This window comes from Roseofilum sp. SBFL (genome assembly GCF_017746885.1).
In the GTDB taxonomy this organism is placed as follows: domain Bacteria; phylum Cyanobacteriota; class Cyanobacteriia; order Cyanobacteriales; family Desertifilaceae; genus Roseofilum.
The window spans coordinates 1-57,671 of sequence record NZ_JAGHZH010000039.1; the positions used below are offsets into that span (position 1 = coordinate 1).

The following is a 57,671-nucleotide window of genomic DNA, read 5'->3' on the forward strand; positions in this document are numbered from 1 at the left end:
ATAATGGTGTGTTTCAATCCCTCATAGGGATTTAAGTAGGTTTCAACGAGGATTCTTGTGCAGATGATGATCATGATAATATGTTTCAATCCCTCATAGGGATTTAAGTAGGTTTCAACAAATGGCCGGTTTTCCTTCTGCCTATGTCCAGGGCATGTTTCAATCCCTCATAGGGATTTAAGTAGGTTTCAACTCCACTGCCAAAGCCGGAGAACTAAAGCAGTAAATCAAGTTTCAATCCCTCATAGGGATTTAAGTAGGTTTCAACCGGCAAATCATTGAGGTGAAAGGGATAGCGCGAATGTTTCAATCCCTCATAGGGATTTAAGTAGGTTTCAACAGTAAGCTTATCAGGAACACCAGCCCCAGTATGTTTCAATCCCTCATAGGGATTTAAGTAGGTTTCAACTCAATGATTGATTTTCTATCTACTGTTTCAGTTCCCCCTGGTTTCAATCCCTCATATGGATTTAAGTAGGTTTCAACTGGCGATAGCACACTGCCATTGGTCGCTAAACATGATAAAAGTTTCAATCCCTCATAGGGATTTAAGTAGGTTTCAACCAGTGTATATCGATGCTTTCTTCTGATTTGCAATGTTTCAATCCCTCATAGGGATTTAAGTAGGTTTCAACTTCTTTTTTTAATAATCTTTCTTCACAGATGCAAAGTTTCAATCCCTCATAGGGATTTAAGTAGGTTTCAACAACATGGCGCTTCTGATAAATTCGGAAAAACTTGTTTCAATCCCTCATAGGGATTTAAGTAGGTTTCAACATTCATTATGTCACAAGAGCAGAATTATCGAATGTTTCAATCCCTCATAGGTATTTAAGTAGGTTTCAACATTGAGGGTAAGCCCTGGGGAAAATTTGTTCCTAAAAGTTTCAATCCCTCATAGGGATTTAAGTAGGTTTCAACTAATGCTGATATTCAGGTTTTCTGGGTCATGGGGTGTTTCAATCCCTCATAGGGATTTAAGTAGGTTTCAACAGGGGTTGTAGTTCGGTTTGAAGGAATCAACGTTAGTTTCAATCCCTCATAGGGATTTAAGTAGGTTTCAACATGACTCTGCCGTCTTCTGCTGCTCTAGATGTTGTTTTGAGTGTTTCAATCCCTCATAGGGATTTAAGTAGGTTTCAACTCTGTAGCTATAAGTTTTGGTCTATGGCTAAAATTTTAAAAGTTTCAATCCCTCATAGGGATTTAAGTAGGTTTCAACACTTTTCGGGGCTTCTAGGGGCAGTTTTGAGCCGCTGTTTCAATCCCTCATAGGGATTTAAGTAGGTTTCAACCGTCAACTCGTGTGCCGTCGTGGGATTATCCGTAGTTTCAATCCCTCATAGGGATTTAAGTAGGTTTCAACCCAATCATTGCCCGCATAATAAGTCTGCATGTATAGCTCGTTTCAATCCCTCATAGGGATTTAAGTAGGTTTCAACTATGGGCAACCCTGACCCCACGCGGCGTGTACCCCGTTTCAATCCCTCATAGGGATTTAAGTAGGTTTCAACTGTGGCTACTCGACCTATGTAAATCCCCTTAGCTAGAGTTTCAATCCCTCATAGGGATTTAAGTAGGTTTCAACTTTCTTGGTAGCCGCTTTAGCTTTGAATGCCATATGGTTTCAATCCCTCATAGGGATTTAAGTAGGTTTCAACGCGATTGCGTACGTCGCGCGCGCTTACTGATTTGTTTCAATCCCTCATAGGGATTTAAGTAGGTTTCAACATTAAAAGATGTAAGTTGCCTCTCTTTGGTTATCCAACCGTGTTTCAATCCCTCATAGGGATTTAAGTAGGTTTCAACCTCTAAAGTGGATCCAACCAATGGATTTCCTCAGGTTTCAATCCCTCATAGGGATTTAAGTAGGTTTCAACCTCAGAATTGCCCCTAGAAGCCTCGAAAAACAAAAGGTTTCAATCCCTCATAGGGATTTAAGTAGGTTTCAACCCTGCATCCGGGGCATTACGGTACCATCACTTGCAGCGTGTTTCAATCCCTCATAGGGATTTAAGTAGGTTTCAACATTCGGATCTAGTGCGGGAAGCTGGCATCATTCTGTTTCAATCCCTCATAGGGATTTAAGTAGGTTTCAACTGCCATCTTCTGCTGCCTTAAATGTCGTTTCAGGTGTTTCAATCCCTCATAGGGATTTAAGTAGGTTTCAACCTCGTGGGAAGTTTTTGGGTCATCTGTACTCCATGTGTTTCAGGTGTTTCAATCCCTCATAGGGATTTAAGTAGGTTTCAACTCCATCTGCAAAAGCGTATTCATGCTCATCATAGAGTTTCAATCCCTCATAGGGATTTAAGTAGGTTTCAACCATAAAATCGAGCTGGCAGATCAAGGATATCGCATGTTTCAATCCCTCATAGGGATTTAAGTAGGTTTCAACCGCGTAGGTAATTCTCTTCAGCAGCCGTCAGAGCGAGTTTCAATCCCTCATAGGGATTTAAGTAGGTTTCAACGCAGCTACCGATTCTGGTCCATGGCCAAAATCCTTGTTTCAATCCCTCATAGGGATTTAAGTAGGTTTCAACATTTAAAGCGGCAGAAGATGGCAGAGTTACCCCGTTTCAATCCCTCATAGGGATTTAAGTAGGTTTCAACGAGGGTGAACTGCCTTCAATCTGGCTATTCCCCGAGTTTCAATCCCTCATAGGGATTTAAGTAGGTTTCAACCTAAAAGGCTATGGGCTCATTATTTGTAACACGTTTCAATCCCTCATAGGGATTTAAGTAGGTTTCAACTTCAAGCCTGTATCCGCTCCGGTATAGGCTCTTGGTTTCAATCCCTCATAGGGATTTAAGTAGGTTTCAACCGCAGAGCATTGGACATATCCATACAATCAACCTGTTTCAATCCCTCATAGGGATTTAAGTAGGTTTCAACTTTGTAACGCCGCCAACGAAGTAATAAAGCTCTGTGTTTCAATCCCTCATAGGGATTTAAGTAGGTTTCAACAGTAGTGCTGAATTCTTCTCCACTAGCGCTAGAGGAGTTTCAATCCCTCATAGGGATTTAAGTAGGTTTCAACTTGAAATTCTTTATTTATGTACCCTTGTCCTGCATGGTGTTTCAATCCCTCATAGGGATTTAAGTAGGTTTCAACACCTGTTGATGCTTACATCATCAAAATCGTTTGGTTTCAATCCCTCATAGGGATTTAAGTAGGTTTCAACAGGAGATTTGTCTATGTTGCGTTCAATAAATCGTGTTTCAATCCCTCATAGGGATTTAAGTAGGTTTCAACCCAAATAGTGGGCTCCTCATCTTCATCATATTCTCCGTTTCAATCCCTCATAGGGATTTAAGTAGGTTTCAACCACAAAACTACCACCCGCCAAGAAGGTAAAAAAATAGGGGTTTCAATCCCTCATAGGGATTTAAGTAGGTTTCAACGGTTATGGTGTTTATCCTGATTGTCAGAAGATCTTAGTTTCAATCCCTCATAGGGATTTAAGTAGGTTTCAACGAGAAAAATTGCTCTTAATAGGAAGGAACCAAGAAGTTTCAATCCCTCATAGGGATTTAAGTAGGTTTCAACCTTAAAACAATCAATAACAAACTCCATCTCTTTAAGTTTCAATCCCTCATAGGGATTTAAGTAGGTTTCAACAGAACCGGAAGGTCGAACAGCAATAGATCTCAGTTTCAATCCCTCATAGGGATTTAAGTAGGTTTCAACTGGTGTGGCTGCTGGCCACAAATCTTTAGAGGATGCGATCAAAGGTTTCAATCCCTCATAGGGATTTAAGTAGGTTTCAACCCAATGAAAACAAACCAATAAGGAAAAAATATTTGGTTTCAATCCCTCATAGGGATTTAAGTAGGTTTCAACAGATAAGTATTATTGCTTCAATACCTTGAAGCGTTCGTTTCAATCCCTCATAGGGATTTAAGTAGGTTTCAACATTGTTTGGTATGCTAGTAGGGGTGATTTGCTATAATATGTTTCAATCCCTCATAGGGATTTAAGTAGGTTTCAACTTGTTATTCCTCATGCCAATGGGAATATTTTAATGTTTCAATCCCTCATAGGGATTTAAGTAGGTTTCAACCGAAAATCAAGCACGCCCCCCGAGGCGATCGATTCCGTTTCAATCCCTCATAGGGATTTAAGTAGGTTTCAACATCACTGGCAAACTTACCCCCTATCAGTAAGGGGGTTAGTTTCAATCCCTCATAGGGATTTAAGTAGGTTTCAACTTGATGATAATCTTTGCAAGGCCAATGGAATTGAGATCCAGTTTCAATCCCTCATAGGGATTTAAGTAGGTTTCAACGTTGAGCATCTCCTCGATGGGAAATCTTCGGGATTGTTTCAATCCCTCATAGCGATTTAAGTAGGTTTCAACTCCTTGACCACAATCTCTCATTAGCACGATAGCCTAGTGCCGTTTCAATCCCTCATAGGGATTTAAGTAGGTTTCAACTATAGTATCAATGGTTTTGGTGAGAGCGAGCAGCGGAGTTTCAATCCCTCATAGGGATTTAAGTAGGTTTCAACAGCTAATGAGGATTCTAGAGATGATGCGGTTGAGTGTTTCAATCCCTCATAGGGATTTAAGTAGGTTTCAACCGTTGCTATTACCCTTCTGGAAATTATATCGATGTGTTTCAATCCCTCATAGGGATTTAAGTAGGTTTCAACGCTATTAATAACGACTGTACCGGCGATCGCAAATCCGTTTCAATCCCTCATAGGGATTTAAGTAGGTTTCAACCGGAGCTGCCCAGGTGATTGAGCCTTCAGTTTTCAGTTTCAATCCCTCATAGGGATTTAAGTAGGTTTCAACTCCATTCCCACTGCCTAAGCTCTCGCTCTAGGGTCTTTTGTTTCAATCCCTCATAGGGATTTAAGTAGGTTTCAACTCATCGTGTATTGAATTTGGGGGGGTAATATGTTGTTTCAATCCCTCATAGGGATTTAAGTAGGTTTCAACTTAAGATTAAGAAGGTGAAGATCATATCCCCTGCTGTTTCAATCCCTCATAGGGATTTAAGTAGGTTTCAACAGTAATATGTCCAATTCGGATTGAATGGACCTAATGTCGTGTTTCAATCCCTCATAGGGATTTAAGTAGGTTTCAACTTGGCGCTCTAAATTTCCCTTTAGTCTGCTTCACTACGGTTTCAATCCCTCATAGGGATTTAAGTAGGTTTCAACTCATCTTCCTCCACTCCTGCCGGGCAAGGATAGCGATGTTTCAATCCCTCATAGGGATTTAAGTAGGTTTCAACCTGCATGGCGATCGCTCTCTTGTTTGGTTTCCTGAGTTTCCGTTTCAATCCCTCATAGGGATTTAAGTAGGTTTCAACAATTTAGGATTAATAAATGGCTTCTCTAATTGCGTTTCAATCCCTCATAGGGATTTAAGTAGGTTTCAACCTCAACCCCTTACACCTTTGCTCGAATTGGCTTAAAGTAGTTTCAATCCCTCATAGGGATTTAAGTAGGTTTCAACTTGAGGATGGTGATGTGAATGTTGTGTGAGAATGATGTTTCAATCCCTCATAGGGATTTAAGTAGGTTTCAACTAGATACCCTTGTCGAATAATGCTTCTACAAATTGGCCGTTTCAATCCCTCATAGGGATTTAAGTAGGTTTCAACCAATAAATTCAATTAGGAAGATTTGTTTCGTAAAAGTTTCAATCCCTCATAGGGATTTAAGTAGGTTTCAACTCAAATGGCCATTATCAGTCACATCAGAGCCAAGAGTTTCAATCCCTCATAGGGATTTAAGTAGGTTTCAACGGAATTCTTAGAAGCAGTAGGACTTAGTAAAATGTTTCAATCCCTCATAGGGATTTAAGTAGGTTTCAACAAAATCCGGCTGGAAACTATCCAAGAGCCACAAGTTTCAATCCCTCATAGGGATTTAAGTAGGTTTCAACTAGTATTTTGAATCGAAAAGATATGTTCGGGGAAGTTTCAATCCCTCATAGGGATTTAAGTAGGTTTCAACTCTCGAAATAATCAAGTTCGTAGCAAGATTCAAGATGGGAGTTTCAATCCCTCATAGGGATTTAAGTAGGTTTCAACTTTAGGTTGGTTGAAAACCCTGTGACTAGCATAAATTGGGTTTCAATCCCTCATAGGGATTTAAGTAGGTTTCAACTGCTGGCTTCTGAGACCCTTGCCGTATTTAGTTTTCAAGGTTGATTTCCGACGCACACCCCTAATCATAGCTCACTGGAGGCTAAAAAGTAAATGAAAATCGCTCAAACCCTTGTCCTGTCTAGTCCGACGCTGCCTGAAACATTTAAAAGGCTACAAGGAAGACTGGGTAAGGGATACAAGGCTTGTGAGGTCAGAAGCCATTTCCACACCCCCCTAGCGTCGGATTTTAGGGGAAGTTGAAGGGGATTCGCATAGCCTAGGATGTAGCACTAGAGAGACTAGGATTTTTGAGCCACTGTTCACTACTATATTGATGATATCAATGACAAATACCATATGCAGGATTCTGTCTTATTATCCTTATTACAACTAGCCAGTCCCAGCTTACCCGTAGGAGCTTATAGTTATTCTGAAGGTTTAGAAACCCTAGTGGAACAGGGAAAAATCACCGATGAAACTGCTTTAGAGCAATGGTTGAGGGATGGGTTACGATTAGGTTCGATTCGCCTGGATGGAGCGGCGTTAATCCGGGGAGGGGAAGCCATGCAAAAGCGAGATTATGCGATGCTGCGCTATTGGAATCATTGGCTTTTAGCTACTAGAGAAACGGAAGAATTACGACAACAAACCGTGCAAATGGGGCGATCGCTGGGTCTACTCCTGCAAACGTTAGTACCCGATCTTGCACCCATTCTACAGGAGTTGGGGCCAGAATGGAGCTATCCCCTGGTGTTTGCGATCGCCGCCCAATCTTGGCAGATTTCTCCCGCAAATGCGCTCTTAGCCTATCTGCAAAGTTGGGTTTCTAACCTAATCACCGCTGGAGTGAAGCTCATTCCCCTCGGTCAAACCACGGGTCAAAAGCTGCTGTTTCAGCTTCATCCCCATATTACGGCGATCGTCCCTGAAATTCTGGCTTTAGAAGACGATAACCTTTATAGTTGTAGCTGGGGATTCTCCCTCTATTGCATGGCCCATGAAACCCAATATACTCGACTCTTTAGAAGCTAAACCGGGGTAATGGGTAATGGCTAAACTGTTTTTCCCTTAAACTTGCTCTTTCTCAGGGATTTAGTTGCAACAAAAAGTACTTTATTTATGACTCAATTGCGTGTAGGAGTGGCTGGTCCCGTTGGATCGGGAAAAACTGCCTTAGTAAATTTACTGTGTCAAGCCTTACGAAACCAGTATCAAATTGCGGTAGTAACCAATGATATCTATACCCAAGAAGATGCCCAATTTTTAGTCCGATCTGGGGCATTATCTGGCGATCGCATTGTTGGAGTAGAAACCGGAGGCTGTCCCCATACAGCGATTCGAGAAGATGCTTCCATTAATTTAGTGGCGATCGAGCAACTCGAGCAACACTTTACCGATTTAAATCTCCTCTTTGTCGAAAGTGGCGGTGATAATTTAGCCGCTACCTTTAGTCCCGAATTAGTCGATATTACCCTTTATGTCATTGATGTGGCTGCTGGGGATAAAATTCCCCGTAAAGGCGGCCCGGGAATTACCAAATCTGATTTATTAGTGATTAATAAAATTGACCTTGCCCCGTTAGTTGGTGCAGATCTCAACGTCATGGAACGGGATGCGAAAAAAATGCGCGGTGAGAAACCCTTTATCTTTACCAACCTCAAAAACCATACGGGATTAGCAGAGGTCATTCAGTTTATTGAGCGCTATTTGTAATTCCTACTCCTCACTGCTCACAAAACCCAAATGATTCGCCACCGGACGTTGACGCAGGGGAATACGGGTGTGAATGGGGGCATTGAGAACCCGGAGATCGGGATCGGCAACCACCAATGTTGTCGATCCACCGCCATCAAAATTTAACGCCGTCTCTACTCCCCATTCCACAAACAAAGCTTGCAATTCGGGTAAAGACATCCCTTCACTATAAAACCGTTGACGGCCATCCACGATCGCAATAAAGACCTGAGTACCTGAGGCATCCAATCCGATCGCCGTTCGAGGATAGGCATAATCATAAAATGGCCCCGACATTAGAGGAACCGCTTCCCCATCCCAGATTAAAATAGTTCCCCCAGAAATCCCTTGTTGAGTTTCAGCCGGACAAGTAAAGCCCCCCGGAATGACTGCGCGACGGGAGGAGAGGAAACAAAGAACATGCCAACCCGCATTAACCGGAGAATATTCGATACCATTGGCGATCGCCTGGCCAGCAATTCGCACGCGATCGCCCGATTCGGGATAAACTTGCCAAGGGGACTTGACTTCAAAGGGATAAAAAAAGCTGCCATTGATCCCCAACTGTACGCCAAATTCCCGTACAAACTCCGAAGTCGTGCGCGCTGCAATATCCATACCATCCGGTTGCGGATCTCCCGGAGTCACGAAGGGTTGCATGGGGGCAACCTTTAAGTCAATTTTGACTTGATGAATGATCAACGGACGGGGCGTTGAGCGAATCAAACGGGTATACGTCACTCCCGGAAACAGTTCCTGTACCTGGGGAGTACGAGCCGGACGCAAGAGTAATAAAATTCCATAAATCCCCCCAGAAATCCCCAGTAGGAACCCAACGGTAATTAATCCAAGTTTCCCCAACCGTTTAGAGTGCAAAGCCATACGTCGGATCATAGGCGTGGCAAGTTTTTCCCGATTCTAGCGTAAGACCTACTCTCCGAGGTTGAAATTACCTGACAGCAGTTGATTGATGCTTCTTAATTGAAACACCCTGAGATTTTAGGGGAGTTAAGGCATTGACGCTCATCGAGCTAACGCGGAGCGTATAGCTGGAGATTCCCCATTCACAGACACTTGACTAGATGCCCCAAAGGACACCGCCAGACCGTCTCTAGGGGATTAGCCTTCGGCTATCGGTGGAGCACTGCGACGGAGCTTGGTAGGATAGATCTAAGCTAGGTTAACTAAGAATTATGGGTAATACCTTCGGGCATTTATTTCGGATTACGACATTTGGGGAATCCCATGGGGGTGGGGTTGGAGTAATTATTGATGGTTGTCCACCGCGCCTAGAGATTTCAGCTCAGGAGATTCAGGTAGAGTTGGATCGCCGTCGGCCGGGACAAAGTAAAATTACGACACCACGCAAGGAAACGGATACCTGTGAGATTCTCTCTGGAGTCTTTGAAGGGAAAACCTTGGGAACACCGATTATGATTTTGGTTCCCAATAAGGATACCCGGCCCCAGGATTATGATGAAATGGCACAAAAATACCGGCCATCCCATGCAGATGCGACCTATGATGCTAAATATGGGATTCGGAATTGGCAAGGTGGGGGGCGCTCGTCGGCGCGGGAAACCATTGGCCGAGTGGCAGCCGGGGCGATCGCCAAAAAAATCCTCAAACAGGCTGCTGGGGTAGAAATTATTGGATATGTGAAACGCATTCAAGATCTAGAGGCGATCGTCGATCCACAAACGGTCACTCTTGAACAAGTAGAAAGTAATATCGTCCGTTGTCCCGATCCCGAAGCCTATGAACGGATGATTGAGCGCATTGAAGCCATTAAACGGGAAGGAGACTCCCTAGGTGGGGTGGTCGAATGTGTAGCTCGTCATGTGCCAAAAGGTCTAGGAATGCCCGTATTTGATAAACTAGAGGCAGATTTGGCTAAAGGGGTGATGTCTTTACCGGCAACAAAAGGATTTGAGATCGGTTCTGGATTTGCCGGAACGCTACTCACCGGGAGTGAACACAATGATGAATTTACCCTAGACAATCAAGGGCAAGTTCGCACCACTACCAATCGTTCCGGAGGTATTCAAGGAGGAATATCCAATGGCGAATCGATTATTCTCCGCGTGGCGTTTAAACCAACCGCCACCATTCGTAAAGAACAACGTACTGTTACTAGAGAAGGGGAAGAAACCCTTCTCGCGGCGAAAGGCCGTCACGATCCTTGCGTTTTACCTAGAGCCGTGCCTATGGTAGAAGCAATGGTGGCCCTGGTTTTATGTGACCACCTCCTACGTCACCAAGGTCAATGCGGAACACTCGATTATGATTAGTCAGCATTCTTCTTCACGTTTTGAGGTTCAATTTTGGGGTGTGCGAGGCAGTATTCCCGCTCCCGGCCCGGAAACAGTGCGCTATGGTGGCAATACCTCCTGCCTAGAAATGCGTATTGGAGAGAGACACTTTATTTTTGATGGCGGAACGGGTTTGCGCGCTCTGGGCGATCGCCTCTCCACAGAATTCCCTCTGGATATTAATCTCTTTTTTACCCATTACCATTGGGATCATATCCAAGGTGTACCGTTTTTCATGCCCTTATTTACTCCAGGCAATCAAATCCATGTTTGGGGGGATGTACCGGATTCGAGTGAGTCCTTAGAAGACCACTTCCATCATGCCATTCTCCATGTGAATTCCCCTGTCCCCTCACCTATACCCAAAGCAGATCTGAAGTTTTCTCAGGTTTCTCCAGGAGACCGGGTTACCCTAGATGATATTGAGATTGAAACGGGACATCTCAATCATCCCAATGGAGCGATGGGCTATCGAATTACTTGGCAAGGACATACGGCGGTTTATTGTACCGATACGGAGCATTATAGCGATCGCCTCGATGAAGATGTCCTCAAATTAGCTCGTGATGCTGATATCCTGATCTACGATGCCATGTATACCGACAACGAATACAGCAACCCTAAATCGCCTAAAGTTGGTTGGGGTCATTCTACCTGGCAAGAAGGGGTTAAAGTAGCCCAAGCCGCAGGGGTGAAAAAGCTGATCATTTTTCACCATGAACCCAATCATGATGATGATACCCTCGACCAAATTGAAGAGGAAGTTCAACACAACTATCCCAATACCATTTTGGCCCGGGAAGGCATGATTTTAAGTCTGATTGAGGCTTAGTCTACTGAAGGATCTTCAGGCGGTTTTTCTAAACCTAACCGATCTTTACTTTGTTCTAGTTCCATCCATAACTTACGAATTTGTTCGTAGGCTTCTAGGGGGAGAATTTTACCCCCAGTTTCCAAGGAACAAATATAGGTAACTTTTTGAGCAAATTCTTGCAAGTTAGCATCAAAAACCAGATATTCTGGCCGGAACTCACCGTAATATCGACTACGAGGATACAAAAATTCAGATGGGTCAACCATAAAGCATGTCCTTAAAAAGCTAAAATTAGACTCACTATAACAAGTGTCTATCTCGATTAAATTCTGGTAAACTTACCCAATCTATATATCCCCATGAGTCTGATGATTTTCGGGAGTATTAACCTAGATTTAGGGGGTGTAGGGTGTAAAGACGGCAATTGTGAAATTAGGCGATCGCGATGGGGTTTGGGCAAACCCTGAAGGGCAATGGGAATCGGTAATAGGCGATCTCTGTGCCTCCGAGTCTCACAATCCTCCCATCTCTGGAGAGATCTGATAACTGAGCCACTCAGTTCCCTCCGCAGTGGTTTGAGGACGCAACAGTCGCCAGGTTTCTCCCTCGATTTGTTCCTGGACATAAATTTCAAAGGGATTTTGGCGCTGTTTAAGAGTCTGTCCAGACAGTTGAATATCGAGATTATAGGTTCCTTGGATATGGAAGGTGGGTAATTTCTGGTCAGGGAGGCGATCGCTACTACTAATCTGAATCCCTTTAACATCAAGTTGGGGCGATCTTTCAATATGCAGAGGAGTATTCAGTTGTACTTGAGTCAGATGCAGTTGTAGGGCGATCGCTTTTTTCACCAGAGCTTGCCTGGGACTGCCTCCGGTGTTACTACAAGCCACTAATAGCCCAATTAGAACTATGACCATCAGTTTACCGATCCATTTCCATATTCTATCCATAACCACCTGATTACCCTGTCAGACCAATCCCATTGTATCGGTTTAGAGCCATGTTTCATTTGAATAGCCACATGTTATAACTAGAGGGAAACACACACAAGGGGTTCAACCCTTTATCGGTCAGAGACTACAAGAGTCTTACCCCTAGGGTGACACTACCAACAAGGTCAATAGATTCATGGAAATTTGGGTCATTAGTTTATTTCTCATTGGGCTAGGTTTAGCTGGATTTGGGGCAATTTGGACTCTAGTGATTTCCTTTGGAGAAAGCATTTTTTGGGGAATCTCCTATCTATTTTTACCCTTTATTGGTGCGCTTCTATTTATTAGTATAAAATGGAATAAACGGTCGGTTAAGATGAGCCTCTTCTCTCAACTGGTGGGCATAATCTTCATGGGAATTAGTGCGATTCTTGCGATCCTGCAAAATTGGAGCTTCCAAAACATTATTGCTCACTGGACTCCAAAAGAAAAATCGGAAACTTCTGTGACTCAAGTGAGGCTCAACTATCCCAAACAAACTGCCCTATCAGTCGAAGTATCTCCTGAAACACAACCTCCCTATGAACCCTCAATTTCTTTAAGATCCTATGGTTCGCGCTCTCAGTTTAAGCGCTATATGGAAGTGGGGTATCATGCCTTCGATCTAGAGGATTATCACACTGCACTGATTAATTTTGAACAAGCCTTAAAAGAGCAACCTGATAATACTTACGCCAAAAAAGCGGTTGAAAATACCCAACAGCGCATTCAACAAGGCAGCTATACCCAGCTCATGAATGCTGGATATCAAGCATTCGATCGCCAAGACTATGCGATCGCCCTCGAATACTTTCAAACCGCCCTCGAACACCGTCCTGGGGACTCCTACGCCCTCAAAGCGATTGATAATACGCAACGCAAGCTTAACCCTTAATCTGGATCGTTACTTAACTCCGGTTGTAACTCAATGGTAAACCGAGTACCCTCTCCTGGAGATGAATCATACCAGAGTCGCCCTTGATGTTTTTCTACAACAATTGTATAACAGATAGATAACCCTAAACCTGTCCCTTTACCCGGTGGTTTAGTGGTGAAAAAAGGATCGAACACTTGAGAGCGGATAGACTCTGGAATTCCATTCCCATTATCAGCAATAGAAATTCTCACGTTTGCCCCTTCAATTTCTGTTTTAATCTTAATGTAACGATCGTTTCCTATTTTCTCATCTAACGCATCAATTGCATTACTCAGAAGATACATGAATACCTGATTTAATTGTGCTGGATAACAATCAATTAAAGGTAAATCACCATAGTCTTTAAAAATCGGTATTTCAGGACGATTTTCTTTCCCTTCTAGACGGTGATTTAAAATCACCAGAGTGCTATCTATTCCCTCATGAATATCGACAGACTTCATCTGAGCCTCATCCATGCGGGAAAAATTGCGTAAGGAGGCCACAATTCCCTTGATTCTCTCAGTTCCTGACTTCATGGATGTCAAGATTTTCTGTAGATCTTCCTGAATAAACTCCACATCCTTATCTTCTAAGGACTCTTGTAGTTCAGCCACTGGATCGGGATAAGTCTGTTGATAATCGTTCAGAAGTTCTAATAAATCCGTGGCATGTTCTTGAATATAGCCTAAATTCCCATAAATAAAACTGACAGGATTATTGATTTCATGGGCAACTCCAGCCACTAAATTTCCCAAACTAACCATTTTTTCATTTTGAATCATTTGCGCTTGGGTGCGTTGTAACCGATCCAAAGTTTGCCTCAATTCTTGGGCTTGCTTTTTCGTTTTTTCAAGTAAACTAGCCTGTTGAATAGCTACTCCCAATTGCTGACTAATTTGACTGACAAATTCTATTTCAGTCTCAGTCCAAACCCTAGATTGACCACATTCGTGAATGCAGAGCAATCCCCACAGTTCATTTCCCTTAACCAAGGGAGCTACCAAATTTGCTCTAACTTGAAATTGAGCTAGAATTTCTCGGTGACAATCACTAATGTGGGGGGCATAAATATCTGGAATAGCACTAATACGACCTTTGAGGTATTCAGCCGCAAATTGCTCTCCAAAACAATGATCGTACACCTGAATGGAGGTGGCCGGTTTCCAGGGAGATCGTAAATACTCGCAAATCACTTCACCATGCCAAGCTAAATCAGAGTTAAATTGAAAAATTGCTGCTCGGTCAGTGTTGAGAACCTCACGTAGTTGCAGAACTGTAGTATTCAAAATGGTGTCTAAATCCAGAGATGAGCGAATTTTGGAGATCGCCTCTGTGAGTAAGCGATAATAGATGAGGCGATCGGAGGATAAATTACAACGGACATCTTGACCTGCTTGATTCCAAGTCAGTGTCATTGGTCTTTCTCTATTAGCTCTATTAGACAAAGTATTATTCATAATAAACTGCATGGGAGCGCTAATCAAAATTAGAGGACTTTATGTTGACTGAATATGTATTTAGATTCATGCACCAACTGATAATGAAAAGATTAAGGCTCTATTCAAATTTCACACCCTTCTTTATCATAGTGTGTTTTTCTCATTTTGCTTGAAGGATCTGTTCAATAGAATCCTTAATACCAATAAAGATTAAATAGTTAAGGATTTGATGGAGTACTTCCCGCTGGGGAGTAGCCTGTATTGCTTAGGGGCTAAGGTTCTAAGCTGTACTCTATAGAAAAGAGAAATCCTATATATTTGTTCCGGATATTACCTCCTATTTGGATCGTACTGACTTGATGGTAAGGAAGCCGGATTTCAAGCCTGGGGATAAGTATCATTAAAGTGTTCTTGATTGTAATGATAGACAGTGCGAATGGGATAGGGGATATTAATTTCTGCACCATCACAGGCATTTTTTAAGGCTAACATCACCCGAGTTTGAATGCGGCAGACTTCTCGTTGATTGGGAATTGTCCAATAGCGTACTTTTAAGTCAATGGAGCTATCCCCAAAGGCGATCGCGCTAGAGATTAGAATTCCCACAACCCAAGCCGCTACAGAACTCAATTGAATTAATAGAGAGCGCAGCGACTGATTTTTGATTGTCATATCTGTGACGCGAGTGGCCGGCTTGCGGGCAAACTTAGCAGCCCAAGAGGTAAACATCGAAAAGGCGATCGCCACTAAAATCCTTGGAAGCGCCTCAATTCCAGCCCCTACCAGATTCAGGATACTTTGTTTGATTTCTTGAAATAATACATTCATCGGGATGAGGGAACCCTGAACTTTCACTCATTATTGTATACCGCTATGGGCTTGGAAAACCCGGAGATTCCCCATTACCCAACATTAATTCAGTATAAATCGGGGAGGGGTGAGCCAAAATAGGTCACTGTGTCCCACAGGAGAACCCACATCCGGTAAAGCAATGCCGATAATACCGGCTTTTTTGACAATCAGACGTGATTTTACTTCTCCCCAAACCAAAGACTCCGCCCAATATCCAAGATTCGGTTCATGCCCGACTAAGGCTAACTGTTCATAGTTACGCCATGTTTTCCCCTCCTCCCACCAGGATAAAAGATCGCCTTCAGGGGCTAAATGGGATGATGTTTTTACGTCCTTACTCAGTCCCACAGTTTGCAAAATTTCCGCTGTTTGTTTAGCCCGGATAAGGGGACTGGTGAGAATCAAATCAAATGTAATCCCTAATTCCTGCAAGCGTTGGGCAACTTTAGTGGTTTTCTTGATACCCTCTGGGGTTAAGGGGCGCTGGCGATCGTCTTGGGTATAATCGTCTCGATTAGCCGCTATACCATGACGGATTAAGTAAAGGTTAGTCATAATTTTTTATTCCAGATTTCCAAACTTTTCTTGATAACGGTTTAAGAGGGCTTGTAATTCTTCAGCTCGTTGCCGTTCTTGTTCAGCTTGCTCTATGGCTTCTTGTCTAGCTTGAGATTCTGCTTTCAACGCAGCCCTTAACTCAGAGGAAATTAATAGCTTTTCTCCTGTATCTTGCCGATAAAATCCAATGAGCTTTCCTTCAGGCAGCAGCCGCAAGTTTAGGGCTTGGCTAAGGCTATCGGTAATCAGTTGATATGTCCCTGTCACTAAACGATATCCTTGTAATTGTCCTTCAATCCATTCTCCTTTGGGGTCAAAGAGCCAATATTCTTCTACTTCGAGTTGTTCATAGAGGTCTTTTTTGAAGCTCAGATCGCGATCTTTAGTACTTTCTGAGGTCATCTCAAAGATTACTTTGGGGACTTCTCCTTCTTCCCAGATTTTATAGTTATCTCGGCCGCCTGGCTCACCGTCAAAGATGACCATGATATCAGGAGCGGTGCGAAGCCGGGGAAATCCTTGGGAATAGTAGAGAAATTGGTCAGCGAGGACGGTGACTTGTTGACCGGCAAGATGATTTTTTAGCACTTCAAGAGTAGTTAGAATTGCATCGAGACGATCGTAAGTTTCAGCCATGGGTTCACCGTCGGCACTAGGGTAAAGAATGGAGGTTGATGGAGAAGTTGAGGATGTAATGAGGGAAGTCATAGAGATTAAAATTTTTCATTAGTTTTCAGGTTGGAGTAACCATAACCCAGTGTAGGTTATGCCAGAATTATCGGGTTGAATGAGAAGAAAATGCAGCCCTTTACTTTGTTGTTTTTTTTGTTCGTATTGATGACCGGCTTGGCGAACTTCGCTATCTTCAAAGGTGGTAATAATCCACCGATCGCTCAATCCGGATTCGAGAATGAGACCATCCGGTTGACCGGGAATAAAGTTAAGACTGATAGGGTTAGCCTCAGCAAACCATTGGGCTAATTGTAAAGATTGGCGATCGCCATCAATAACGACTCCGGGAATAGGAAGCGTGGAGGGAATACCCAGATTAATCGGCCAAAGGTCTTCGGGTAGGGATTTAATGGGAATGGGGCGATCGCCAATTCCTTGAAGTAAATCTTGAGCGCTAACTGTCGCAAACCGCCAGCGATCGCCCCATAATTCCTCGGGTAAGGGCAGCGGAGGAGGGCGATCTAAGCGAATAGGATGCTTTAACTCATCAACGATCCACTGTTTCAGGGTGGGGGTACGTCGGATGGGAATGACTGGAATACCCAGGGTTTGAGCGACAGGTTCGAGTAGATGGAGGGTTTGGGGACGGAAAACGTGTAGCTCATCCGGAAGCGCTGCAAATTGCCCAAATTCACTCAATAACCAATCACGACTAACTTGTGACTGAGGACAAAGGGCACGATAGCGAAACGTTCCAGGGGACGGTTCACAAATCCATAACTCCCAGAGTATTTCCTGGGTGTTGGTTTCTGAAGGGCGGCGATAACAATCGACTTGCCAAGTCTGCATAGGAATCTATCCAAATCGTTATGTTTTCTTTACAGGAGATTCCGTTTGGGAAAAATCATGTCATCTTAGATCGTATGCTAACCCAAGGATTTCTAGAAGTGCTTATGGAACCTGCCCTAACTCAATTTGGTACTCAGATGTCTCGCTTGAGTGGAGTGCGAGCCATTATGAAAGATATTATCGAAACGTTGCGTGCTGGAGGAGGGCAGCAATTTATTAATTTGAGTGCGGGGAATCCCGTAATTTTACCACCAGTGGAACAGGTGTGGCGCGAATGTACGGCTGATTTACTCGCAAGTCCTGAATATGGGGAAGTTGTCTGTCGGTATGGATCTTCCCAAGGCTATCAACCGTTGATTGATGCGGTGGTGACTGATTTCAATCAACGCTACGGCTTGAATTTGAGCGATCGCAACGTTTTAATTACTCCAGGCTCTCAGTCGGTTTATTTTTATGCCGCTAATGCCTTTGGGGGCTATACTTCTGAGGGAAAACTCAAACAGGTGGTTTTACCCCTAAGTCCTGAATATACCGGTTATGGTGGAGTCTGTTTAACGCCGGAAGCTCTCAAAGCCTATAAACCCAAGTTAGATATTGAGGAAGGCAATCATCGGTTTAAGTATCGCCCCGATTTTAGTCAGTTGAGAATTACGGAAGATACGGGATGTTTTATTTTTTCCCGTCCCTGTAATCCGACAGGTAATGTTCTCACGGATGAGGAAGTGAAGAAAATCAGTGGGTTAGCCTCAGAATATAATGTACCTGTGCTGATTGATTCTGCCTACGGGCCGCCTTTCCCCGCCTTGAATTTTACCGAAATGACTCCTCAATTTGGCGGCAATTTACTCCATTGCATGAGTTTATCGAAGGCTGGATTACCGGGCGAACGCATTGGAGTTGCCATTGGCGATCCAGATCTGATAAGTATTTTAGAAGCCTTCCAGACCAATTTGTGTATTCACTCTTCTCGCTATGGTCAGGCGATCGCCGCTAGAGCTATTCAATCGGGTCAATTGGCAAATTTGTCAGAAACTGTCATTCGTCCCCATTATCAAGGTAAATTCGCCCAATTGGAAGCCAGTTTAACCGAGGCTATGCCCAATAGTCTACCTTGGTTTTTACATAAGGGAGAAGGAGCAATTTTTGCTTGGTTATGGTTGCGTGATTTACCGATTACTGATTGGGAACTCTACCAAAGTCTGAAAAAAGTTGGCATAATTGTGGTTCCAGGAAGTACATTTTTCCCTGGCTTGCAAGAAGAATGGGTTCATAAACATCAATGTATTCGCATTAGTCTAACGGCAACGGATGAAGAGATCTCGACTGCCATGAGCAGACTAGCCCAAGTCGTAGAAGCAACTTATTTGCAAACTGCGGTATCTCGTTAATTGGGTTATGGGTAATGGGAATTGGTAAAACTACGTGTTTGCTATTCCCTATTCCCTATTCCCTATTCCCTAGCGCGAAGCGCTATAAAGTTTATGAGTCAAAATGAGTGGATTGAAATTGGTCATATTGTTGCTGCTCAAGGATTAGATGGGCAAGTGCGGGTTTATCCCGATTCCGATTTTCCCGAGCGGTTTTTAGAACCAGGAATGCGCTGGATACAACGGTTGGGTGAAAAGATACCTCAACCGATAGAGTTATTGGACGGGCGCTTAATTCCGGGCAAAGGACTCTATGTGCTAACCTTCGATGGAATAGACACTCGCGATCGCGCGGAAGCCTTGAAAAAAGCTAAACTTTTCGTTCCGGTGAGCGATCGCCCCCAATTAGAAGATAATGAATATCATGTCCAAGATTTGCTCGGTTTAGACGTTTGGATACAGGAAACCGGAGAAAACTTAGGAGTGGTGATCGATCTCATTACCGCAGGAAATGACCTACTGGAAATCAAATTACTAAATCAGAAAGACGCAGCCGATCCAGAAGAGTCTGAAGTGTCTCCTAAACCCATTCCCAGTCGCAAAAGTAAAATCAAGAAGCCGCGCCGCCAAACTAATCGACCAAAAACGGTTTTAATTCCGTTTGTGAAAGAGATTGTACCTGTGGTTGATCTAGAGAAGGGGAAGATAGAAATCACTCCTCCTGAAGGATTAATTGAATAGGCAATTGTTCTATAGCGATTTCAAATGATTTTTAAACCCGATCCCTCAATCCTATAGTATCGATAATGATTAAAAGCCCCCTACGCTATCCCGGTGGTAAAGCAAGAGCCATCAAAAAAATCATTCAACATCTGCCCAAGGAATTTAACGAAAACTGGGAATATCGAGAACCGTTTGTTGGTGGGGGAGCTTTGTTTATTTATCTCAAGCAAACGTATCCAAGCTTAAAAATTTGGATTAATGACTTGAATCCGGAATTGTTTCTCTTTTGGAAAGTCGCGCAATCGGATTTAGATCGATTAGTCTCAGAGGTACGGAACGTTAAGGGAAGTTGTACCGATGGGAAAGGGTTATTTCGGGCGTATTTGCAAGTTAACGTAGAAGACTTATCAGAATTAGAGCGGGCGGTTCGTTTTTTTGTCCTCAACCGGATTAGTTTTTCCGGAACTGTGGAATCCGGTGGGTTTTCTCAGCAAGCATTTTTAAGACGGTTTACGGATTCTTCGATCGATCGTTTGGCTAAGTTAGCGCCTGTGTTGCAAGATGTGAAAATCACCAATCTTGACTATAGTGAAGTGCTAAAACCGCATGGTAAATGGGTTTTTATTTTCTTAGATCCGCCCTATTTGGTTGCCACAGGTTCTAAGTTATATGGCAAAGATGGTAATCTCCATACCAGCTTTGAGCATCAGCGCTTTGCCCAAGAGATGCAAGCTTGTTCTCATCGCTGGTTGATTACCTATGATAATTCCCTAGAAATTCGCAAAAATTTTGAATTTGCCCAAGTTTTCGAGTGGGAATTGCAATATGGGATGAATAATTATAAACAAGCTTCAGCCGCGAAAGGGAAGGAGTTGTTTATTACTAATACTCCCAATCTCTCTATCTAATCTTCTGTAGGATAGAACAGTAGTCCCTATTCCCTATTCCCCATTCCCTATTCCCCATTCCCCATTCCCTATTCCCCATTCCCCATTCCCTATTCCCCATTCCCCATTCCCCATTCCCTATTCCCTATTCCCTAATTCCTATTCCCTAATTCCTATGAATGCACCTCTCGAACGAATTCAACTGTCGCAGACGGCGAAGGATCAGCTAACGAAACTGAAACGGTATACGAAAATTGAACAGTGGAATATTCTGTGTCGTTGGGCGTTTTGTCGTTCTTTGGCGGAACCGTCGATCCCGTCTCCGGTTCCCATTCCCCGTGATAGTAATGTGGAGCTGTCTTGGCGGGTTTTTGGTGGGGAGTTGGCGGAGGTTTTAGCGATCGCCCTCAAACAACGCTGCGTTAATGATGGACTCGGCACCGATCCGGAAACTCTGGCACTTCAATGTCGCCGTCATATCCATCGGGGAATTGGCTATTTGGCGGGCGATCCGAATCTGAAGAAGATTGAAGATTTAATCCGGTTGTGCGATCGCTCTAGCCTTGAGTGAGCGATCGCACGGCTGGGACTCAGTTATTGCAAGAGTTCTGCAATAAACTGGAAACACCTTCCAGTCTACTTATTGATAATTTTTCTGGATTAGTTCAGATTATCCAGTCCCAGACATTAAGATAAGATTCTGATTAAATCTAAGTTGACAAAAAAAGCTAGATCGTGTACCAATTCCCCTGTCTAAGTTGGCACTGGATCTTTACAAAACTTAAAATAAAAATTAATTAGGAATTCCTCTCATTAGTTGTACAATATCTTATAAATTAATTTTTAGTAACTTTTCCTAAAGGAAACGACAGGATGACCATGAGATTGAATCGACGACACTTTATTCTCGCAGCAGGAACAGGAATCGCAGCGGTTGCGAGTAAGAATATAATTAGTAGAGGACCGGCGATCGCCCAACGAACCAGCTTAAACCTCTATTCCTCCCGTCACTACGACACCGATGATGAACTTTACGAGAGCTTTTCCCGTGCGACGGGAGTTAAAGTTAATCTGATTGAAGGCAAGGCAGAACAACTCATCGAACGAGTTAAAAGCGAAGGGGCAAATACCAGAGCCGATGTTTTACTAACCGTTGATGGGGGTAACCTGTGGCGAGCCAAACAAGATGGTATCCTACAATCAGTTAACTCTTCGACCCTGAACCAGAAAATCCCCAATAATCTCAGAGATCCCCAAGGCTATTGGTTTGCCTTCTCGAAGCGAGCTAGGGTGATTATGTATAATAAGAATAAGGTGAGTAAATCTCAACTCTCTACCTATGAGGATTTAGCCGATTCAAAATGGAAAGGGAAAATTTTAATTAGAAGTTCGAGCAATATTTACAACCAATCTCTGGTCGGTTCCTTATTAGCAGCCCATGGTGAAGATCAAATCCTAGCTTGGTCCAGAGGTATGGTTTCTAACTTTGCCCGATCGCCAGAAGGCAACGATACCGCCCAAATTAAAGCTTGTGCTGCCGGAGTCGGTGATATTGCGATCGCCAATAGCTACTATCTCGCTCGTTTAGGTAAATCAAGCGCGCGGGAAGATCAACAAGTCTTTAATACTGTAGGCATCTTCTTCCCTAACCAAACCGGCCCCAATGGTCGGGGAACCCATGTTAATATTAGTGGCGGTGGTGTTGTGAAACACGCCAAAAATCAACAAGCAGCGATCGAATTTTTGGAACATCTCGCAGAGCGTCAAGCTCAACAGTTTTTCGCGGAAGGAAATAACGAGTATCCTGTGGTTGCTGGTGTTCCCCTTGATTCTGTGCTGCAAGGGTTTGGTAGCTTTAAAGCCGATCCTCTCAACCCCGATGTCTTCGGTAAGAATAATGCAGAAGCCTTAAAATTAATGGATCGAGCCGGTTGGAAATAGTGGTATAGCTTGCATTGCTTAGGAGCTAAGGCTTCAAGCTGTACTTGATAGAAAAGAGAGTCGCGATAACAAGCAAGTAGGGTAGTTTATTAATGCACCCTACTTGATTCACCTCTAAGAAGAAGGCTGAATGCGCTCCACCCTTCCTGTACTGCCATCCATTTTTACCCAATCTCCATCTTGCAAAAAACGGGTAACTCCGGGAATTGAAACAATGGCGGGAATACCCATTTCTCTAGCAACAATGGCAGAATGGGAGAGTAAGCTACCCCGTTCGACTAATACTCCAGATGCGGCAGGAAATAACATAATCCAACCGGGATCTGTACGTTCGGCAACCAGGATTCTACCGGGTTCTAGGATGGCGTTTTCTGGATTGGTAATTACTTTTACTTGCGCTTCGACAATGCCAGGACAACAGCCTAAGCCTTGCAGAGTAGAGTCGGAGTTATCGGAGGGTGTGACAGAAGCGTGGTTTTCCTGGAAACGATTGCCTTGATAGACAATGCCACGGGTTTCAAAGCGATCGCCAATCTCAGAATTCTGCTGATATTCTGCAAACTCCGCCTTTCTCAATTCTACCAAACCTTGCAAATGGGTACAAGTATTCGTCCCTTCCACAAATCCTAAAATCTCGTTGACTTCCAGATAAAAGATATCGCGATCGTCCTGGAGGAGATCGAGCGCAACGAAGCGCTTACCAAGTTCGACAAAAATGCGGCGCACATGGCCAAATAAGCGAGTTCGTTCAAAGCGGAGATTTTCGCGATCGCGCACTCGCTCCCTAGCATTATACAACACCCAATCAAACAGCCAGCGTTTTAAACCAAAGTGTCCCAAAGTTTGACTAACTTTCACCTCCGCTGCTTGGCGCAAGTCCGCCGAAACTGAAGCAGAATCTTGGAATTGCCCGGATTTTGCCAGTTGACCCACTGAGCGCAAAAGGGGTAGAGGATTATCGAATAGAGTGGGACTTTCTAGTTTCAGCTCTCCCAAACAGCGATCGCCAAATTTGTGCAAATATGCTTCATACTTTTGCTCTACCTCTGGGATATTTTTCAAATGGGACAAAATCGCGCCCAATTCTCCCTCACAGAAAACTTGAGTTAGTCTCTCATCTTTAGCGACTAAACGCGCTAATTCTTTCACCCGTATCGCTGGTTCTGCGCTAATCATACCCCCTTCACCACTAATTAAATCATTTTGCAACGTCCCCGTACTCTCGTTGCACCAAGATTGAGCCAACTTTTGCAAAACACCATAGAAAATCATCGCAAAGAAATCATTAATCAACGGTGCGTCCCAACTGCGTAATAACTGCCGTTCTAGATCCCGGTAATGAGCCACTAATTCATCAGCACGTAAATCCTGAAGTTCCAATCCCTTAAACTTCTGTCCTAACCCTTGTGCCAATCGCTGATAAAATCCCTTGATCTTAGACTGTAATAAAATAAAGTTGAGTCCTAAGCCAGCAACAGTTCGCAATAAGCGCAGGCTATCCATTATCTGCACCGAGAGCGCTGTTTTTTGACTCACTTGAATGCCGATAGACTCTAAAATTTCATCTGAAATAGGTTCTTTTACACCCATCATCTGCTCCATAAACCGGCGATTGACTTGAAACCCAGGCAACAGAGACAAAACCTTGTACCAACTCAGGAGATTATAGTAAACGCGTCCTTGTAGTAATCCAATCATGCGATTAAACGTTTGGGAATTATTTTCCACCACTGTTCTATCCACACCCATTAACAGACAAAATTGCCGGTACACTTCCTCATAAGCGCGACGAGCAAAGGAAAAGGTTAAGGGGGTGGTAACTCCACTATAGCTTTCGGAGATATTGCTATTGTCCCAAAGATTCAATTGACCATCAGGATCGGGTAGTTTGGCTAATCCGGTAATTGGTCGTGCTTGGAGCAAATAGACTCGATTATTTTCCACCGCCCATTCTATATCCTGGGGACGACCAAAATGCGCTCCGACTTGATAGACTAAGTCAGTAATTTGGTCGATCGTGTCTGCCTCTAACAAGGGCTGATCTTCTGGAGCAGAAATGACTGTTTTTTGGCGATTGATACGATAGGTTTGCCCATCGACTTCCCCCGAAACTAAAGCATCCCCAACTCCTGAAACTGCGCTAATCACCGTAACCCCTCGTTGACCGGTGACGGGATCGGCTCCAAAGGCGACTCCGGCAACCTCGGCATTGACCATGCGCTGAACGAGGACGGCTGGGGGTTTGGGGTTGCCCAAATGATGTTGCTGACGGTAGGCTAAGAGGCGATCGCTAAATCCAGAGCGCCAAACTTTGACCACTCGGTCAGTCACCTCCTCCACAGACACAAATAGAAAGCTCTCCAATTGTCCCGCAAAGGAATAGTCTGCCCCATCCTCATCCACCGCCGAAGAGCGTACTGCCACCTTTTCCCCATGGGGAGAGAGAATAGTTAGGGCTTGTGCTAATTCCTCTTTTACCTTATGATTTAAGTGCAATGCTGCAATATCATCAGAAATAGTGCCCGTTGCCAAAGCTTCCTGTTGTTCCTCCATTAAACACTCGTAAAATGCACTGGGTGACACCACAAACCACTCAGGAATAGGCAAATTAAGAGCTTGCAATTGGGCTAGGGCAGCGCCTTTACCCCCTAATTCTTGAGAATGGGTTGTGTTTTGAGCAGTGAGGATGTAAGTCATAGGATTTGAGAAAATAGGGAAGAAAAATGGACGATCGCCAACTCAAACTTGTAGAAAGAACTGTAGTATACGAATATTATTTTAATCTACTACTTAGAGGGAGGTTTAATTTGTATTTGCGGTTAAAGATACGCTTGTAGCACTTCACAAGTAGCCTGTCCAGTATGACACCAACTAAATTGTGCTGCTCTTTTGAGACTTGCTTGACTGAGATCTTCTCGTGCTTGAGGCTCTTGAATCAGGGTTTCCATGGCAGCAGTAATTTCTGGTACTTGGTAGGGATCGACTAAAATAGCGGCATCGGCGGTAATTTCGGGAAGGGATGAGCAGTTAGAGGTAATGACTGGAGTTCCACAAGCCATGGCTTCGAGGACGGGTAAACCAAAGCCTTCCCACAAACTGGGGAAAATGAGGGCGATCGCCTGATTCATCAGGATAGGAAGTTGTTCTGATGACACATAGTCAAGGAATTTCACTTGCTCAGTTACTCCCAGTTCGTTAATTTGAGCGATTAAACTGGGGGTGTAGCGGCGATCGCTCGGTCCCACTAACCACAACTCGTATTCTCGATCGTGAGGTAGCTTTGCAAATGCCTCAATCACCCGATGCAGATTTTTATAATTCACATGACGACCAACATAGAGAAAATAATTAGAAACAGGTAAATTTAAGGGCTGAAACCGATCCCGATCGTAACCGAGTAAAATGGGAGTGATGCGATCGGCTTTGATCGAAAAGTAATCCACGATATCATTTGCCGTTGCCTGGGAATTACAGATAATATGAGTCGCTTGATTGAGAACTTGTGGCAGATAATACTGGGAATATAGGGTAAGGGGCGATCGCCTTTCCGGAAACCGCAAGGGAATCAGATCGTGAACCATCACAACAAACCGACACCCTTGAAATAACGGCGCTTCGGGTAGAGGAGAAAACAGTAAACTCCCTTGCAGCTCGCGATAGAGTTTAGGTAACCGAAACTGAGTCCAGAGTAACCGTTTGAAATGACCTTTTGCTCCTTGTTCTGGCGTTTGTCCTCCAGGAATTGGATAATGGCAGTACCCCTCTAACTTTCGGGCACTTAACAGGGTTGGATTCAACTCTCTCAGATAAGGTAAAATATTCAGAGTATAGGTGCTAATTCCCGTGGGTTTGTTCATTAGCACAGCTAAGTTAATTAAAAAACGATCATTCATTAGATTGAGAACGATAAATATTCACGGAATTTGTTATGACTAAACCCCAGATTAAAAACCTCTATTACATCACTCACATTAACAATATACCGTCTATTTTAGAAAACGGTATATTGTCTCATCAAGAACTTTTGGATTCCCATATTCAATTCACTCCTATTTATGATTCAGATATTGTTAATCGTCGCCAACATCGATCAATATCAGACGATCAAACTTTATGGAGTTACGCAAATCTTTACTTTCAACCCCGAAATCCGATGATGTATCGGGTTATCAAAGAAGGGTATATAAAGAATATTGCCATTATTTCTATCAAGCCCCAAGTCTTGGAAGAACCCGGAGTTGCGATCGCTGATGGCAATGCAGCACATAACCAAACTAAATTCTACCCTTTAAGTGAGGGTCAGATAAGGTTAGAAAAAAATTGGAAAACAATTCAAAAAGAATGGTGGAAAGATACAGATGGATCGAAGCGAGTTATCATGTCTGAGTGTTTAATCCCTAAACTAGTTAAACCCACTCTAATTGATTCTATTTTTGTGCCAACAAATGAGGTTCTAGAAAAGATTCGTTTATTGATTTATACAAGTAAGATACCAGTCATAAAAGAAGGGAATTTATTTTTTCAGCCCAATAATAGATTCCGTGTCTCTAGTCATGTTTTTCTTGTTGATGGAGATCTGTTCTTTTCCACTATGCATACGCTGACCATTAGTGTGAATTTACAAGGAGTGATGAGTAAAGGATTAGCTTCTAGATCGAAATACCAGTTTCCTGATGTTTATGTAAGATATCAAGATGCTTGTAAGAATAAACAACTAACTGCTACAATACCTTGTCTCTATAGACGAGAAGCTTCATTGGATGAAGAGCTTGCTGATTTAGGGACTCCCTTAAACACTCCGAATTCTGTCAAATGGTTTTTACTGTTTGCCACGAAACGACACTGGAGACAAAACTCTAGAATAGAAGATATTGAAGCGGGGTTAAGTTGGATTAAAGATAATGCCGTCAAAGCAGGAATTAAATCTCTAGCCCTACCTGCATTGGGTTGTGGATTAGGGAAACTTCAATGGTCAGAAGTTGGCCCTTTGATGTGCCACTATTTATCTGATATTGGCATTCCTGTGGCGATTTATTTACCCCGCGAAGAGCCACTCGATTCTAAATTCTTAACTCCTGACTTTTTACTTAATCATTAATCATAACTCATGAGGTTATTTTCATGCAATTCTTATACAAGCATACTCAAATTGGGACAATTATTCTTGTTCTCTTAGCGGCTCTTTTGCCCCTGGTATTTTTCTATCTCTCTAAAGGCTTTTTAGGTGTGGGAGCGAGTGTTTTGATCGGGATTTTAATACTTACCATTTTGTTGAGTACATTAACTGTGACCATTACCTCAGAACGGATTAAATGTTCGTTTGGAGTGGGTTTAATTCATAAAAGCTTTCCCTTGTCCAATATCACCAATACAGTGATTGTCAAAAACCCCTGGTATTATGGATGGGGAATTCGCCTGACTCCTAGGGGATGGATGTTTAATATATCGGGGTTAGATGCGGTGGAAATTGAGTTCAATTCTCAGTCCTATTTTCGCATTGGCACGGATGAACCACAAGCTTTAAAATCAGCGATTGATGAAGCCATTGAAATCGATCGTCAACTCTGATGAGAAACTCTGGCTTGCAAAAATTGCTGTAACCCTTGCCAGCGTCCTTGGTAGTTATCGGGATTTTGCTTAATCCAATCGGCGATAATTTTTAGACTAAGATAGCCCAAGTTTAAGAGCAAGGCTAGAGGGGTTCCATGTTGCTGTAAGAAGTAAAGTTTGCTAAAGGTAGCGTGATGGAGTTTCGCTTTGAGGTTGCGATCGCTAGTTGCAGACACTTGATGGATGACTAAGATCGCCTGAGTGACGGCAATAGAATAGCCTTGTTTGAAATAGCGCTCGCATAGATCATTGTCTTCATAGTAGAGAAAATAATGGGTATCGAATTGGGGACAAGATTCAAATTGGGCTAAATTGAGCATCAGGCTACATCCGGATACCCAGCGAGAGGGAAGAATTTTAGCAGGCGGGTTTTCTGAGGAGGCAATGGGACGTTGATGGGGGAGCAATCCGAGCCATCGATTAAATTGTCCTTGGGTAAACCAGGAATTTCCTTGGCTGTCTTGAATTTGAGTCCCTAAAATGGCTAAGTGAGGATGTTCTGCAAAGCAGGTGTGAATGTAGGGAATGGCAGCATCAACTAAGGTAGTATCCGGATTGATTAACCAAACAATGCTGTGAGGATCGCGCTCATAAATCCAGTTTAATCCTAAATTACAACCCCCTCCAAAGCCTAAGTTTTCAGGTGCACTCAGCAGGGTTAAGTTGGGATAGATTGGGGTTAGGGGTTGAAGAGTTAGATCGTCTGGAGAATTGTTGACGATCAGGATATGCAGGTTCGCTAAATCTGGTGCTGGAATGGACTTAAGGAGTAATTGAATTAAGTCTGTAGAGTAATAATTAATGATTAATAGATATAGCATTTTGAATTGATTGGTGCATCAACAAGATTTTGCCCTCTCCCTATATCCCTCTCTCCCCATCCCCCTATCCCCCCATCACAGCGCGAAGCACTATATTGCTTAGGGAATTAGGGAAACTGGCGATCGCGCACCTCCTGACTAAAGGTTTTCACTGCATCGGTAATCGTCTCGTGGAGATTAGCATAGACTTTTGCAAAAGGGGGTTGCCAACTGGAGAGTCCCAAAACGTCGCTTGTGACTAACACTTGGCCATCACAATGGGGTCCTGCACCAATACCAATAGTGGGGATAGGAAGGGTTTCGGTGATTTTTTGGGCTAGATCGTGGGTGATATTTTCCAGGATAATGGTAAAGGCTCCGGCTTCCGAAAGAGCGATCGCCTCGTGTAAAATGCGATCGCCTTCTACTTGTGCCTTCCCCTGTCTGCGATAACCCTGTCGATGCACGGATTGAGGCGTTACTCCCACATGACCGACGACCGGAATACCGCTTAAACTTAAACGATGGACAATCTCGATCATTTCCGGATAGCCCCCCTCTAGTTTCACTGCCCCCGCTTGGGTTTCCTTCAATACTCGACCCGCCGATCTTAAAGCCTGAATGGGGCCTTCTTGATAACTCATAAAGGGGAGATCGCACACTACCAACGCTTCTTTCACCCCTCGACAGACCGCTTGGGTATGATGAATCATCTGATCCAAGGTTACCGGTAGGGTTGTGGGATGACCTAACGCTACCATGGCCAAAGAATCTCCGACTAAAATCAGATCGACCCCAGCCTTATCCAGCAGTTGAGCAAACGGATAATCCCAGGCTGTGAGCATCACCAGAGGATGACCTTGACGCTTGCGTTTCACTAATTGGCTGGTTGCGATCCCCATTTGCCATTACCCTTATGTCACAATTAAAGAAATGAATCCTGGGCTAGTTTATGGAGTTTCCCCAGAAGCCCTTCTTATTTTAGAAGTTTTTGTCCCTCCTGGGAAAAACGGTTGGCTTTATTGTCTTCCAATTCTAAAAAAATTCTTAATTTTCTGGGAAAATCATGTAACTCTCCGGGGAAGTGTGTAGTTACCTATAAAAGACCTTTCCGTACTGTCACGTAGCTGTCACGGGATACGTGATGGCATCAGGGTTAGTAGGGTCGATACACTTCAGTGGTGTTTCTTTTGCTTGGTGGAAATCTACCTATGTTTGACTTCCTTCCTTTATCCTTAAGTTTATGCCGACGGTGTATGGCAATCGCCACGATTACCTCTCTAGTTGGTTTATCCTTAAATTGGGATCTATCTGTGGCGATCGCTCAAACCTCTTCAGAAAGCGAACAAATTGTCTATGTTCCCCAATTGCAAGACTGGGAAGACCCCCCCCCGGGTCTCCCTAGTCGCCGTGAAAGCGCCGGAAGTCGTACAGGCTGCACGATGAAAGCCGAGACCGGTGGAGAATATCAAGCCTTAAGCTCAATTATGCCCAGACATAGCTTTGGGTTGACAACCCAAGCTTCTCCTACCCTTTATTTCTATGTTCCTCCCAATCAATCAGAGGTTGTAGAGTTTGCTTTGGAGGACGAAACGGGTAATGAAGTTTATAAAGTAGGGTTGAGCCTGAAACAACAGTCTGGATTAGTTGCGGTTAATCTTGCTGACTTACCGAATTCACCAAGCTTAGAGGTCAACCAAGTTTATGTTGGCTATTTTCAATTGAACTGCAATGGACAATGGTTAGATCATGTGGCAACGGGAATCAAACGCATTCCGTTAGAGCCAATGCACCAAGAACAATTAACACAAGGGGCGATCGCCGATCAAATTAGATTTTATATCCAAAATGGAATATGGTACGACCTCCTGCAAACCCTCATCGAAGCTTATCCGCATAACCCGAGTATTCCTCTGAATTTAAATACCCTATTTTCGACTCAGGCCATTGAACTTGAACATCTACTGCCCGTGATTAACCCTTCCCAGCCCATTATCCTCATATCCATTAAAAATTAAAAAGAAGTCAAGGAATATAGCGCAAAGCGCTAAGGAATAGGGAATGGGATTATGCCTCGACAAAATCGATCAACAATGATTGAATATCAACCTCCCTTCTACTTCAACGATGGTTTAATCCAAACCCTGGTTGTAGACTACTGGTATGGAAAAACATGGAAAAAATGGGGCGATCGCGCTTCCTGGTTAAGCCATCTCCCCCAAGTTCCTTGGCAAGAACAGATCTTCACAGGTGCTGAAGGCGTTCCTCTCTGGGGCATATGGAGTTGTCCCACCAATGCTCAAGGGACAATCATCTTCAATACAGGAATCGATGGCATAGTTAAAAACGAGTGGTACGCTCATTTATTCGCTCGCAAAGCTTATCAGCGTAATTTTGCCATTCTTCTCTACGATTGGCGAGGTCACGGAAAAACTGCCCAACTTTCCCCCGTCCCCTCCTCCTACGGTTGGCGAGAAGGACAAGACCAAGTTCATCTGGCAGAACAACTGACAAAACTCGGTTGTCCTACTCCAGTAATTCTCACCGGTGCATCGATGGGGGGACAATTAGCGTTATGGGGATTAAATGCAGCCATCGAAACCCGTTGTTCTCTCATCTGCGGCGGAGCGACTCTCTCTACAAATCTCGAATCTAACCTTTCTCTAGCCCATTTACGAACCACGTTCATGGGTCGAAAAATTGAGCAGCGTTTTGTGCGAAAATTTTGCGCCGAAGCCGAAAAACGGCGAGAACTCTTTCCCCAGACGTTAAAATCGGGTGCTGTGGAACGGATGACTTCAGTTGATCGGTGCGATCGCGAAATGGTCATCGACTACTACGGTTTTAACAGCATCGAAGACTATTATCACCAAACCAGCGCCCTGTACTTTTTGGATCGCTTAACCCTTCCCTACTTAATTATCTATGCCGAAGATGACCCCCTATTCAATCCGCAAATCATCCCGCAGATGAAAGAGCGCATGGCTCAAAATTCCCATGCTCATTTGATCCTCACCCAAAAAGGCGGTCATATCAGTCACATTAACAAACCCAACTATTCAGAAGATCGATTTTGGGGGATGAATCGATTACTAGAGTTTTGCGAAGTGCTACTTGAGAGCTATTGTTCGTCGATATTCTGATTAACTAGGAAAAGGCTCCCACCCTATATCTTTCATCATTGTTCATTCCAATGTCTACCGAAGAACTACTAAAACAAGGCTTTACGTATCACCAACAGGGACAATATGCCCAAGCAGAAGAGGTTTATGGGCAAATTGTGCAGCAGGAACCAGAGAATACGAATGTGTTGTGTTTATTGGGAATGGTGGCGCGGGGACAGGGAAAGTTAGAGGAAGCGATCGCTCATTACGAAAGCGCGATCGCCCTCAAACCCGACTTTATTGAGGCGCGGTTTAACTTAGGTAATGCTCTGAGTGCGAGTGAACGTACAGAAGAAGCGATCGCCTGTTATCAACTCCTCTTAGAGCTACAACCGAATCATGCGGGGGCTTACAGTAATCTGGGTTTACTCTACCATCAGCAAAATCAGATTGCAGAAGCGAAACAGGCTTTGGAACAGGCGATCGCGATCGATCCCAATCAGGTGGAAAGTTTCTATAATCTGGGTAATCTGTACAAGGCTGAACAAGAGTGAGATCGCGCCATTGCCTATTACCAGCAAGCCTTAAATTTGAATCCTAACTTTCCCCAAGCGCTGCTGAACCTGGGAAATACACTACAACAGCAAGAAAAGGTGACAGGAATTAACGTTAAGCGTCGTCAAGAGGCGATCGCATATTATAAGCGGGCAACTGAAGTTAACCCCAACTACACCGAAGCCTATTATACCCTCGGCCATGCCCTCATCCAACAGGGTCATATCGCCGAAGCCATCCTTGCCTATCAGAAGGGCTTAAAACTCGACTCCGAAGAACCCAAAGCCCATACCGGACTTGCGTTTGCACTGCTCAGTCTCGGTTTTCTCGAACAAGGATTTAGTGAATATGAATGGCGCTGGAAAACTGAAGAATTCACCACAGGCAACCTTACCCAACCCTCTTGGAACGGTGAACCTTTAGTTGGTAAAACCCTCATGCTCTATAGCGAACAAGGCTTAGGGGATATGATACAAATGATCCGTTATCTCCCCTGGGTGAAAGAACAGGGAGCCAAGATTATCCTCGAATGTCGCCCACCTCTGAAGCGTCTGTTTGCAACCTTGCCGCACATTGAGCAAATTGTTACCAGGGAAGAGAAATTACCCCCCTTTGATGAACAGGCTTCCTTAATGAGTTTACCTCACTTAAGCAACACATCCTTAAACACCATTCCTGCTCCGCTGCCCTTTACTTTACCCGATCTTCCCGAAAATTTGATCCTCCCGGAAAGCACAGCTAAATTGAAAGTGGGGTTAGCATGGCAAGGCAATACAGAACATCCTAACAATTATCTACGATCGTGTTTGTTTTCTGACTTACTGCCCCTGTTTAATTGCGACAATGTATGCTTTCATAGCCTCCAAAAAGAACTCTCTGAAGGCGATCGCCAACAATTACAGCAAACCCCTATCCAAGTCTTTAACCCAAACTGTGATGACTTTCTCGATACCGCTCATATTATCCGGCAACTGGATCTGGTGATTACAGTGGATACGGCGATCGCTCACTTATCTGCAACATTAGGCAAGCCTACATGGATACTTTTACACTTTAGCTGTGATTGGCGGTGGATGCTCCTGCGTGTTGACAGTCCCTGGTATCCTACTGTCCGCTTATTCCGCCAAACTCAACCTGGAGATTGGTTCACCGTCATGGTTCAAGTGCAACAAGCCCTAGTATCAATTCAAAATTAAACCTTGTAGGGTAACTCTATTAATTGACCATAGAGTAAACATCTATCTCACAAAAGCGGAAATTTCTGTATCAAGCAGCACAAGAAAGCGGCAAATCGATCTTAAAACAAGTACCCATCCCTGGATTTGATGTACACTCGAACTCTCCGTGATGTTCTTGAACAATAATTTGATAGGCAGTAGTCAAACCCAATCCAGTTCCCTGACCAATGGGTTTAGTACTAAAAAAAGGATCGAAAATCTTGCTCCTGATTTCATCAGGAATTCCCAAACCATTATCCTGAATCAGAATAACCACTCTATCGTGAGAATCCCTCTTTGTTTCTATCTGAATTTCTCCTGTAAAATCCGGCTCAACTTTCTGCCTTTCAACCACCGCATCAATGGCATTTTCTAATATATTTACCAGAGCTTGATTGAGCTGTCCTGGATAGCATTCCACTGGCGGAATTTCGTCGAACTTCTGAATCACTTCAATTGCCCCTGTTGCCGACAATGGCAATAAAGAATTGGACAGTAAACTCAGGGTATTCTCTATAGCGGCATTTAAGTCAATTAATTTACAGCCTTGTTCATCTAAACGGGAAAAATTACGCAGAGATAACACGATTTTTTTAATTCGATCTGCCCCTGTTTTCATTGAGTCGAGTAACTGGAGAAAATCTTCTTGGATAAATTCTAAATCGAGGGATTCGATCTGATTCGTAATTACAGGAACAGGTTCAGGGTAATATAACTGATATAGCCCAATTAAATTGAGCAAATCATGAACGTATTGAAAGCTAGACTCAATATTACTATAGATAAACGTAATGGGGTTATTGATTTCGTGGGCTATCCCCCCAACCATTTTACCTAAAGCAGCCATTTTTTCAGATTGCACCAGTTGAGATTGGGTGTTTTTCAATTGTCCTAACATTTGCTCTAAATTGTCTGCTTTTTCCCGTTCTTTTTTCTCGGAATCCCGCAAGGCAGATTCTATCCGGGTACGAGCTTCAATTTCTGCTGCTAGATGCTGATTAATCTGGTTCAGTTCTTGGATACGTTCTTGAACTCGCTGTTCTAAATTTCCGTTGGTAATTCTGAGTTCATTTTCAGCTTGTTGACGAAGTTTTATTTCTTCTTGTAGTTGGTGATTTATAAGGGCTAATTCTTCGGAAGTTTTGAGCGATAAAAACTGAGGAATTAAAGTCACCATAGCAGTAGCCGTATAACAAGAAACTAAGGCAGTAGCCGCTTGCTCAATACCCGAGATCCAGTAATTGGGATACCACAGGGTCCAGACCTCAAGTAAATGGCCGATTCCACAAAGAATAATAAAAGCACTAAATAGAATAAAAATATTTAAGAATGGAACATCTTGACGTTTATATACTGAGTAAACGAGAATGATAGGAATAGAAAAATAAGCTAAGGCAATCAGAGCATCACTGGTAACGTGAAGACTGACTAGGGGAGTTTGCCACAGATAACAGTGACCATGAGGCATATAAGCTAGACTGGAAGAAAAAAGAGAGGCGATCATAGTCTGTTTGTTCACAAAACCTAAAAGCTGAGATCGTTATCTTACAGCATTGCGATCGCCGGTAAAGTGTCCCCAAAAACAGATGTAATTTCTAACCCTTTAGGGTGAGCAGGAGAATATGTTGTATTCTACAATTTCTAGTGTTAGACCCTGCCCACCCTACGATATAGTCGTTGATTCAAATGCCTGCGTGACCTAAAGCCATGGCAGTAACTAGCATTCCTAGAACGAGGAAAGGTTGGGCGCTGGCTTGGTATTTGACATCATTTTCCAGGGGATTTCGGAGGAAATACATATCTTGGAATGTGATTTGGGGAATCACAAATAGGAGCAGAATGGTGGCATAGAAATTTTCGTGAATGCTGATGAGATAGGCGGCAACTCCAGCTTGGAAGATATCAATCATCAGTACACAAATCCAGGCTGCTGTGCCAATTCCGAACATCACGGGCAGGGATTTTAAGCCCAGTTTCTGGTCTCCTTCTACGCTCTTAAAGTCATTAACGATCGCAATCCCCAACCCCGAAAGACTGTAAAATAGGGTCAAAATGGCGATCGTCCAATTCATTTGCCCAAACAGGGCATGACCTGCCCACCAGGGAAAGGCGATATAACTTGCACCGAGGGCATAATTACCAAGCCAACCATTTTGCTTGAGTTTCAGGGGGGGGGCAGAATAGATATAAGAAATATAGCTGCCAAAAACGGCGATCGCCGTAATCACCTTGACTTCATGACCCGCCCAAATATCCAAACCATAGGCCAAGAAGACCCCTAATAATAATAAGATCCAAATCTGAGCCTCTACCTGGTCTGTAGAAATAGCTCCAGAGGGAATGGGTCGATAGGGTTCATTAATGGCATCAATTTCCGCATCATAATAATCATTCATGGTTTGGGTATAGCCCACCATCAATGGCCCTGACAGCAGCATACAAGCCGCCGCCATCAACACATTCTCTACTGTCCAAGTAAAACCTCCAGAAGAGACCGCCCCACAGAGAACCCCCCAAATCAGAGGAATCCAAGTAATCGGTTTCATCAACTGGAGGCGAATTTTCCAAATGTTCGTTTCTTTCGTTTCTGCGCCCTTCATCCCCAGCATTTGCCGAGTTTGGGCACTGGCGCTAGGGGGACTACTGCTAGTGCTACTGCGTCGCCGTCGTCGGGAAGATGTAGATTGAGATGCCGTTTCGTCGTTACTCATAGCCTGGTTCTCCTCAAATTGGGGGGTTACAATTCCTCTTAAAATGAAATGTTCAGATAGCGGTCTTGGAACTTTGCGCCTTTTACGGGTTTACCACTTAATGCCGGAGGGAGCAAAATATTGCGCCGTTGGTCGCCGGCTTCAATGGTGATTTCTGGCCCGTATTGGGTGAGTTTGACCTGTTTCTTATCAAATCCAGGCAAAAATAAACTGACACTTTTCTGAGCGACATCAAGCGTGATGGGTTTCGGGGCACGAGTTGCTTCAGTAAAGTCCGGTAGCGCCTTTTGCAGCACTTGCCAATTTTTGCTTTTCTCAAAGGGCACAATGCTAATACTCAATGGCTCAAATTGAGCCGTAGCGGTGCTAACATCGATCGCCTCATGATCGAAGGTATCGTACAATTCTTGAAAGCTATTGGCGGCTTCGGCGGCCTGGGTATCGTGAATGACGGACTTATTCAAAATCATGCCTCCCACCGTAACCCCGACTTGCTGGGCACTCCCCCACAAATCCATGGCCTTCGCTAATGCTGTTTTATCCCCTGTGGTTACTAAATAGGCTGCCACTCGATTGGGATTCGTAATGGCTGCTTTGCCTGCATCCAGGGTTGAATTGGCTTCTTGAGTGGGCGCAGCAAAATTATCCTTAGACAGGTCTACATTCAAAATGGCACTACTAATGGGCCCCAGAAACGGAGATAGGGCTTGGCCCACATCTGAGTTCACAATCACATCCCGGAACCGACGGATATACCAACTCATGATTTCCGGTGTTCCCAACATTCTCAGGGTTTCGCGATCGCCGTCTCCATCATATACAATCACATCATATTTTCCGCTTTGGTCATAATCCCGCAGAGCGTACAAAGCTAACGCCCCATCCATTCCCGGTAATAACCCCAACTCTTGACCAAAAACTTCCTTAAAAAACGGCTTTTGTAAATACTGCGCTTCCAGTTGCTTCACATCTTCCCAACTGCGCTCTAATAAGGCAGCGCTTCGGAGATTAACCGCCTCCAGATTAGATTCAATGACCCCAGGAGTCCCTTCTTTCACCTGGCCCAACATCAATCCAATTACTGAAGGGGGTTCAGACAGGGCTAACAGCACCCGCTTCCCCGTACTAGCCATATGTTTAGCCGTGGCAATGGCCAAGGTTGTTTTACCCGTGCCACCCTTACCCAAAAATGTCAGAATCAGAGCCATGTCTGTTAATTATTCACAATCACGCTGTTGTCCCAGTTTAGCGCTTTCATGGGTACTCAGTGACCAAGGGCCAAACCAATGGTCACTGTTGGTGATGAATTCAAGGGTCTTACTGTGCCACTAGCTCTTCTTCAAAGAACCAAGTTGAAAATTGACCGCTAAACTCAACTACAAAACCGACACCCGATCCATCGACCATTTTATAGCCGGTGATTGTCCCTACAGGGTTCTGCTTGATTTTGTCTACCAGATTAGCAGGGATGCGATCGATTAAACCTTTTACTTTTACCTTCTGACCAATATCCATTTATTCTATCTATACTATTCATGTTCTCCAATTCCACAGTGTATAGCAATGGGGGATCGTTAGCTGCATCTTACTGGATTATTGAAGGAGCCGATCGTTCCCTCAGAAGAGATTTAGAGGTAAAGACCGTCGAATATGGGCGATCGCAAATTTAAGAGTATTGGGTATTTAGATCTGAATCCTCAACCCGTCTCGGTAAGTGAAGAATGGGGCTAAAGTCAAAGGAAATCGCCCGGTCTACCTAGACGTTTGCCCAATACTCTAGCCCCTGATAGGGTTATGCTTATTGGGAAAGTTGTAAGGATTCGTAGGTATAAGGTTTAGCGATGTTCACTTGGAATAAGATCCGCAGTCCTAACCGTTCAAACCAGGGCATTCCTAAACCCCATCTCATTTTCACCATAAAGTAGTATTCCAGCAGTTCCTTACCCCAAACCACCCAACGGCCTTTGAGAGCATAGGAATTTTGAGGCTCTTCTAAACTGGGATCGGGCAGTACCGGAATCGCCACATAGACAATGCCGGTCTCTCCATATTCCGCTAAACAGACGGATTCTAGGGTCGGACGCTGGAAGGGGGCAGAAACCGCTCCACTAGCTACGGCAATATTGTGAGCGACAGCAACAGCCATCGCTTCCGTCATGGCTCCACTTTTGGGTAAACCAATGGGAATGGGAGTTTTATCGGGTTGGTCGAGAGCCACTGCCACTCCTAGGGCATAAATAGAGGGAAAATCCCGATGGCGATAAGTGGGATTTACGGGAATAAAGCCTTTGGCGTTTGCAACATCTGGCAGTTGTTGCAGGAATTTAGCTCCTCGGAAGGACGGTAAAATCATGGAGTAGCTAAAGGGGAGTTGTTGACCGGTTTTGAGGGTAATTTTGTCTGGGGTAATGGCTGTAATTTCGGCATTGGTAAAGGTTTCTATCCCTCGTTCTTTGAGGAGTTCGCTGGTGTATTCTTTGGCATTTTTGACATCACTTACGCCTAAGTGGCCGATGTAGGGTTCTGGGGTAATGTAGGTGAGGGTGACTCGATCTCGTAATCCTCGACGGCGTAATTCTGAATCTGCCATCAGTAGAAATTCGTAGGCAGGGCCAAAACAACCGGCTCCAGGGGCTGCTCCAACGACTAGGGGGCCAGGATTTTCCAGGTATTTTACCCAGGCTTCCCGCGCATGGATGGCGTGATCTGGGGTACAAACGGATTGGGTATAACCGCCATGGGGGCCGAGTCCAGGGATTGCGTCAAAGGCAAAGGAGGCTCCGGTGGCGATCGCTACATAGTCATAGTTGACAGTTTGCCCCCCTTCTACGGTAATGGTTTGGGTATGGGGGTTGAGAGCGGTGACTTTGTGGTTAATCCATTCAATTCCCAAACGTTTGAGGTGGGGTTCGAGATCGATTTGAATCGATTCTAACGAGGCCATACCTAGGGTGACTCGGATTAATCCAGGGATAAAGGTGAAATGGGAGCGATCGCTAATCAGGATGAGGCGATCGCTCTTGGGCAGTAAGCTGCGTAATTCATGTACTGCTGGAAGTCCGCCTAAACCTGCCCCAATTACCACAACGTTTGTCATCGTTTTTTCTCCAAAGCTTGCCGATCTACTGAACTGTGCCCCCCAACAAGAGGCGAGTTGATAAAAATCTAATATTAATATAACTATATGGCGATCTTATCGAAAATGCAAGGTTTTCTAATCATTATCCTGTGGTTTTAGCCTGGAGGAGTGGAATAGTTAGCTGAAAAAGCCTAAAAAACAAGTTTTTGATGGGATTTCGCGAATCTGAGTGCATACAAAAAGTATAGAATGCTTGACAACTAAATAGCTATATTATAGGTTTAAGAGAGGAGGGACAACGGAGCTAACCGCCCTGACCACTGAAACAGAAGACAGAGGATTATGAATTACCACTTTAGTATTGTTTTAAATACAACCCTGGAAGAGGCGATCGCTCAAGTTACCGATGCCCTAAAACAAGAAGGATTTGGGATTTTAACCGAAATCAATGTCCAAAATGCCTTCGCCAAACATGGTATAGATTTTCATGCCTATCGGATTCTCGGTGCGTGTCATCCCCAGCTTGCCCATCGTGCCCTGCAAGCCGATGACAAAGCGGGAACCCTCTTTCCTTGCAATGTTGTGGTGCAAGAGAGGGGAGAAGGAGCGGTTGAAGTCTCTGCGGTTAACCCCTTGGGAATGCTCAAAGCGGTTGAACATCCTGATGTCCAAGCCATGGCTGAAGAAGCCAGTCAGAAAATGGAAGCCGTTATTCGCTCTCTGAAAACGCCAGTATTAACTGCATAGCAGTGGAAATGGGCACTTTTAAGGGAAAAAATACCCATTACTAACATGAAGCGCTATAACTTGCACAGTCACAACCACCCAGTTCTGGAAGATTAAATCTTTCCTCCAATTTAGGTCACCGTCTCCCCAATGGAATGATATAGAAATTGGGGAGAATTATCGATCCACCACCCTAATTTTAATTCAATTAATTATGTGGAAAATACTATCATTCTTACAAAAAAACTTAACTTGGTCAATTCCTATTTTTATGCTCTTAGGAGTTGTCTTTGGCATAGTTGCCAATCCATCGGGGCTTAAATCGCTCATCATTCCCCTGACCTTCTTAATGGTCTATCCGATGATGATCAACTTGCAAATGAAGAAAGTGATCTCCGGGGGAGACTATAAAGTTCAAATTATTACCCAACTAATTAACTTTGGGATCATTCCCTTTTTTGCTTTTGGCGTGGGGAAACTATTTTTTAATGAACAACCTCTAATCTTGTTGGGCTTACTGCTCACTTCCCTATTGCCCACCAGTGGTATGACGATTTCCTGGACCGGTTTTGCTAAGGGCAATATCAACGCGGCGATTAAAATGACGGTAATTGGCTTAATTGTTGGCTCTATTGCAACTCCCTTTTATGCCAAATACCTGATGGGAACCGTGATTGAGATTCCCCTGGTTAGTATTTTTAAACAAATTATCATTATTGTCTTTTTACCCATGATTTTAGGCCAGGTGACTCAGTTTCTACTGATTCAGCAAGTGGGAATGGACAAATATCAGAAAAACCTGAAGAAAAAATTCCCTGTATTCTCCACATTGGGAGTATTAGGGATTGTGTTTGTCGCTATGGCGCTCAAAGCTAAATCGATTTTAGCCAATCCGGTGATGCTGCTCTCATTGTTAGCGCCTTTGGTCACAATTTATGGATTTAATTTTCTGTTGAGTACCTTAATTGGTAAAGCTTTATTCGATCGCGACAATGCGATCGCCCTCGTTTATGGTACAGTGATGCGTAACCTGTCCATTGCTCTGGCGATCGCCATGACGGTGTTTGGTCAAGAAGGCTCAGAAATTGCCCTGATCATTACCATGGCTTACATTATCCAAGTGCAAGCAGGTGCATGGTACGTCAAGTTTACTGACCGCATTTTTGGTAAACTCCCCACCTCAGAACCGGTTTAGCCCCTTACAAACAACTATTTGATTAGGACTGTTACCATTACTGCGCAAAGCGTGGTAATGGTAACAGCATTTTTGATGCTATAGCGCCCATATTGAAGAAATAAAGTTAGGATACCAGTTTCTCCACTGGTCGGGGCAATGATAATCAGTTTCCAGATGATAGCTCACCTCAATTAATCCAAAATTAATCGCTCGTTTAGTTCTCCCGAACTAAAGTGTTCTAAACGCCGTAATTTCTTCTGAAGGTCGGCATGATGGAAACTATCCAAGGGTTGAATAAAGAAGCGGTTCAACTCTTGCCACTCAAATTGATAGCGACAAGTGATCGTGATTCGATGTTCGGTGTTTTGTATGGCTGCAACTAATGCTTCTAGACAGAGAGCAACATTTGGTTTGAGATGATAGCGTCCCCTTTTTTGCTCCAGATTCCACTCAAAATCATCAAACACAAATAAGAGCCGCTCTCCATTTTTGTGCAATGCTTTTAGAACGCTCCGCAGTCTAGATTTAAGATCTTTATCAGCGTCTCTCAATTTTTTGCGTCGCTTATCCGAAAGCTGTTCGCCTAATCTGTCGCTTAAATCTCCCTCATCAATTTGTCGCCACCAGACCAGAGGTGTATATTCTGAAAGACGATCGCACAATCGAGCGGCAATGGTACTTTTTCCCCATCCTCCCATTCCGGTGAGCAAGACCCCCATTTTTGACCAATCTGTTTTCAATATTCGCAAACAGCTTTGTAATTGACGACGACGACCTACGAATGCATGACGAGGCAGAAGGCGTAATTTTCTTTGATTATCAATAAACTGCTCGACTACATCAGGTCGAGGAATGGGTTCTCGCCCTTTGGTTCTTAGGGGTGTAACCAATGCTCCTGGCAGAAGATCGGCAATGTACAATCGTAGTAAGTGCCACCGTCCAGATTCTCTAGATTGCAGTAGAGCTTGATAGGTTAACGCTAAAGCTTCGGTTACCGTTTTTCCTACCGAAAGTGCTTCATAGAGCTTTCCAGCCGCTTCTGAGGCTAAATCGTCTTTAACTCGGTCTCCCCAACTCAATACTGCCGTTGCGCCTTGGTTTAACAGAGCTTCAGCCATGGAAGGGACGGCATCAGAATATCCGGTGCGACAACCAGAGAGAAACATGAGCTTGGGAGTATTGAATTGCAATGCTCTGGCAATCTCTTGAGCCGTGCTATTTTCGCGCTCTCCGAGTTCTGTTTCTGTGAGAAAGTAAGGTTGGCCATCTTCAATTTCTGCATGACCGGTGAAGTGAGCCACATCGAAGTATCCTTTGGCATAGTCTTCAACCAAGTAACCTAATTCCTGTAAATTGCCACTTTCTTCTACTGTTAAACATAGCGATTTTTTCCGTTCCGTTGCTTTGAGGATCTGCCCTTCTTCAGCCTCAAAATCCAGCACTGTCTTAACTCCAGAAGGCGATGTTGCCATAAACAAAACATTGAGAACTCGATTATTGGGTTGGTTGTGTAGACTCAAACTGGGTGTTCTTCGCTTAACCCACCCTACCGGAACGATCGCCGGATTGTACTCCACTAAAAACCGCTCTCCATCATGCAATATTTCCCAAGGTAGATTAGCCAATCCCTGTTCTGCGGCAATAGCGAGAACAATTTGTTCCCCGTGAGGACAGTCTCTGAGCGTATTTTCCAGACGGTAATTTTGATTTAACCAGTCATAAAGGATGTGCCCAGTTTCAGGATAGGGAAGAGGAAGGTAAGTATAATAACTTTCTTGTGCCCATTGATTCAACTTTCCAATCTCATCTAATGGCAGCCAGAGTTCCTGAAATTCATTCGGATGATCCCAAAAGAAGCGAACTTTCGCCTCTTCACTCCCACTGAGTTTCAAATCGATATGCAGAATCTGAACCATTTGATCGTTAACAATTTTATTTACTCCAAGAGTTCTTTAATTTGCTCGACTGTGGCATCCTTGAGCAGTAAACGCCGACCGTCATCGGTGACAATCATTACTTTTTCCAACTTGCGTCCTGAGTCTTTCTTCTGGGACTTCTGATACCATTCGTAGAGTTGCTTGGCGATCGCCATTGTTCCCCCGACAATACCAACAATAGTGGCGATCGTGGTTAATACCTCGGCTCTCTGGGGTTCATGGAGCGTTTCATAACTGCCCTCAATTCCAGCAATATTAAGTAACTCCTCAGTTGCCCTCTCTGCATCTTGACCAACAATTTCAATCTTCATGGGTTAACTCCGACTCATCTCTCTGGTTAAGTGTTCTTTCTCTATTTTCAGAAACTATAGAGGAAACCCGAAGAATTCACCAGTGAAGAGTTCAATTCTATTGCTAGACTCATTAAGTACGATTTCATCTACCCTACCCCCAAATCTGTGAATTCTAGTTCTTCTCCTCTTCAGCGTTTAATTCAGTATAGTGGCCCCTATCAGAATAAAGTCCGGTTGGCGATCGCCACTTCGATCCTCAACAAAATCTTCGATCTTGCCCCTCCCATCCTGATTGGGATCGCGGTGGATGTGGTGGTTAAACAAGAAAATTCGGCGATCGCCGCTTTGGGAATTACCAGCGTTTTTACCCAACTCTTACTCCTCACCCTGCTGTCAGCCCTAGTTTGGGGATTGGAATCTGCGTTTCAATATGCCTATGAACGGTTGTGGCGCAATTTAGCCCAAACCATTCAACATCATCTCCGTTTAGATGCCTACAGTCATTTACAAAACCTGGAAATTGCCTATTTTGAAGACCGCAGCACAGGCGAGTTAATGTCGATTCTCAATGATGATATTAACCAATTGGAGCGCTTTTTGGATGTGGGAGCCAATGAAGTAATTCAAGTGGCAACGACTGTTTTAATTATTGGCTCAATGTTTCTGATCCTAGCACCGGAAGTCGCTTGGATGACCCTTGTCCCCATGCCATTTATTATTTGGGGTTCAATCGCCTATCAAAAATTTCTCGCTCCTCGCTATACGAAAGTGCGGCAAAATGCGGGCTTTCTCAACCATCGTTTAGCCAATAATCTCAGTGGTATTACCACAATTAAAAGTTTTACCGCCGAAGAATACGAAGTCAAGCGGGTGGGCCAAGATTCAACTGCCTATCAACACTCCAATGAGGAGGCGATCGCCTATTCTGCGGCGTTTATTCCCTTGGTGCGGATGTTAATTTTACTCGGTTTTAGCTGTATCCTGCTCTATGGAGGTTTGGAGGTCACGAATGGGACTTTAGCCGTGGGAACCTACAGCACCTTGGTGTTTATGACTCAACGGTTACTTTGGCCCCTTACTCGCCTCGGAAGTACTCTGGATTTATGTCAGCGTGCCATGGCTTCAACTCGCCGGGTTATGGCATTATTAGATACGCCCATTGCCATTCATACGGGTGATATTCCCCTTGCCTTGGAGACGGTGCGCGGTGAAGTTGTGCTGAAAGAGGTCAGTTTTTCCTATCGCGATCGCCTGCCGGTATTAAACCAGGTCTCTTTGACCATTCCTGCGGGCAAAACAATTGCTATTGTTGGCTCAACAGGTTCGGGAAAAAGTACCTTAGTTAAGCTCCTGTTGCGGCTCTATGAAGTTCAAAATGGTTCAATTACGTTAGATGGTCTAGAGTTGCAAACACTACAGCTAGAAGATTTGCGGCGCTGTATTGGGTTAGTCAGCCAAGATGTGTTTTTATTTCATGGAACAGTGGCTGAAAATATCGCCTATGGCACATTTAATGCCTCTGAACCCGACATTGTTGCAGCAGCAACATTGGTGGAAGCCCACGACTTTATTATGGAATTACCGCAAAAATATGATACAATTGTCGGGGAGCGAGGTCAGAAATTATCCGGAGGACAACGGCAACGATTGGCGATCGCTCGTGCCATTGTTAAAAATCCCCCGATTCTGATTCTGGATGAAGCCACATCTGCGGTAGATAATGAGACAGAAGCGGCGATTCAGCGATCGCTAGAGAGAATCACTCAAAATCGGACGACGATCGCGATCGCTCACCGGCTTTCTACCATCCGCAACGCCCATTGTATCTACGTCATGGAGCGCGGCAAAGTCATCGAATCTGGTCGTCATGAAGAGTTGCTAGATTACAATGGTGTCTATGCCAGTTTATGGCGCATTCAAATGGGAGAATCAGTTTTAGCCCAATCCTAATCAGGTCAAATCTGGACTGCGATCGTTTATACTCTATTAGGAACTGGTAGCGATAGTAGTTGTATGGATTAAGAGCCTAATGATATGTACGGGGAATATCGTAAAATTTCAGATAACTCAGCAATCATTCCAGGAGTACTCCAAGTCTTACTACTGAGTTGTTGTATCCACAACAATTTTCTCTCATCTGAGGAGAGAGTTTCAAAATCTATATAATATTCGTCACCACTATCTAGTGTGTAAATGCATCTTGTTGTATAATCTATTGACCAATGAATGTATTGATCATTGAACATTGTTTGCAACCTAACTAAATCGACAATAAAGCGGTTTCCTTGTTTAGTAACAAACCAATCTTCAAAGTTTTGTAGTAAATATTCTTGAATCTCAGGGACACTTACATCTAGATAATTATTACACATCTCAGCAATCTTTTTGTAATCCTGAGTTTGAGCATAGGAATTACAAATTTGAAGAAATTGGTTAATTTCTTCTCTATTTTCTTCCTCTTCACTATCTTGGTTATGTTGCTTTGAGTCATATAACTCATCTTCATTAATTTGTACAAAGCCATCAGATTCAGTATCTCTTGAACATTGAAGAAAGTCTTCAATTTCTTGTCGCCATTCAGTCCAATTACGGACTTTACAAGCATGGTTTTGCAATTCATCAATATTAGCACCAAAGTGATATGCTTCCTCCAAGAGCTTAAGGCACAGCCATTCATTGATATAATTCAATCTTTTCCGAAGAATTCCTCGTATATAAAAGAGTTTCTGGATGTAAGGCTTAGTCTTCTCTAATTTCTTTGTTTTACAAATTCCTCCAATTTTAGACCAAGCATGACTAATGCTCTTTTGGGTCACTTGGCCATTGTCATATTCTAAGTATTGTGTAGTCGCAATACGCATTGCTTCCATAATTTCATCAGCATTATGCTGTCTCAATAATTTCTTTAAACTTTTTAGCCCTTGCTCAGAAAGTTTATATGGCTCAACCAACTCTGCCCAAAACTCAGCAACTTGCTCCATCAAATACTGATCCAGTTCAAGTAATCCCCTTTGCCAATCCATCATCATCTCAATTTGCTCACGCCGTTCTTGAAGCTCTTCCATTTGTGTGCGCTGGCGGTCGATGATGGTGGTATCTGCTAAAGTTCGATCACTTTTGCCTAAATTGCAGTCTACACAGGATGTAATAAGATTTAATAAGTCGTTACTTCCACCTTGAGAGACTGGATTAATGTGATCTACATGAAGGGTAACATCCGGCGCTTTCTTTCCACAGTATTGGCAAGTAAATTTATCTCGTTTGAAAATCTCAAACCGAATCGACTTACGAATAGGTTGTCGCTTAGATCCTTGATGACTCATATAGCTCTGTGCAATAAGACTCAATTTATCAAAAACTCCTGCTAGTGAGAATATTCTATTAGAGCTTTGATTTCATGATTATAACAGTTGTCGGACTTGAGCCAGTACTTCTTCATCTGCTAAAAATTCAATATAGTGCAGTACCTCGATTTGTAGAGACTCTGGTAATGTCTCTAATTTCTCTAAAATTACCGGTTGAATCATTATTATTTCACCTTTTCTTGTTTAACTAAAAAAACTCACAGCTTTTTCTCTCGTTTTCCCATGCTTTCAACTTCTTCAATCAAACCTTCAAAATCAATACGATCGAGCTTTCTTTCTCGGAGTAACTGCACTGTTGTCTGTACCCACAAGTAGAAGTCTCGATCGTAAAGTTCGGATAGATTAGAAGCAGCTTTTACCTGCAACTCTGGATTCATAACTCCCTATTTCTTAAGCTTGAACGGTTTGATTGGCGAGTTCTTCTAAACGAAGTTGCTGATCTTGAGTGATGCAAGCTTGAATCAAGTTTTCAATGTTGCCTTCTAAGGCACTTCCTAGGGAAAAGTTTTGACCCAGACGGTGATCGGTGATTCGGTTATCCTTGTAGTTGTAGGTGCGGATCTTTTCCGATCGCGAACCTGTCCCAACCTGCGATCGCCGCATATCCGTAACCGCATCCTGCTGTTCTTGCAGCTTCATATCATACAACTTCGCCCGCAAAATCTGCATCGCCCGTTCTCGGTTTTGCAACTGCGATCGCTCTTCCGTACAAAATACCCGAATTCCCGTCGGCTTGTGGAACAAGTCCACCGCCGTTTCCACCTTGTTCACATTTTGTCCACCTGCACCGCCGGAACGAGCCGTGCTAATTTCTACGTCCTTAGCATCGATCTCAACTTCTACCTCGTCTACTTCCGGCATAATTGCCACCGTCGCCGTTGACGTATGAACTCGTCCCCCCGTTTCCGTCACTGGAACCCGTTGCACCCGGTGAACACCTGCCTCAAACTTCAGCTTACTATAAACTTGCTCCCCTTTCACCTCAAGGATTGCCTGCTTAAATCCACCCATTTCTGCTGGAGACTCACTGACAAGCTGCACCTTCCAGCCTTGCACTTCCGAATAGCGGGAATACATCCTTAACAGATCGCCCGCCCAAATACTCGCTTCATCTCCTCCCGTACCTCCACGAATTTCCAACATAATATTCTTATCATCATTGGGATCTCGGGGCAGTAATAAAATTGTTAATCGATGTTCTAACTGATCGATTTTTGTTTCTAGATCCTGTACTTCCAAGGCAGCGATCTCTTGCAACTCGCGATCGCCACTCGACTCCTTATAAATTTCTCTAGCTCCCATCAACTCGTCTTGAGCCTTTTTCCAGATCTCATAAGTATTCACCACTTCCTCCAGAGACGCACGAGCCTTAGCCACCCGTTGCACCTCCTCTGGATTCGTGGCAATATCTGGATCGGCTAACCGACGAGTCAATTCATTAAACGTTTGTTCAACGGAAGTAAGTTTGTCAAGAAGATATGCTTCAGCCATTGTTCTAGTGTCCAAGATTTAGGTTGTTTACAGCAGGGGAGTGATACATGGACTGTAGGTTTAAACCCCTACAACCCACCAAGACCAATCGCAATAGCTGCTACTTCTTGTTACCTGTACTTCCCATCCAGTTATAACGTTTCTGGAATCGTTCCACCCGTCCTTCAGTGTCAATAATTTTCTGAGTTCCTGTATAAAACGGATGATTTCCAGACCAAACATCCACATGAAGTTCTGGCTGAGTCGAACCCACAGTCATTACAAACTCGCCATTACAATATACTTTAGCTTCTGGATACCATTGGGGGTGAATATCAGATTTAGGCATGATGATTACACTTTCAAAAACATTATCAACTAAGCGGGGTTAATCCCTATTATAATCCAATTGCGATCGCTTCCCAAAGGGTGAGGCCGAGGCAGTTTCACCCCAATCTTGAGAAGAAGGGAACAATTGGTGTTGCCTGTAGGCGAAAGCCAAAATGCGCCCCTACCTCTTGATGGGAACAGGGAAAAATTGATGAACTCTCCCCGACCCTTAACGTTTCGAGTATTGAGGAGCTTTTCTGGCTTTGCGTAAACCATATTTTTTCCGCTCCTTTGCCCTCGGATCGCGGGTAAGATACCCTTCACTTTTCAAAGGTTGACGATTATCTGGATCTAGCTCGCATAAAGCTCTCGCCACACCCAAACGAATCGAGTCGGCTTGTCCCGTTAATCCGCCCCCTGTAACATTCACCAGAATGTCATAGTCATTTTCCAGACCCAAGGTTTCCAGAGGCGCTTTAGCTGCTGACAGATATTGGGGATTGAACTGGAGATACAAATCCCCAGGTTTGCCATTAATTTTCATCTCCCCTTGGCCGGGAACCAAGCGTACGCGAGCAATGGACGACTTTCTACGTCCGGTTCCCCAATAAACAGCCCGATCGTTTTGATTCTCAGTAGCTTGCATTAGTTATCTCCTTCTGGTACCGTTTTCAATTCTAAGACTTGGGGGGTTTGCGCTTCATGGGGATGTTTTGGCCCCGCATAAACTTTTAACTTGGTAAACAGCTTGCGTCCTAGAGCATTTTTAGGCAACATTCCTTTCACTGCTTTTTCCAGAATACGCTCGGGAATTCGCCCTTGCAATTTGGCAAAGGTCTCAGTTTTCATTCCCCCCGGACGACCAGAATGGCGGCGATAGAGTTTTTGCTCCCGCTTTTTACCCGTCACCTGGATTTTTTCAGCGTTGATAATAACCACAAAATCCCCAACATCCATATGGGGAGTAAACGTGGGTTTATTTTTGCCTCGTAAGATATTGGCCACTTCTGTTGCTAAACGGCCAAGACGCTGGCCATCAGCATCAACCACATACCATTTACGGTCGAGAGTCTCTTGAGAAGGTAAGTAGGTTTTAGTCATAATGAATGGTTGGTTTTGATAGAGGGCGATTTGGTTTAACCCAATTTAAATTGGGGTTGGGTGTCAAACCAAACTTCTGGGGGAAAGGGAGGATCTGGGTAGCCAACTCGCAGTAAACATAAGCCTTGGGCTGGAGCTGCGTATTTCACCAAATCTCGCCGTTCCTCTTGCCACAGATAAGTAAATTCTGTGGGAGTCATTTCCGCGATACCGACTTTGACCAATAATCCCACTAGAAGCCGCATCATCCCATAGAGAAATCCATTGGCTTGGACTTCTATCACCAGAAATGGCTCTTGGGTGGTGCATTGGGCAGTTTGAATATCTACCCAGGAGTGCGTCCGACTCGATCCTGCCCGATGAAAGGCGGATAGGTGATGACGACCGAGTAAGGGGTCGAGGGCGGCTTGAATGCGGTTGGCATCCAGAGGTTGATAATAATAATGCCAAGTCAGGTTGCGCACAAATAGGTTGGGATTGGCATGGGTATAGAGGGTATATCGATACCGTCGCCAAAGGGCGGAAAACCGGGAGTGCCAAGTGGGGGCAACCTGAGCAGAACCCCGAATCAGGATATCTTCGGGTAAGCGACTATTGAGAATAGTTGCCCACCGTTCAGGGGGAATGGGCCCAGAGACATCGAAGTGGGCAACTTGAGCGGCTGCATGGACTCCGGTATCGGTTCGACCCGCAGCCACTACGGGAACTTGCTGGTTGGTTACTGAGGCGATCGCCGCCTCCAGTTCCTCTTGTACCGTCCGTTCGCCTTTTCCTTGCCGCTGCCAACCGTGGAAATGGGTTCCCAGGTACTGAATGACTAGAGCAATGCGTTGACGCTCATCGGTCAAGTTATCCGAGTCTTTGAGTTGCCAACGGGATTTCATTTTTACTCCCCTGTCTTTCCCCTCGCCTAGATTTAGGGTTCGACTTAGACTAATTCAATAATCGCCATTTCTGCATTGTCCCCTCGACGAGGAACGGTGGGCAGAATGCGAGTATATCCACCTTGGCGATCGGCATAGCGATCGGGCACTTGTTCAAACAGCGCATGAACCAATTGCTTTTTCTTCAGCATATGTTCTTTGCGGTCTGGGCTACCACTCAGGTATAGATAGCCCAAAACCTGGCGACGGGCAGCTAGAGTTCCACTTTTCGCCAGGGTAATCATTTTTTCCACTTCACTACGGACAGCTTTCGCCCGTGTTTTCGTGGTCTTAATCCGACCATGACGGATTAACTCAGTCGCTAAGGATCTCAGGAGAGCCTTACGCTGGTCAGCAGGTTTTCCCAACTTGGGGACACGACAACGATGACGCATAACACTTTTCCACGTTTCAAAGTTTAGACAAGATTTAACCCCTGGCCTCAGTTAGGATTTGGCCTTTTCATGGGGCAGAGTAATCCCTAACCGCTGTTGCAAGGCTTCAATCACTTCTTCAGCCGATTTAGCTCCAAAGTTCTTGATCTCGAGCAAATCTTCTTGGGTGTAATCTAGTAGATCTGATACATTATTGATCTGCGCTCGTTTGAGACAGTTGTAAGCTCTCACCGATAACTGTAATTCTTCAATCGGGATCTGACTGTTGGGATCATCAGTCAGTTCTGGCTCGTCCTTGAGTGGCTCAAAGGTAATATCTTTGAGAGGACTAAATAAATCGACCAATATGTTTGATGCTTGAGATAGGGCTTCTTGAGGAGTAATACTCCCATTAGTTGTAACATCAAGAATCAGTCGGTCTTGTTCTAAGGAACCCCCAACCCGCGCATCTTCCACCATATAATTGACTTTAGATACGGGCATAAAAATTGCATCAATCTGGAGAAAGTCCAAGGCAGTCGGATCTTGACGACTACGGTCTACCGATCGGTAGCCTGTACCCGTTTCAATCCGAAACTCCATTTCTAAGGTTGCATCCTCTGATAGGGTAGCTACCTTCTGAGTCCCATTAACTAATTCCACTTCTGACGGTAAATCAAAGTCGCTCGCTTGCACGGTTTTTGGTCCCGTAGCCACTAAACGGCCAATTTGGGGTTGATTCGAGTAGCTTTTAACAATGATTTCCTTCATGTTCAGTAAGATTTCGAGTACATCTTCCCGAACGCCTTTGATGGTTGCAAACTCATGGTTTACTTTCTCAATCCTTACCGAGGTCACTGCTGCTCCCACTAGGTTAGAAAGCAATACCCGTCTAAGGGCATTGCCTACTGTGGTTCCTTGACCTCTTTCTAGGGGTTCTAGAATAAATCGGCTATACTGACTTTGATCTTTTTCGGTATAACTTTCAACACATTCAACTTGAAACTGCCCCACAGAGCCACCTCCCTTCGCCTGGTTTCTAGGAGGGCGACACATGACCTTCCTAGCTGTTTTCTTTGATTGAATGGGGTGAGGTCGTCTCATCTGCATTTGTTGCAGAATAGGAACGATCCTTACACCCGCCGCCGTTTTGGAGGACGACACCCATTATGGGGAATGGGGGTTACATCTCGAATGAGGGTAATTTCCAATCCGGAACCTTGTAGGGCACGGATGGCCGTTTCTCGCCCCGACCCCGGGCCACTCACCATAACTTCGATTTGTCGCATTCCTTGGTCGATCGCCCGACGAGCAGCACTATCGGCGGCTGTCTGAGCCGCAAAGGGGGTGCCTTTTTTCGCTCCCTTAAATCCACTCGATCCGGCTGAAGCCCAAGAAATCACATCTCCGTTAGGAGCAGTAATGGAGACAATCGTGTTGTTGAACGTCGATTGAATGTGAGCTACACCATTAGGAATATTTCGCTTTTGCTTTTTAGGGCCTGTTTTCTTTGGTCGTGCCATAATTTATGTTGCACTCTATGTATCTTGATCTCAAAGGTCTTTAATGGACTAATCCCAATCCGGGCGATCGCATCCAACAGCAGGTTATTTCTTAGCGGCTGCTTTTTTCTTCCCAGCTACTGTGCGGCGGACTCCACGACGGGTACGGGCATTGGTGCGGGTTCGTTGTCCCCGTACGGGTAATCCCATACGATGCCGTCTGCCCCGATAGGTTCCAATGTCCATCAGACGCTTGATATTCATTGCCTCCCAACGTCTGAGATCCCCTTCGATTTGATATTGGCTTTCTACCGTACCTCTTAAGGCAACAATATCCGCATCGGTTAAATCTTTAACTCTTGTATCTGGATTTACTCCAGTATCCGCTAATATCTTTTGGGAACGGCTTAAGCCGATCCCATAGATGTAGGTTAGACCTATTTCTATGCGCTTATCTCGCGGTAGGTCTACACCAGCTATTCTGGCCACACTTTTTCTCCCTCGTCTTGAACAACTTAACTTAGGTCATCTCCCTAGGGGGAGAATCGATCCACTCTAAAACGTAATCCCAATTGATTCAGGTCTGGGGTTGAAGTTAACCTTGACGTTGCTTATGTTTTGGGTTAGAACAGATCACCATTACCCGACCTTTACGGCGGATAACTCGGCATTTCTCACACATTTTCCGGACGGATGCTCGGACTTTCATGCCCTATTTTTGAATGTCTACAAATATAACATCTTATCAGTTTTACTTCGGTTTTGTCAAATCAGACGAGGGAGATCTAAATTCCTCTATTTCTTACGCAATCGATAGGTGATTCTCCCTTTGGTTAAATCATAGGGAGTTAATTCAACTTTCACGCGATCGCCCGGCAGAATTTTGATATAGTTCCGACGGATTTTGCCCGAAATATGAGCTAATACATTAAACCCGTTATCCAAGTCCACCCGAAACATGGCATTAGGCAAGGATTCCGTAACTTGCCCTTCCATTTCAATTAAATCTTGTTTAGCCAATGTAATCTATCCTCAATTCAACAGGTTTTTAGTACAGGAATCTACGTCCCATGACTATGCCCCGAAAACTCTGTTTTCGGGGTCTTTACATATCTTATCAAATTTTTTTTTGTCAAACTCTATCTTGTTATCGGTTAACTAACCACTAATGTCCCGTTGTCAAAGCATGTTGTAAATCCTGAGTTACCTTCTCGACGGGCTGATTTCCCCGAATCCGCCTCAGTTTACCTCGAGCGCCATAGAAATCAATCAAAGGTTGAGTCTCCTCTTGATAAACATCTAAGCGATGGCGAATCGTCTCAGCTGTATCATCAGCCCGTCCTCTCAACAAAAGCCGCTCAATTAAAATTGCGTCTGGCACTTCTAAAAAAATGGCATAATCACAATCTCTATTTTTGGCATACAACATTTGCTGAAATGTCTCCGCCTGGGAACTGTTACGGGGAAAACCATCTAAAATCCACCCATTCTGGGCATCTTCTTGACTTAACCGCTCCTCCACTAAATCGAAGACTAACTGATCGGGAACTAAAGACCCTTGATCCATATAATACTTAGCTTTTAATCCCAAATCAGTCTTGTTCGCCACACTATTACGGAGAATTTCCCCAGTAGAAATATGGGGAATTTTCTCTCGTTTTGAGAGTTCTGCGGCTTGGGTTCCCTTCCCAGAACCTGGGGGGCCAATAAAAATCAACCTTGACATGACACTACTGTTTCACCATCCCTTCATAACGTTGAGAAATCACATAGGTTTGAATTTGCTTCGCGGTGTCAATCGCCACCCCAACTAAAATCAGTAGGGAGGTTGCGCCTAATCCTTGAAATGTTGGGACGCGGGTCAAGCCTTCAACCACTGTAGGCACAATAGCCACAATGCCTAAAAACACAGCTCCTAAGAACGTCAACCGATTCAGAACCCGTTCGATATACTCACTCGTTGCTTTTCCAGGACGAATGCCAGGGATACTCGAACCCATTTTTTTCAGGTTTTGAGCCACATCCACAGGATTCATAATCAAGGAAGCATAGAAATAGCTAAAAAACAGAATCATGGTCAAGTAGAACGGAATATATAACGCTCCTCCTGGACTCAGATATTGAACTACACTAACAATCGCTGAACTACCCGTTAACTCAGCCAAAGTCACCGGCAAAATCAAGACGGCGGAAGCAAAAATAATAGGCATCACTCCACCTTGATTTAATCGCAAGGGAAGATAGCTACTTGTTTCCAAATACAGTTTTCGACCCACTTGACGGCGAGCGGAGATAATGGGGATTCGGCGCGTTCCTTCCTGAACAAACACAATACCGACAATCATTACTAGAAAGACCATGACCAAAATCACGGTTCGTCCAACAATACTGCTATCTCCACTAGAGGCTAACTCAATGGTTTGGCCAATGGATCTGGGTAACGTAGAAACAATATTGACAAAAATCAATAACGACGCACCGTTGCCGATACCTCGTTCAGTAATCACTTCTCCAAACCACATGACTAACATGGAGCCAGCACTTAAGGCTAAAACGGTTTGGATCACAAAAGTTGGCCCTGGATTTAAGGCCACTCCAGGAGCGCTATTTAACCATAACCCAATCCCCACACTCTGAAGGATGCACCATCCTAGGGCAACATAGCGGGTAATTTGGGAGAGTTTACGCCGTCCGGCTTCTCCCTCATTTTTCTGTAAATCTTCCAATGAGGGCAGAGCAGCAGTGAGTAATTGGATAATGATGGAGGCATTAATAAAGGGAAGGATACCCAGGGCAAAAACACCCAGTTGAGAAATCCCACCACCGGAAAATAGGTCTAATAATCCAATAACTGGACTGCCTTCAATATTGCGGCTAAATTGTTGTCGGTCAATGCCAATGACGGGGATATAAACCCCTAATCTAGCCAAAATTAATAAGCCCAGAGTGACGAGCAACCGACCTCTAAGGCCGGCTGCTTGAGCCATCTGGATAAACGTTTCTTGAGCGCTTGGGGTTTTGTCTCGACTAACGGTCATTAAGGGATACCTCGATGACGACGGTAAATAGGTGGGTGAACATTGGCAATTTCCAACTGAATGGTCTTAGGCGATGAAGCTTTTTCCTTGCGCTTCTTGCCTTTTGCCTAGCGCATTTCGGATTTTCTCCGACAGGTTCATGTCGGCGACAGCCGAAACAGGCCCGCGAAGCGAAAAGCGCCTTATTCTAAAACCTGGCAACTCCCTCCAGCGCCTTCGAGTTTAGTGCGAGCATTAGCGGTAAATTGAGCTGCTTTCACTTGCAGAGCTACGCTAATTTCTCCATCTCCTAAGATTTTTAAGGGGCCGTCATTGGTGGTTACAATTCCTGCGTCCATCAATGAGTCTAAAGTCACTTCAGTATTAGCTGGGAGAGAAGCCAGTTGACGAATGTTAACCGTAGTGTACTGTTGTTTGTTAATAACTGTAAAGTGCTTCAGTTTGGGTACACGGCGATACAGGGGCATTTGTCCCCCTTCAAACCCAGGACGAGTTCCACGACCGGAACGAGACTTTTGTCCTCGCATTCCAAAGCCGCAACTGGCACCCTGACCTGCCGAGATTCCCCGACCGACGCGACGGCGGCGTTTACGGGAACCTTTTTGAGGTGCAACATCTTCTAATCTCATGGTATTTATCCTTGCGCTTACCGGTTTACTCTCTGGTTAGTCCCTTCTTGGGCGCTAGACATAAAGTTTTTCGATCTCAATGCCCCGTTCTTGGGCTACGTCCGCAAAGGTACGGAGGCTAGACAAGGCATCAACGGCTGCCCTTGCATTATTGAGGGGGTTATTGGAACCGAGTTGTTTGGCTAGAGCATTCTGAACTCCTGCCAGTTCTAGTACGGTACGTACTGAACCCCCAGCAATTACCCCAGTACCGGGAGCGGCTGGACGCATCATTACTCTAGCGCCGGTGGCTTCTCCAGTGGACGGATGGGGCAAGGAGTTCGATTTAGTTAGGGGTACGGTAATTAGGTGTTTTTTGGCATCAGCGACTCCTTTTTTCACCGCTCCGATGACATCGCTGGCTTTACCCACACCTACACCGACTTGCCCGCGCTCATTGCCGACAACAACGATCGCCCGGAAGCTTAATTTTTTACCCCCTTTGACCACCTTGGTCACCCGGCGGATTTGCACCACCCGCTCTTGCCATTCACTTTCTTTTTCTCGATTGCGGTTGGCTTTGCGAGATTTGCCTTTCTTTTCTTTTTCTTCCATGGTTTTTGTGGGTTTATGCTAAAAGTCTAATCCAGCTTCACGGGCCGCATCGGCTAAGGCTTTAACGCGGCCATGGTACAAATTTCCACCTCGGTCGAACACCACTTTGGAAACCCCTTTATTTATGGCTCGTTCGGCGATCGCCTTACCCACTTGGGCAGACGCTTCACAAGTCCTCCCCGCAGCGTTCAATGCAGATTTGATTTCTGATTCCATTGTGGAAGCTGCCGCCAGGGTATGATGTTGGGTATCATCAATGACCTGAGCATAGATATGCTGATTGGAGCGGAACACCGCTAACCGGGGACGCTCAGTTGTTCCGCTGACTGACTTGCGAATGCGATTGTGTCTACGCTGCCGAAATTCTTGTCTGGTTCGTTTCATGGTTATTTCTTACCTGCCTTACCCGCTTTACGTCTGACGATTTCGCCCTGATAGCGAATGCCTTTACCCTTATAGACTTCGGGAGGACGAACATCGCGAATTTTGGCGGCAGTATTGCCCACCACTTCTTTATCGATGCCGCTAATCACCACAAAAGTGCCTTGATTAACTGCTTTGCCGGTATTATCGACCACAGCAAAATTGATCCCGTCTGGAGGGTCAACATCTACGGGTTTGCTATATCCCACATTTAAGGTTAAGGCTTTGCCCTTGGCTTGGGCCCGATAGCCTACCCCTTGCAGTTCCAGGCGTTTTTCAAAGCCCTTGGATACCCCTTCCACCATATTAAAGACGAGGGTACGGCATAGACCATGAGCCGCCCGACATTTACGGGAGTCATTGCGCCGCTTCACAATTAAGGTATCGTTGTCTTGTTCAATCGTGACTTCTGAAGGCAAGATGCGCTCTAGCTGTCCTTTTGGCCCTTTGACAGAGACTTGTTGACCATTAAGGGTAACCGTTACTTTGTCAGGAATATTAATAGGACGTTTACCAATTCGAGACATAATCTTTTACTTGTTGTCCTTGTTCATGGGTCTAAT

General features: G+C 44.3%; 57 protein-coding genes, 1 pseudogene and 1 CRISPR repeat array. Of the genes and pseudogenes, 19 read left to right on the forward strand and 39 right to left on the reverse strand.

Going from position 1 to position 57,671, the window contains the following annotated elements; genetic code table 11:
• The first annotated feature begins 10 nt into the window (after positions 1 to 10).
• A CRISPR array of direct repeats spans positions 11 to 6,128; the repeat unit is 37 nt; unit sequence GTTTCAATCCCTCATAGGGATTTAAGTAGGTTTCAAC.
• A 338-nt stretch (positions 6,129 to 6,466) separates the two neighbouring features.
• The gene (locus J7545_RS03980) at positions 6,467 to 7,141 is read left to right on the forward strand and encodes an urease accessory protein UreF (protein WP_318719165.1); all 675 of its coding nucleotides are present in this window, start codon (positions 6,467 to 6,469) and stop codon (positions 7,139 to 7,141) included.
• 87 nt (positions 7,142 to 7,228) lie between these two features.
• Positions 7,229 to 7,822 carry an urease accessory protein UreG gene (gene ureG / locus J7545_RS03985; RefSeq protein ID WP_318719166.1) on the forward strand — a complete coding sequence of 198 codons (594 nt, stop codon included), beginning with the start codon at positions 7,229 to 7,231 and terminating at the stop codon, positions 7,820 to 7,822.
• 3 nt (positions 7,823 to 7,825) lie between these two features.
• Here ureG and J7545_RS03990 read toward each other — a convergent pair whose 3' ends face one another.
• On the reverse strand, positions 7,826 to 8,737 hold the full coding sequence (locus J7545_RS03990; RefSeq protein WP_318719167.1) for a phosphodiester glycosidase family protein: 912 nt from the start codon (positions 8,735 to 8,737) through the stop codon (positions 7,826 to 7,828).
• Between the two features lie 299 nt (positions 8,738 to 9,036).
• On the opposite strand from J7545_RS03990, the gene aroC reads away from it, so the two are divergent.
• Entirely contained in the window at positions 9,037 to 10,134 is a 1,098-nt protein-coding gene (aroC, locus tag J7545_RS03995) for a chorismate synthase (RefSeq protein WP_318719168.1), read from the forward strand.
• Complete coding sequence (locus tag J7545_RS04000) at positions 10,127 to 10,987, forward strand: MBL fold metallo-hydrolase (protein ID WP_318719169.1); 861 nt, start codon at positions 10,127 to 10,129, stop codon at positions 10,985 to 10,987. Before aroC ends, J7545_RS04000 begins: the two co-directional genes overlap by 8 nt.
• Here J7545_RS04000 and J7545_RS04005 read toward each other — a convergent pair.
• The gene (locus tag J7545_RS04005) at positions 10,984 to 11,235 is read right to left on the reverse strand and encodes a hypothetical protein (protein ID WP_318719170.1); all 252 of its coding nucleotides are present in this window, start codon (positions 11,233 to 11,235) and stop codon (positions 10,984 to 10,986) included. The genes J7545_RS04000 and J7545_RS04005 overlap by 4 nt on opposite strands.
• Positions 11,236 to 11,481: 246 nt before the next feature.
• Positions 11,482 to 11,889 carry a hypothetical protein gene (locus tag J7545_RS04010; protein ID WP_318719171.1) on the reverse strand — a complete coding sequence of 136 codons (408 nt, stop codon included), beginning with the start codon at positions 11,887 to 11,889 and terminating at the stop codon, positions 11,482 to 11,484.
• Between the two features lie 211 nt (positions 11,890 to 12,100).
• Here J7545_RS04010 and J7545_RS04015 point away from each other — a divergent pair, with 211 nt between their 5' ends.
• Complete coding sequence (locus J7545_RS04015; RefSeq protein ID WP_318719172.1) at positions 12,101 to 12,838, forward strand: hypothetical protein; 738 nt, start codon at positions 12,101 to 12,103, stop codon at positions 12,836 to 12,838.
• Here J7545_RS04015 and J7545_RS04020 read toward each other — a convergent pair.
• The 5 genes from J7545_RS04020 to J7545_RS04040 all read right to left on the reverse strand — a co-directional run bounded on the left by J7545_RS04020 (position 12,835) and on the right by J7545_RS04040 (position 17,232).
• The gene (locus J7545_RS04020; RefSeq protein ID WP_318719173.1) at positions 12,835 to 14,277 is read right to left on the reverse strand and encodes a sensor histidine kinase; all 1,443 of its coding nucleotides are present in this window, start codon (positions 14,275 to 14,277) and stop codon (positions 12,835 to 12,837) included. The two genes, J7545_RS04015 and J7545_RS04020, sit on opposite strands and share 4 nt — an antisense overlap.
• Positions 14,278 to 14,679: 402 nt before the next feature.
• Positions 14,680 to 15,129: a mechanosensitive ion channel family protein gene (locus tag J7545_RS04025; protein WP_318719174.1), complete on the reverse strand. Its 450-nt coding sequence runs from the start codon at positions 15,127 to 15,129 to the stop codon at positions 14,680 to 14,682.
• An 84-nt stretch (positions 15,130 to 15,213) separates the two neighbouring features.
• Positions 15,214 to 15,708: a phosphohistidine phosphatase SixA gene (gene sixA, locus J7545_RS04030; RefSeq protein ID WP_318719175.1), complete on the reverse strand. Its 495-nt coding sequence runs from the start codon at positions 15,706 to 15,708 to the stop codon at positions 15,214 to 15,216.
• A 6-nt stretch (positions 15,709 to 15,714) separates the two neighbouring features.
• Positions 15,715 to 16,419 carry a Uma2 family endonuclease gene (locus J7545_RS04035; protein ID WP_318719176.1) on the reverse strand — a complete coding sequence of 235 codons (705 nt, stop codon included), beginning with the start codon at positions 16,417 to 16,419 and terminating at the stop codon, positions 15,715 to 15,717.
• Positions 16,420 to 16,437: 18 nt separating this feature from the next.
• On the reverse strand, positions 16,438 to 17,232 hold the full coding sequence (locus J7545_RS04040; protein WP_318719177.1) for a Tab2 family RNA-binding protein: 795 nt from the start codon (positions 17,230 to 17,232) through the stop codon (positions 16,438 to 16,440).
• A gap of 104 nt (positions 17,233 to 17,336) precedes the next feature.
• Here J7545_RS04040 and J7545_RS04045 point away from each other — a divergent pair, with 104 nt between their 5' ends.
• The 5 genes from J7545_RS04045 to J7545_RS04065 all read left to right on the forward strand — a co-directional run bounded on the left by J7545_RS04045 (position 17,337) and on the right by J7545_RS04065 (position 22,150).
• Positions 17,337 to 18,620 (forward strand): valine--pyruvate transaminase, encoded by a 1,284-nt coding sequence (locus tag J7545_RS04045; protein ID WP_413038723.1) that lies wholly within the window; start codon positions 17,337 to 17,339, stop codon positions 18,618 to 18,620.
• A 93-nt stretch (positions 18,621 to 18,713) separates the two neighbouring features.
• Positions 18,714 to 19,340, forward strand: a complete 627-nt coding sequence (gene rimM / locus J7545_RS04050; protein ID WP_318719179.1) for a ribosome maturation factor RimM — start codon at positions 18,714 to 18,716, stop codon at positions 19,338 to 19,340.
• Positions 19,341 to 19,405: 65 nt separating this feature from the next.
• Positions 19,406 to 20,230, forward strand: coding sequence for a DNA adenine methylase (locus tag J7545_RS04055; protein WP_318719180.1), 825 nt, complete (start codon positions 19,406 to 19,408; stop codon positions 20,228 to 20,230).
• 154 nt (positions 20,231 to 20,384) lie between these two features.
• Positions 20,385 to 20,780 carry a DNA sulfur modification protein DndE gene (gene dndE / locus J7545_RS04060; RefSeq protein WP_318719181.1) on the forward strand — a complete coding sequence of 132 codons (396 nt, stop codon included), beginning with the start codon at positions 20,385 to 20,387 and terminating at the stop codon, positions 20,778 to 20,780.
• A 308-nt stretch (positions 20,781 to 21,088) separates the two neighbouring features.
• Positions 21,089 to 22,150 carry a Fe(3+) ABC transporter substrate-binding protein gene (locus J7545_RS04065; protein ID WP_413038724.1) on the forward strand — a complete coding sequence of 354 codons (1,062 nt, stop codon included), beginning with the start codon at positions 21,089 to 21,091 and terminating at the stop codon, positions 22,148 to 22,150.
• Between the two features lie 114 nt (positions 22,151 to 22,264).
• On the opposite strand, the gene J7545_RS04070 is transcribed toward J7545_RS04065, so the two are convergent.
• Together J7545_RS04070 and J7545_RS04075 are read right to left on the reverse strand one after the other, a co-directional pair.
• Positions 22,265 to 24,847, reverse strand: a complete 2,583-nt coding sequence (locus tag J7545_RS04070) for a PEP/pyruvate-binding domain-containing protein (RefSeq protein WP_318719183.1) — start codon at positions 24,845 to 24,847, stop codon at positions 22,265 to 22,267.
• A gap of 122 nt (positions 24,848 to 24,969) precedes the next feature.
• A complete protein-coding gene (locus J7545_RS04075; RefSeq protein ID WP_318719184.1) occupies positions 24,970 to 26,043 on the reverse strand; it encodes a glycosyltransferase family 1 protein in 1,074 nt (357 codons plus the stop codon).
• 35 nt (positions 26,044 to 26,078) lie between these two features.
• On the opposite strand from J7545_RS04075, the gene J7545_RS04080 reads away from it, so the two are divergent.
• Together J7545_RS04080 and J7545_RS04085 are read left to right on the forward strand one after the other, a co-directional pair.
• A complete protein-coding gene (locus J7545_RS04080; RefSeq protein WP_318719185.1) occupies positions 26,079 to 27,248 on the forward strand; it encodes a DarT ssDNA thymidine ADP-ribosyltransferase family protein in 1,170 nt (389 codons plus the stop codon).
• 23 nt (positions 27,249 to 27,271) lie between these two features.
• A complete protein-coding gene (locus tag J7545_RS04085) occupies positions 27,272 to 27,718 on the forward strand; it encodes a hypothetical protein (protein WP_318719186.1) in 447 nt (148 codons plus the stop codon).
• Here J7545_RS04085 and J7545_RS04090 read toward each other — a convergent pair.
• Both J7545_RS04090 and panB read right to left on the reverse strand, forming a co-directional pair.
• Positions 27,709 to 28,581: a glycosyltransferase gene (locus J7545_RS04090; protein WP_318719187.1), complete on the reverse strand. Its 873-nt coding sequence runs from the start codon at positions 28,579 to 28,581 to the stop codon at positions 27,709 to 27,711. The genes J7545_RS04085 and J7545_RS04090 overlap by 10 nt on opposite strands.
• 107 nt (positions 28,582 to 28,688) lie before the next feature.
• A complete protein-coding gene (panB, locus tag J7545_RS04095) occupies positions 28,689 to 29,462 on the reverse strand; it encodes a 3-methyl-2-oxobutanoate hydroxymethyltransferase (protein ID WP_318719188.1) in 774 nt (257 codons plus the stop codon).
• A gap of 309 nt (positions 29,463 to 29,771) precedes the next feature.
• On the opposite strand from panB, the gene J7545_RS04100 reads away from it, so the two are divergent.
• The 3 genes and pseudogenes from J7545_RS04100 (at position 29,772) to J7545_RS04110 (ending at position 33,415) form a co-directional block, all read left to right on the forward strand.
• A complete protein-coding gene (locus J7545_RS04100) occupies positions 29,772 to 30,578 on the forward strand; it encodes a DUF928 domain-containing protein (protein WP_318719189.1) in 807 nt (268 codons plus the stop codon).
• Positions 30,579 to 30,629: 51 nt separating this feature from the next.
• Positions 30,630 to 31,703, forward strand: a complete 1,074-nt coding sequence (locus J7545_RS04105) for a YheT family hydrolase (RefSeq protein WP_318719190.1) — start codon at positions 30,630 to 30,632, stop codon at positions 31,701 to 31,703.
• A gap of 50 nt (positions 31,704 to 31,753) precedes the next feature.
• Positions 31,754 to 33,415: pseudogene (locus J7545_RS04110) on the forward strand (tetratricopeptide repeat protein).
• Between the two features lie 70 nt (positions 33,416 to 33,485).
• Here J7545_RS04110 and J7545_RS04115 read toward each other — a convergent pair.
• The 4 genes from J7545_RS04115 to J7545_RS04130 all read right to left on the reverse strand — a co-directional run bounded on the left by J7545_RS04115 (position 33,486) and on the right by J7545_RS04130 (position 37,662).
• Complete coding sequence (locus tag J7545_RS04115; RefSeq protein ID WP_318719191.1) at positions 33,486 to 34,940, reverse strand: sensor histidine kinase; 1,455 nt, start codon at positions 34,938 to 34,940, stop codon at positions 33,486 to 33,488.
• Positions 34,941 to 35,118: 178 nt separating this feature from the next.
• Complete coding sequence (gene chlG, locus J7545_RS04120; protein WP_318700806.1) at positions 35,119 to 36,147, reverse strand: chlorophyll synthase ChlG; 1,029 nt, start codon at positions 36,145 to 36,147, stop codon at positions 35,119 to 35,121.
• A 38-nt stretch (positions 36,148 to 36,185) separates the two neighbouring features.
• Entirely contained in the window at positions 36,186 to 37,355 is a 1,170-nt protein-coding gene (locus tag J7545_RS04125) for an ArsA family ATPase (RefSeq protein WP_318700804.1), read from the reverse strand.
• Between the two features lie 109 nt (positions 37,356 to 37,464).
• On the reverse strand, positions 37,465 to 37,662 hold the full coding sequence (locus J7545_RS04130; RefSeq protein ID WP_271943546.1) for a DUF2862 domain-containing protein: 198 nt from the start codon (positions 37,660 to 37,662) through the stop codon (positions 37,465 to 37,467).
• Between the two features lie 20 nt (positions 37,663 to 37,682).
• Here J7545_RS04130 and J7545_RS04135 point away from each other — a divergent pair, with 20 nt between their 5' ends.
• Positions 37,683 to 37,817, forward strand: coding sequence for a hypothetical protein (locus tag J7545_RS04135; RefSeq protein WP_318700803.1), 135 nt, complete (start codon positions 37,683 to 37,685; stop codon positions 37,815 to 37,817).
• A 128-nt stretch (positions 37,818 to 37,945) separates the two neighbouring features.
• On the opposite strand, the gene J7545_RS04140 is transcribed toward J7545_RS04135, so the two are convergent.
• Complete coding sequence (locus tag J7545_RS04140; RefSeq protein ID WP_318700801.1) at positions 37,946 to 39,244, reverse strand: NAD(P)/FAD-dependent oxidoreductase; 1,299 nt, start codon at positions 39,242 to 39,244, stop codon at positions 37,946 to 37,948.
• Positions 39,245 to 39,568: 324 nt separating this feature from the next.
• Between J7545_RS04140 and J7545_RS04145 the strand changes: the two genes are divergently transcribed.
• Positions 39,569 to 39,973 (forward strand): DUF302 domain-containing protein, encoded by a 405-nt coding sequence (locus J7545_RS04145; RefSeq protein WP_318700800.1) that lies wholly within the window; start codon positions 39,569 to 39,571, stop codon positions 39,971 to 39,973.
• A 193-nt stretch (positions 39,974 to 40,166) separates the two neighbouring features.
• A complete protein-coding gene (locus tag J7545_RS04150) occupies positions 40,167 to 41,147 on the forward strand; it encodes an arsenic resistance protein (RefSeq protein WP_318700799.1) in 981 nt (326 codons plus the stop codon).
• Between the two features lie 173 nt (positions 41,148 to 41,320).
• On the opposite strand, the gene J7545_RS04155 is transcribed toward J7545_RS04150, so the two are convergent.
• On the reverse strand, positions 41,321 to 43,045 hold the full coding sequence (locus J7545_RS04155; protein ID WP_318700798.1) for a CHAT domain-containing protein: 1,725 nt from the start codon (positions 43,043 to 43,045) through the stop codon (positions 41,321 to 41,323).
• 20 nt (positions 43,046 to 43,065) lie between these two features.
• Entirely contained in the window at positions 43,066 to 43,377 is a 312-nt protein-coding gene (locus J7545_RS04160) for a hypothetical protein (RefSeq protein ID WP_318700797.1), read from the reverse strand.
• Between the two features lie 147 nt (positions 43,378 to 43,524).
• Here J7545_RS04160 and J7545_RS04165 point away from each other — a divergent pair, with 147 nt between their 5' ends.
• Positions 43,525 to 45,309, forward strand: a complete 1,785-nt coding sequence (locus J7545_RS04165; protein ID WP_318700796.1) for an ABC transporter ATP-binding protein — start codon at positions 43,525 to 43,527, stop codon at positions 45,307 to 45,309.
• Between the two features lie 68 nt (positions 45,310 to 45,377).
• On the opposite strand, the gene J7545_RS04170 is transcribed toward J7545_RS04165, so the two are convergent.
• From J7545_RS04170 to rplF, 20 genes are all read right to left on the reverse strand, one after another.
• The gene (locus J7545_RS04170; protein WP_318700794.1) at positions 45,378 to 46,682 is read right to left on the reverse strand and encodes an HNH endonuclease; all 1,305 of its coding nucleotides are present in this window, start codon (positions 46,680 to 46,682) and stop codon (positions 45,378 to 45,380) included.
• Positions 46,683 to 46,760: 78 nt separating this feature from the next.
• On the reverse strand, positions 46,761 to 46,886 hold the full coding sequence (locus tag J7545_RS04175) for a DUF2281 domain-containing protein (protein WP_318719192.1): 126 nt from the start codon (positions 46,884 to 46,886) through the stop codon (positions 46,761 to 46,763).
• Between the two features lie 35 nt (positions 46,887 to 46,921).
• The gene (locus tag J7545_RS04180) at positions 46,922 to 47,101 is read right to left on the reverse strand and encodes a DUF29 family protein (RefSeq protein WP_318700792.1); all 180 of its coding nucleotides are present in this window, start codon (positions 47,099 to 47,101) and stop codon (positions 46,922 to 46,924) included.
• A 13-nt stretch (positions 47,102 to 47,114) separates the two neighbouring features.
• Positions 47,115 to 48,215 (reverse strand): peptide chain release factor 1, encoded by a 1,101-nt coding sequence (prfA, locus tag J7545_RS04185; RefSeq protein ID WP_318700791.1) that lies wholly within the window; start codon positions 48,213 to 48,215, stop codon positions 47,115 to 47,117.
• 100 nt (positions 48,216 to 48,315) lie between these two features.
• Positions 48,316 to 48,543, reverse strand: a complete 228-nt coding sequence (rpmE, locus tag J7545_RS04190) for a 50S ribosomal protein L31 (RefSeq protein WP_271938991.1) — start codon at positions 48,541 to 48,543, stop codon at positions 48,316 to 48,318.
• 210 nt (positions 48,544 to 48,753) lie between these two features.
• A complete protein-coding gene (gene rpsI, locus J7545_RS04195; RefSeq protein WP_318700790.1) occupies positions 48,754 to 49,170 on the reverse strand; it encodes a 30S ribosomal protein S9 in 417 nt (138 codons plus the stop codon).
• A complete protein-coding gene (gene rplM / locus J7545_RS04200) occupies positions 49,170 to 49,625 on the reverse strand; it encodes a 50S ribosomal protein L13 (RefSeq protein ID WP_318700789.1) in 456 nt (151 codons plus the stop codon). The genes rpsI and rplM overlap by 1 nt, the downstream gene beginning before the upstream one ends.
• Before the next feature lie 35 nt (positions 49,626 to 49,660).
• The gene (gene truA, locus J7545_RS04205; RefSeq protein ID WP_318700788.1) at positions 49,661 to 50,509 is read right to left on the reverse strand and encodes a tRNA pseudouridine(38-40) synthase TruA; all 849 of its coding nucleotides are present in this window, start codon (positions 50,507 to 50,509) and stop codon (positions 49,661 to 49,663) included.
• A gap of 44 nt (positions 50,510 to 50,553) precedes the next feature.
• Complete coding sequence (gene rplQ, locus J7545_RS04210; protein ID WP_318700787.1) at positions 50,554 to 50,943, reverse strand: 50S ribosomal protein L17; 390 nt, start codon at positions 50,941 to 50,943, stop codon at positions 50,554 to 50,556.
• Between the two features lie 51 nt (positions 50,944 to 50,994).
• Positions 50,995 to 51,936: a DNA-directed RNA polymerase subunit alpha gene (locus J7545_RS04215; protein ID WP_318700786.1), complete on the reverse strand. Its 942-nt coding sequence runs from the start codon at positions 51,934 to 51,936 to the stop codon at positions 50,995 to 50,997.
• 119 nt (positions 51,937 to 52,055) lie between these two features.
• A complete protein-coding gene (gene rpsK, locus J7545_RS04220; RefSeq protein WP_271938977.1) occupies positions 52,056 to 52,445 on the reverse strand; it encodes a 30S ribosomal protein S11 in 390 nt (129 codons plus the stop codon).
• Between the two features lie 84 nt (positions 52,446 to 52,529).
• Complete coding sequence (gene rpsM / locus J7545_RS04225; RefSeq protein ID WP_271938974.1) at positions 52,530 to 52,913, reverse strand: 30S ribosomal protein S13; 384 nt, start codon at positions 52,911 to 52,913, stop codon at positions 52,530 to 52,532.
• Positions 52,914 to 53,019: 106 nt separating this feature from the next.
• Positions 53,020 to 53,133, reverse strand: coding sequence for a 50S ribosomal protein L36 (rpmJ, locus tag J7545_RS04230; protein WP_271938971.1), 114 nt, complete (start codon positions 53,131 to 53,133; stop codon positions 53,020 to 53,022).
• 86 nt (positions 53,134 to 53,219) lie between these two features.
• Positions 53,220 to 53,444 carry a translation initiation factor IF-1 gene (gene infA / locus J7545_RS04235; protein WP_271938968.1) on the reverse strand — a complete coding sequence of 75 codons (225 nt, stop codon included), beginning with the start codon at positions 53,442 to 53,444 and terminating at the stop codon, positions 53,220 to 53,222.
• A gap of 145 nt (positions 53,445 to 53,589) precedes the next feature.
• A complete protein-coding gene (locus J7545_RS04240) occupies positions 53,590 to 54,150 on the reverse strand; it encodes an adenylate kinase (RefSeq protein WP_271938965.1) in 561 nt (186 codons plus the stop codon).
• Positions 54,151 to 54,154: 4 nt separating this feature from the next.
• Entirely contained in the window at positions 54,155 to 55,462 is a 1,308-nt protein-coding gene (secY, locus tag J7545_RS04245) for a preprotein translocase subunit SecY (RefSeq protein ID WP_318700785.1), read from the reverse strand.
• A 182-nt stretch (positions 55,463 to 55,644) separates the two neighbouring features.
• On the reverse strand, positions 55,645 to 56,091 hold the full coding sequence (rplO, locus tag J7545_RS04250) for a 50S ribosomal protein L15 (RefSeq protein ID WP_271938961.1): 447 nt from the start codon (positions 56,089 to 56,091) through the stop codon (positions 55,645 to 55,647).
• Between the two features lie 54 nt (positions 56,092 to 56,145).
• Entirely contained in the window at positions 56,146 to 56,685 is a 540-nt protein-coding gene (gene rpsE, locus J7545_RS04255; RefSeq protein WP_271938959.1) for a 30S ribosomal protein S5, read from the reverse strand.
• A gap of 18 nt (positions 56,686 to 56,703) precedes the next feature.
• The gene (rplR, locus tag J7545_RS04260; RefSeq protein ID WP_271938956.1) at positions 56,704 to 57,069 is read right to left on the reverse strand and encodes a 50S ribosomal protein L18; all 366 of its coding nucleotides are present in this window, start codon (positions 57,067 to 57,069) and stop codon (positions 56,704 to 56,706) included.
• Positions 57,070 to 57,071: 2 nt separating this feature from the next.
• On the reverse strand, positions 57,072 to 57,635 hold the full coding sequence (gene rplF, locus J7545_RS04265) for a 50S ribosomal protein L6 (RefSeq protein WP_318700784.1): 564 nt from the start codon (positions 57,633 to 57,635) through the stop codon (positions 57,072 to 57,074).
• Positions 57,636 to 57,671 lie beyond the last annotated feature (36 nt).

Coding starts and splice junctions, on each gene's coding strand:
- J7545_RS04170 (WP_318700794.1), bottom strand. CDS start 46,682: ATGAGTCATCAAGGATCTAAGCGACAACCTATTCGTAAGTCGATTCGG.
- J7545_RS04090 (WP_318719187.1), bottom strand. CDS start 28,581: ATGCTATATCTATTAATCATTAATTATTACTCTACAGACTTAATTCAA.
- J7545_RS04045 (WP_413038723.1), top strand. CDS start 17,337: ATGGAACCTGCCCTAACTCAATTTGGTACTCAGATGTCTCGCTTGAGT.
- J7545_RS04160 (WP_318700797.1), bottom strand. CDS start 43,377: ATGAAGATTGAAATTGTTGGTCAAGATGCAGAGAGGGCAACTGAGGAG.
- J7545_RS04020 (WP_318719173.1), bottom strand. CDS start 14,277: ATGACACTGACTTGGAATCAAGCAGGTCAAGATGTCCGTTGTAATTTA.
- J7545_RS04085 (WP_318719186.1), top strand. CDS start 27,272: ATGCAATTCTTATACAAGCATACTCAAATTGGGACAATTATTCTTGTT.
- J7545_RS04180 (WP_318700792.1), bottom strand. CDS start 47,101: ATGAATCCAGAGTTGCAGGTAAAAGCTGCTTCTAATCTATCCGAACTT.
- truA (WP_318700788.1), bottom strand. CDS start 50,509: ATGAAATCCCGTTGGCAACTCAAAGACTCGGATAACTTGACCGATGAG.
- J7545_RS04005 (WP_318719170.1), bottom strand. CDS start 11,235: ATGGTTGACCCATCTGAATTTTTGTATCCTCGTAGTCGATATTACGGT.
- ureG (WP_318719166.1), top strand. CDS start 7,229: ATGACTCAATTGCGTGTAGGAGTGGCTGGTCCCGTTGGATCGGGAAAA.
- J7545_RS04080 (WP_318719185.1), top strand. CDS start 26,079: ATGACTAAACCCCAGATTAAAAACCTCTATTACATCACTCACATTAAC.
- panB (WP_318719188.1), bottom strand. CDS start 29,462: ATGGGGATCGCAACCAGCCAATTAGTGAAACGCAAGCGTCAAGGTCAT.
- secY (WP_318700785.1), bottom strand. CDS start 55,462: ATGACCGTTAGTCGAGACAAAACCCCAAGCGCTCAAGAAACGTTTATC.
- aroC (WP_318719168.1), top strand. CDS start 9,037: ATGGGTAATACCTTCGGGCATTTATTTCGGATTACGACATTTGGGGAA.
- J7545_RS04155 (WP_318700798.1), bottom strand. CDS start 43,045: ATGGTTCAGATTCTGCATATCGATTTGAAACTCAGTGGGAGTGAAGAG.
- J7545_RS04140 (WP_318700801.1), bottom strand. CDS start 39,244: ATGACAAACGTTGTGGTAATTGGGGCAGGTTTAGGCGGACTTCCAGCA.
- J7545_RS03990 (WP_318719167.1), bottom strand. CDS start 8,737: ATGATCCGACGTATGGCTTTGCACTCTAAACGGTTGGGGAAACTTGGA.
- J7545_RS04025 (WP_318719174.1), bottom strand. CDS start 15,129: ATGAATGTATTATTTCAAGAAATCAAACAAAGTATCCTGAATCTGGTA.
- J7545_RS03980 (WP_318719165.1), top strand. CDS start 6,467: ATGCAGGATTCTGTCTTATTATCCTTATTACAACTAGCCAGTCCCAGC.
- rpmJ (WP_271938971.1), bottom strand. CDS start 53,133: ATGAAAGTCCGAGCATCCGTCCGGAAAATGTGTGAGAAATGCCGAGTT.
- J7545_RS04065 (WP_413038724.1), top strand. CDS start 21,089: ATGAGATTGAATCGACGACACTTTATTCTCGCAGCAGGAACAGGAATC.
- J7545_RS04075 (WP_318719184.1), bottom strand. CDS start 26,043: ATGAATGATCGTTTTTTAATTAACTTAGCTGTGCTAATGAACAAACCC.
- J7545_RS04055 (WP_318719180.1), top strand. CDS start 19,406: ATGATTAAAAGCCCCCTACGCTATCCCGGTGGTAAAGCAAGAGCCATC.
- rplR (WP_271938956.1), bottom strand. CDS start 57,069: ATGAAACGAACCAGACAAGAATTTCGGCAGCGTAGACACAATCGCATT.
- rpsK (WP_271938977.1), bottom strand. CDS start 52,445: ATGGCACGACCAAAGAAAACAGGCCCTAAAAAGCAAAAGCGAAATATT.
- J7545_RS04105 (WP_318719190.1), top strand. CDS start 30,630: ATGCCTCGACAAAATCGATCAACAATGATTGAATATCAACCTCCCTTC.
- rpmE (WP_271938991.1), bottom strand. CDS start 48,543: ATGCCTAAATCTGATATTCACCCCCAATGGTATCCAGAAGCTAAAGTA.
- chlG (WP_318700806.1), bottom strand. CDS start 36,147: ATGAGTAACGACGAAACGGCATCTCAATCTACATCTTCCCGACGACGG.
- rplM (WP_318700789.1), bottom strand. CDS start 49,625: ATGACTAAAACCTACTTACCTTCTCAAGAGACTCTCGACCGTAAATGG.
- J7545_RS04000 (WP_318719169.1), top strand. CDS start 10,127: ATGATTAGTCAGCATTCTTCTTCACGTTTTGAGGTTCAATTTTGGGGT.
- prfA (WP_318700791.1), bottom strand. CDS start 48,215: ATGGCTGAAGCATATCTTCTTGACAAACTTACTTCCGTTGAACAAACG.
- J7545_RS04010 (WP_318719171.1), bottom strand. CDS start 11,889: ATGGTCATAGTTCTAATTGGGCTATTAGTGGCTTGTAGTAACACCGGA.
- J7545_RS04115 (WP_318719191.1), bottom strand. CDS start 34,940: ATGATCGCCTCTCTTTTTTCTTCCAGTCTAGCTTATATGCCTCATGGT.
- rplO (WP_271938961.1), bottom strand. CDS start 56,091: ATGAGATTAGAAGATGTTGCACCTCAAAAAGGTTCCCGTAAACGCCGC.
- J7545_RS04125 (WP_318700804.1), bottom strand. CDS start 37,355: ATGGCTCTGATTCTGACATTTTTGGGTAAGGGTGGCACGGGTAAAACA.
- sixA (WP_318719175.1), bottom strand. CDS start 15,708: ATGACTAACCTTTACTTAATCCGTCATGGTATAGCGGCTAATCGAGAC.
- J7545_RS04240 (WP_271938965.1), bottom strand. CDS start 54,150: ATGTCAAGGTTGATTTTTATTGGCCCCCCAGGTTCTGGGAAGGGAACC.
- J7545_RS04035 (WP_318719176.1), bottom strand. CDS start 16,419: ATGACTTCCCTCATTACATCCTCAACTTCTCCATCAACCTCCATTCTT.
- J7545_RS04130 (WP_271943546.1), bottom strand. CDS start 37,662: ATGGATATTGGTCAGAAGGTAAAAGTAAAAGGTTTAATCGATCGCATC.
- J7545_RS04175 (WP_318719192.1), bottom strand. CDS start 46,886: ATGATTCAACCGGTAATTTTAGAGAAATTAGAGACATTACCAGAGTCT.
- rpsI (WP_318700790.1), bottom strand. CDS start 49,170: ATGCAAGCTACTGAGAATCAAAACGATCGGGCTGTTTATTGGGGAACC.
- J7545_RS04145 (WP_318700800.1), top strand. CDS start 39,569: ATGAATTACCACTTTAGTATTGTTTTAAATACAACCCTGGAAGAGGCG.
- J7545_RS04150 (WP_318700799.1), top strand. CDS start 40,167: ATGTGGAAAATACTATCATTCTTACAAAAAAACTTAACTTGGTCAATT.
- dndE (WP_318719181.1), top strand. CDS start 20,385: ATGAATGCACCTCTCGAACGAATTCAACTGTCGCAGACGGCGAAGGAT.
- rplF (WP_318700784.1), bottom strand. CDS start 57,635: ATGTCTCGAATTGGTAAACGTCCTATTAATATTCCTGACAAAGTAACG.
- J7545_RS04015 (WP_318719172.1), top strand. CDS start 12,101: ATGGAAATTTGGGTCATTAGTTTATTTCTCATTGGGCTAGGTTTAGCT.
- rpsE (WP_271938959.1), bottom strand. CDS start 56,685: ATGGAAGAAAAAGAAAAGAAAGGCAAATCTCGCAAAGCCAACCGCAAT.
- J7545_RS04135 (WP_318700803.1), top strand. CDS start 37,683: ATGTTCTCCAATTCCACAGTGTATAGCAATGGGGGATCGTTAGCTGCA.
- J7545_RS04070 (WP_318719183.1), bottom strand. CDS start 24,847: ATGACTTACATCCTCACTGCTCAAAACACAACCCATTCTCAAGAATTA.
- rplQ (WP_318700787.1), bottom strand. CDS start 50,943: ATGCGTCATCGTTGTCGTGTCCCCAAGTTGGGAAAACCTGCTGACCAG.
- J7545_RS04040 (WP_318719177.1), bottom strand. CDS start 17,232: ATGCAGACTTGGCAAGTCGATTGTTATCGCCGCCCTTCAGAAACCAAC.
- J7545_RS04100 (WP_318719189.1), top strand. CDS start 29,772: ATGTTTGACTTCCTTCCTTTATCCTTAAGTTTATGCCGACGGTGTATG.
- rimM (WP_318719179.1), top strand. CDS start 18,714: ATGAGTCAAAATGAGTGGATTGAAATTGGTCATATTGTTGCTGCTCAA.